General features: G+C 69.9%; 51 protein-coding genes and 2 pseudogenes (1 of these 53 cut by a window edge). 20 read left to right on the top strand and 33 right to left on the bottom strand.

The window, feature by feature from the left end; all coding sequences use genetic code 11:
- Positions 1 to 255, top strand: partial view of a DeoR/GlpR family DNA-binding transcription regulator gene (locus ABKW26_RS14830; protein ID WP_348594566.1) — the final stretch only. 498 nt of this gene lie to the left of the window's left edge; the window shows 255 of its 753 coding nt (coding positions 499–753); its start codon lies off the left edge, out of view; it ends in the stop codon at positions 253 to 255.
- Positions 256 to 258: 3 nt separating this feature from the next.
- Here the strand turns inward: ABKW26_RS14830 and ABKW26_RS14825 are convergent, their stop codons facing one another.
- The 3 genes from ABKW26_RS14825 to ABKW26_RS14815 all read right to left on the bottom strand — a co-directional run bounded on the left by ABKW26_RS14825 (position 259) and on the right by ABKW26_RS14815 (position 3,900).
- Entirely contained in the window at positions 259 to 915 is a 657-nt protein-coding gene (locus ABKW26_RS14825; protein WP_348594564.1) for a DUF4125 family protein, read from the bottom strand.
- A 32-nt stretch (positions 916 to 947) separates the two neighbouring features.
- Positions 948 to 2,837 carry a DUF4037 domain-containing protein gene (locus ABKW26_RS14820; RefSeq protein ID WP_348594562.1) on the bottom strand — a complete coding sequence of 630 codons (1,890 nt, stop codon included), beginning with the start codon at positions 2,835 to 2,837 and terminating at the stop codon, positions 948 to 950.
- A 238-nt stretch (positions 2,838 to 3,075) separates the two neighbouring features.
- A complete protein-coding gene (locus tag ABKW26_RS14815) occupies positions 3,076 to 3,900 on the bottom strand; it encodes an AMP-binding protein (RefSeq protein ID WP_348594560.1) in 825 nt (274 codons plus the stop codon).
- Between the two features lie 166 nt (positions 3,901 to 4,066).
- On the opposite strand from ABKW26_RS14815, the gene ABKW26_RS14810 reads away from it, so the two are divergent.
- Complete coding sequence (locus ABKW26_RS14810) at positions 4,067 to 4,708, top strand: malonic semialdehyde reductase (protein WP_348594558.1); 642 nt, start codon at positions 4,067 to 4,069, stop codon at positions 4,706 to 4,708.
- A 25-nt stretch (positions 4,709 to 4,733) separates the two neighbouring features.
- On the opposite strand, the gene ABKW26_RS14805 is transcribed toward ABKW26_RS14810, so the two are convergent.
- Both ABKW26_RS14805 and ABKW26_RS14800 read right to left on the bottom strand, forming a co-directional pair.
- Positions 4,734 to 5,831: a HAMP domain-containing sensor histidine kinase gene (locus tag ABKW26_RS14805; protein WP_348594556.1), complete on the bottom strand. Its 1,098-nt coding sequence runs from the start codon at positions 5,829 to 5,831 to the stop codon at positions 4,734 to 4,736.
- 7 nt (positions 5,832 to 5,838) lie between these two features.
- Positions 5,839 to 6,519 (bottom strand): response regulator transcription factor, encoded by a 681-nt coding sequence (locus ABKW26_RS14800; protein ID WP_348594555.1) that lies wholly within the window; start codon positions 6,517 to 6,519, stop codon positions 5,839 to 5,841.
- Between the two features lie 86 nt (positions 6,520 to 6,605).
- Here ABKW26_RS14800 and ABKW26_RS14795 point away from each other — a divergent pair, with 86 nt between their 5' ends.
- Complete coding sequence (locus ABKW26_RS14795; protein ID WP_348594554.1) at positions 6,606 to 7,250, top strand: M15 family metallopeptidase; 645 nt, start codon at positions 6,606 to 6,608, stop codon at positions 7,248 to 7,250.
- Positions 7,251 to 7,326: 76 nt separating this feature from the next.
- On the opposite strand, the gene ABKW26_RS14790 is transcribed toward ABKW26_RS14795, so the two are convergent.
- Entirely contained in the window at positions 7,327 to 7,842 is a 516-nt protein-coding gene (locus ABKW26_RS14790) for a GNAT family N-acetyltransferase (RefSeq protein ID WP_348594552.1), read from the bottom strand.
- Between the two features lie 190 nt (positions 7,843 to 8,032).
- Between ABKW26_RS14790 and ABKW26_RS14785 the strand changes: the two genes are divergently transcribed.
- The 3 genes from ABKW26_RS14785 (at position 8,033) to ABKW26_RS14775 (ending at position 11,776) form a co-directional block, all read left to right on the top strand.
- Positions 8,033 to 9,040 (top strand): nitroreductase family protein, encoded by a 1,008-nt coding sequence (locus tag ABKW26_RS14785; RefSeq protein ID WP_348594551.1) that lies wholly within the window; start codon positions 8,033 to 8,035, stop codon positions 9,038 to 9,040.
- Positions 9,041 to 9,205: 165 nt separating this feature from the next.
- On the top strand, positions 9,206 to 10,159 hold the full coding sequence (locus ABKW26_RS14780; protein WP_348594550.1) for a universal stress protein: 954 nt from the start codon (positions 9,206 to 9,208) through the stop codon (positions 10,157 to 10,159).
- Positions 10,160 to 10,204: 45 nt separating this feature from the next.
- On the top strand, positions 10,205 to 11,776 hold the full coding sequence (locus tag ABKW26_RS14775; protein ID WP_348594549.1) for a GAF domain-containing protein: 1,572 nt from the start codon (positions 10,205 to 10,207) through the stop codon (positions 11,774 to 11,776).
- A 30-nt stretch (positions 11,777 to 11,806) separates the two neighbouring features.
- Here ABKW26_RS14775 and ABKW26_RS14770 read toward each other — a convergent pair whose 3' ends face one another.
- From ABKW26_RS14770 to ABKW26_RS14760, 3 genes are read right to left on the bottom strand one after another with little or no spacing between them, the layout of a single operon-like run.
- Positions 11,807 to 12,445, bottom strand: coding sequence for a response regulator transcription factor (locus ABKW26_RS14770; RefSeq protein WP_348594547.1), 639 nt, complete (start codon positions 12,443 to 12,445; stop codon positions 11,807 to 11,809).
- A gap of 9 nt (positions 12,446 to 12,454) precedes the next feature.
- Positions 12,455 to 13,186 carry a DUF4386 family protein gene (locus ABKW26_RS14765; protein ID WP_348594545.1) on the bottom strand — a complete coding sequence of 244 codons (732 nt, stop codon included), beginning with the start codon at positions 13,184 to 13,186 and terminating at the stop codon, positions 12,455 to 12,457.
- The gene (locus ABKW26_RS14760) at positions 13,183 to 14,073 is read right to left on the bottom strand and encodes a universal stress protein (RefSeq protein WP_348594544.1); all 891 of its coding nucleotides are present in this window, start codon (positions 14,071 to 14,073) and stop codon (positions 13,183 to 13,185) included. Before ABKW26_RS14760 ends, ABKW26_RS14765 begins: the two co-directional genes overlap by 4 nt.
- Positions 14,074 to 14,313: 240 nt before the next feature.
- Between ABKW26_RS14760 and ABKW26_RS14755 the strand changes: the two genes are divergently transcribed.
- The 3 genes and pseudogenes from ABKW26_RS14755 to rox all read left to right on the top strand — a co-directional run bounded on the left by ABKW26_RS14755 (position 14,314) and on the right by rox (position 16,442).
- The gene (locus tag ABKW26_RS14755) at positions 14,314 to 14,595 is read left to right on the top strand and encodes a dsRBD fold-containing protein (RefSeq protein ID WP_348594543.1); all 282 of its coding nucleotides are present in this window, start codon (positions 14,314 to 14,316) and stop codon (positions 14,593 to 14,595) included.
- 24 nt (positions 14,596 to 14,619) lie between these two features.
- Positions 14,620 to 14,820: pseudogene (locus tag ABKW26_RS14750) on the top strand (helix-turn-helix transcriptional regulator); the annotation flags it as partial.
- Between the two features lie 167 nt (positions 14,821 to 14,987).
- On the top strand, positions 14,988 to 16,442 hold the full coding sequence (gene rox / locus ABKW26_RS14745) for a rifampin monooxygenase (RefSeq protein WP_348594541.1): 1,455 nt from the start codon (positions 14,988 to 14,990) through the stop codon (positions 16,440 to 16,442).
- Here rox and ABKW26_RS14740 read toward each other — a convergent pair.
- The 10 genes from ABKW26_RS14740 to ABKW26_RS14695 all read right to left on the bottom strand — a co-directional run bounded on the left by ABKW26_RS14740 (position 16,433) and on the right by ABKW26_RS14695 (position 31,761).
- On the bottom strand, positions 16,433 to 18,922 hold the full coding sequence (locus ABKW26_RS14740) for a glycoside hydrolase family 3 N-terminal domain-containing protein (protein ID WP_348594540.1): 2,490 nt from the start codon (positions 18,920 to 18,922) through the stop codon (positions 16,433 to 16,435). The two genes, rox and ABKW26_RS14740, sit on opposite strands and share 10 nt — an antisense overlap.
- 17 nt (positions 18,923 to 18,939) lie before the next feature.
- Positions 18,940 to 22,449: a hypothetical protein gene (locus ABKW26_RS14735; RefSeq protein ID WP_348594538.1), complete on the bottom strand. Its 3,510-nt coding sequence runs from the start codon at positions 22,447 to 22,449 to the stop codon at positions 18,940 to 18,942.
- Between the two features lie 64 nt (positions 22,450 to 22,513).
- On the bottom strand, positions 22,514 to 23,683 hold the full coding sequence (locus tag ABKW26_RS14730) for a family 1 glycosylhydrolase (protein WP_348594537.1): 1,170 nt from the start codon (positions 23,681 to 23,683) through the stop codon (positions 22,514 to 22,516).
- A 65-nt stretch (positions 23,684 to 23,748) separates the two neighbouring features.
- Entirely contained in the window at positions 23,749 to 24,672 is a 924-nt protein-coding gene (locus ABKW26_RS14725) for an alpha/beta fold hydrolase (protein WP_348594535.1), read from the bottom strand.
- Entirely contained in the window at positions 24,669 to 26,354 is a 1,686-nt protein-coding gene (locus tag ABKW26_RS14720) for an ABC transporter ATP-binding protein (protein ID WP_348594534.1), read from the bottom strand. Before ABKW26_RS14720 ends, ABKW26_RS14725 begins: the two co-directional genes overlap by 4 nt.
- The gene (locus ABKW26_RS14715) at positions 26,351 to 27,322 is read right to left on the bottom strand and encodes an ABC transporter permease (protein ID WP_348594532.1); all 972 of its coding nucleotides are present in this window, start codon (positions 27,320 to 27,322) and stop codon (positions 26,351 to 26,353) included. Before ABKW26_RS14715 ends, ABKW26_RS14720 begins: the two co-directional genes overlap by 4 nt.
- Complete coding sequence (locus tag ABKW26_RS14710; RefSeq protein WP_348594531.1) at positions 27,319 to 28,299, bottom strand: ABC transporter permease; 981 nt, start codon at positions 28,297 to 28,299, stop codon at positions 27,319 to 27,321. Before ABKW26_RS14710 ends, ABKW26_RS14715 begins: the two co-directional genes overlap by 4 nt.
- 103 nt (positions 28,300 to 28,402) lie before the next feature.
- Positions 28,403 to 30,061, bottom strand: a complete 1,659-nt coding sequence (locus tag ABKW26_RS14705) for an ABC transporter substrate-binding protein (protein ID WP_348594529.1) — start codon at positions 30,059 to 30,061, stop codon at positions 28,403 to 28,405.
- A gap of 205 nt (positions 30,062 to 30,266) precedes the next feature.
- On the bottom strand, positions 30,267 to 31,358 hold the full coding sequence (locus ABKW26_RS14700) for a LacI family DNA-binding transcriptional regulator (protein WP_348594528.1): 1,092 nt from the start codon (positions 31,356 to 31,358) through the stop codon (positions 30,267 to 30,269).
- A gap of 91 nt (positions 31,359 to 31,449) precedes the next feature.
- On the bottom strand, positions 31,450 to 31,761 hold the full coding sequence (locus ABKW26_RS14695) for a metal-sensitive transcriptional regulator (RefSeq protein WP_348594527.1): 312 nt from the start codon (positions 31,759 to 31,761) through the stop codon (positions 31,450 to 31,452).
- 118 nt (positions 31,762 to 31,879) lie between these two features.
- On the opposite strand from ABKW26_RS14695, the gene ABKW26_RS14690 reads away from it, so the two are divergent.
- The 6 genes from ABKW26_RS14690 (at position 31,880) to ABKW26_RS14665 (ending at position 36,450) form a co-directional block, all read left to right on the top strand.
- On the top strand, positions 31,880 to 32,065 hold the full coding sequence (locus ABKW26_RS14690; protein WP_348594526.1) for a hypothetical protein: 186 nt from the start codon (positions 31,880 to 31,882) through the stop codon (positions 32,063 to 32,065).
- 15 nt (positions 32,066 to 32,080) lie between these two features.
- Positions 32,081 to 33,493, top strand: a complete 1,413-nt coding sequence (locus tag ABKW26_RS14685; protein ID WP_348594525.1) for an MBL fold metallo-hydrolase — start codon at positions 32,081 to 32,083, stop codon at positions 33,491 to 33,493.
- 12 nt (positions 33,494 to 33,505) lie between these two features.
- Positions 33,506 to 34,288: a sulfite exporter TauE/SafE family protein gene (locus tag ABKW26_RS14680; RefSeq protein ID WP_348594524.1), complete on the top strand. Its 783-nt coding sequence runs from the start codon at positions 33,506 to 33,508 to the stop codon at positions 34,286 to 34,288.
- Entirely contained in the window at positions 34,285 to 34,794 is a 510-nt protein-coding gene (locus ABKW26_RS14675; protein ID WP_348594523.1) for a DUF4395 domain-containing protein, read from the top strand. The genes ABKW26_RS14680 and ABKW26_RS14675 overlap by 4 nt, the downstream gene beginning before the upstream one ends.
- Positions 34,795 to 34,816: 22 nt before the next feature.
- A complete protein-coding gene (locus tag ABKW26_RS14670; protein ID WP_348594522.1) occupies positions 34,817 to 35,185 on the top strand; it encodes a rhodanese-like domain-containing protein in 369 nt (122 codons plus the stop codon).
- A 65-nt stretch (positions 35,186 to 35,250) separates the two neighbouring features.
- Positions 35,251 to 36,450: an MFS transporter gene (locus tag ABKW26_RS14665; RefSeq protein WP_348594521.1), complete on the top strand. Its 1,200-nt coding sequence runs from the start codon at positions 35,251 to 35,253 to the stop codon at positions 36,448 to 36,450.
- On the opposite strand, the gene ABKW26_RS14660 is transcribed toward ABKW26_RS14665, so the two are convergent.
- From ABKW26_RS14660 to ABKW26_RS14640, 5 genes are all read right to left on the bottom strand, one after another.
- Entirely contained in the window at positions 36,407 to 36,778 is a 372-nt protein-coding gene (locus ABKW26_RS14660) for a ribonuclease E inhibitor RraB (RefSeq protein WP_348594520.1), read from the bottom strand. The genes ABKW26_RS14665 and ABKW26_RS14660 overlap by 44 nt on opposite strands.
- A gap of 97 nt (positions 36,779 to 36,875) precedes the next feature.
- Positions 36,876 to 38,312: an HD domain-containing protein gene (locus ABKW26_RS14655; RefSeq protein ID WP_348594519.1), complete on the bottom strand. Its 1,437-nt coding sequence runs from the start codon at positions 38,310 to 38,312 to the stop codon at positions 36,876 to 36,878.
- Positions 38,313 to 38,360: 48 nt separating this feature from the next.
- Entirely contained in the window at positions 38,361 to 39,221 is an 861-nt protein-coding gene (locus tag ABKW26_RS14650) for a hypothetical protein (RefSeq protein ID WP_348594518.1), read from the bottom strand.
- A gap of 101 nt (positions 39,222 to 39,322) precedes the next feature.
- Positions 39,323 to 40,444 carry a hypothetical protein gene (locus ABKW26_RS14645; RefSeq protein ID WP_348594517.1) on the bottom strand — a complete coding sequence of 374 codons (1,122 nt, stop codon included), beginning with the start codon at positions 40,442 to 40,444 and terminating at the stop codon, positions 39,323 to 39,325.
- Positions 40,445 to 40,480: 36 nt separating this feature from the next.
- Positions 40,481 to 41,527: an NAD(P)-dependent alcohol dehydrogenase gene (locus ABKW26_RS14640; RefSeq protein WP_348594516.1), complete on the bottom strand. Its 1,047-nt coding sequence runs from the start codon at positions 41,525 to 41,527 to the stop codon at positions 40,481 to 40,483.
- On the opposite strand from ABKW26_RS14640, the gene ABKW26_RS14635 reads away from it, so the two are divergent.
- Positions 41,526 to 41,732 (top strand): hypothetical protein, encoded by a 207-nt coding sequence (locus ABKW26_RS14635; protein ID WP_348594515.1) that lies wholly within the window; start codon positions 41,526 to 41,528, stop codon positions 41,730 to 41,732. The genes ABKW26_RS14640 and ABKW26_RS14635 overlap by 2 nt on opposite strands.
- Before the next feature lie 59 nt (positions 41,733 to 41,791).
- Here ABKW26_RS14635 and ABKW26_RS14630 read toward each other — a convergent pair whose 3' ends face one another.
- Positions 41,792 to 43,591 carry a fibronectin type III domain-containing protein gene (locus ABKW26_RS14630; RefSeq protein WP_348594514.1) on the bottom strand — a complete coding sequence of 600 codons (1,800 nt, stop codon included), beginning with the start codon at positions 43,589 to 43,591 and terminating at the stop codon, positions 41,792 to 41,794.
- A gap of 368 nt (positions 43,592 to 43,959) precedes the next feature.
- Between ABKW26_RS14630 and ABKW26_RS14625 the strand changes: the two genes are divergently transcribed.
- Entirely contained in the window at positions 43,960 to 44,724 is a 765-nt protein-coding gene (locus tag ABKW26_RS14625) for an SDR family oxidoreductase (protein WP_348594513.1), read from the top strand.
- Positions 44,725 to 44,767: 43 nt separating this feature from the next.
- On the opposite strand, the gene ABKW26_RS14620 is transcribed toward ABKW26_RS14625, so the two are convergent.
- The 6 genes from ABKW26_RS14620 to ABKW26_RS14595 all read right to left on the bottom strand — a co-directional run bounded on the left by ABKW26_RS14620 (position 44,768) and on the right by ABKW26_RS14595 (position 50,063).
- A complete protein-coding gene (locus ABKW26_RS14620) occupies positions 44,768 to 45,109 on the bottom strand; it encodes a hypothetical protein (RefSeq protein WP_348594512.1) in 342 nt (113 codons plus the stop codon).
- Between the two features lie 131 nt (positions 45,110 to 45,240).
- Entirely contained in the window at positions 45,241 to 46,167 is a 927-nt protein-coding gene (locus ABKW26_RS14615) for an RNA polymerase sigma-70 factor (RefSeq protein ID WP_348594511.1), read from the bottom strand.
- 95 nt (positions 46,168 to 46,262) lie between these two features.
- Positions 46,263 to 46,844: a DsrE/DsrF/DrsH-like family protein gene (locus ABKW26_RS14610; RefSeq protein ID WP_348594510.1), complete on the bottom strand. Its 582-nt coding sequence runs from the start codon at positions 46,842 to 46,844 to the stop codon at positions 46,263 to 46,265.
- An 11-nt stretch (positions 46,845 to 46,855) separates the two neighbouring features.
- A complete protein-coding gene (locus ABKW26_RS14605) occupies positions 46,856 to 47,170 on the bottom strand; it encodes a TusE/DsrC/DsvC family sulfur relay protein (protein ID WP_348594509.1) in 315 nt (104 codons plus the stop codon).
- 5 nt (positions 47,171 to 47,175) lie between these two features.
- A complete protein-coding gene (locus tag ABKW26_RS14600; RefSeq protein ID WP_348594508.1) occupies positions 47,176 to 48,423 on the bottom strand; it encodes an FAD/NAD(P)-binding oxidoreductase in 1,248 nt (415 codons plus the stop codon).
- A gap of 164 nt (positions 48,424 to 48,587) precedes the next feature.
- The gene (locus ABKW26_RS14595) at positions 48,588 to 50,063 is read right to left on the bottom strand and encodes an L-serine ammonia-lyase (protein ID WP_348594507.1); all 1,476 of its coding nucleotides are present in this window, start codon (positions 50,061 to 50,063) and stop codon (positions 48,588 to 48,590) included.
- Positions 50,064 to 50,227: 164 nt separating this feature from the next.
- Between ABKW26_RS14595 and ABKW26_RS14590 the strand changes: the two genes are divergently transcribed.
- Together ABKW26_RS14590 and ABKW26_RS14585 are read left to right on the top strand one after the other, a co-directional pair.
- Positions 50,228 to 51,496, top strand: coding sequence for an N-acetylmuramoyl-L-alanine amidase (locus tag ABKW26_RS14590; protein ID WP_348594506.1), 1,269 nt, complete (start codon positions 50,228 to 50,230; stop codon positions 51,494 to 51,496).
- A 183-nt stretch (positions 51,497 to 51,679) separates the two neighbouring features.
- Positions 51,680 to 52,930, top strand: a complete 1,251-nt coding sequence (locus tag ABKW26_RS14585) for a hypothetical protein (RefSeq protein ID WP_348594505.1) — start codon at positions 51,680 to 51,682, stop codon at positions 52,928 to 52,930.
- A gap of 211 nt (positions 52,931 to 53,141) precedes the next feature.
- Here ABKW26_RS14585 and ABKW26_RS14580 read toward each other — a convergent pair whose 3' ends face one another.
- Together ABKW26_RS14580 and ABKW26_RS14575 are read right to left on the bottom strand one after the other, a co-directional pair.
- Positions 53,142 to 53,339 (bottom strand): hypothetical protein, encoded by a 198-nt coding sequence (locus ABKW26_RS14580; RefSeq protein ID WP_348594504.1) that lies wholly within the window; start codon positions 53,337 to 53,339, stop codon positions 53,142 to 53,144.
- A gap of 465 nt (positions 53,340 to 53,804) precedes the next feature.
- Positions 53,805 to 54,848 (bottom strand): hypothetical protein, encoded by a 1,044-nt coding sequence (locus ABKW26_RS14575; protein ID WP_348594503.1) that lies wholly within the window; start codon positions 54,846 to 54,848, stop codon positions 53,805 to 53,807.
- A gap of 141 nt (positions 54,849 to 54,989) precedes the next feature.
- On the opposite strand from ABKW26_RS14575, the pseudogene ABKW26_RS14570 reads away from it, so the two are divergent.
- A pseudogene (locus ABKW26_RS14570) lies at positions 54,990 to 55,597 on the top strand (ISL3 family transposase); the annotation flags it as partial.

Below are 55,597 nucleotides of genomic sequence, written 5' to 3'. Positions count from 1 at the left end.
CTCCTCGGCGTCACCGGCGTGCACCCCGTCGGCGGACTCACGACCGGTGACCCCGACGAGGCGGCGATGAAGCGAGCGCTCGCAGCACGCGCAGCGGACACCTACGTCCTGGCGAGCACCGAGAAGATCGGTGCCGTCTCGCCGTACGACGTCCTGCCCCTCGCGGACGTCACCGCCGTCGTCGCCGACCCCCACGGTGACCCAGACATCCTTGAGGACCTGCGGGCGGTCGGGGTCGAGATCGTCGAGGCCTGACGCTCAACCGGCAGGCGTCTGGGCCGCCTCCGCCTCGGCCAGGTCCCCGAATCCACCGAGCACCACCGTCCACGTGATCGTCCGCTCGGTGAGGTTCTCCCCCGCCGCGGACGTCGCCTCGACAAGGTCCTCGTACAGCCCGAGCGTGCGGTCGGAGTACGTGCCCAGCTCACCCCGCAGGTAGGTCTCGAACGAGGTCTCCGCCACGGTGTCCTGCGACGTGCGCAGCGTCCGCATACCCCGTCCGAGCCCGGGGTACCTGTCGCAGAACGCCTCCGCCCACCCGACCTGGACCGCGACGACCGCCTCCTGGCGAGCCAGGCGAGTGTCGTCGAGGACGGGCAGGTACGGCGCGATCTCACGCGCGTAGCGCGCCGGTTCGGCCGAGGACATCATGCGTGCGTACTTCTCGGTGAGGAGGTTCGCTCCGCGCGCGTCGGCGTCGTCGAGGTCGCGCCCGTAGCTCTCCAGGAGCGAGAGCGTCCACGTGAGGAACTGGCTCACCCGCATCTGGTGGAAGGTGGGCCAGTCGCCCTGGCAGTCCGCTCGGCCACCCTCGTTGTTCACGCGCTGGAACTGCTCCCACTCGTGCGCGACGATCGCCTGGGCTGCCGCCAGGCGCTTCTCCTGCGGGTTCCTCGTCGTGGTCGTCGCGCTCATGGCTGCCTTCTTCGCGGTCTCGTGGTCCGTGGTCACAGGCTCTTCAGCCAGGGGTCGTCGATGTGAGCGGCAACGTGTCGACGCTGCCGCTCGAGGAAGGTCTCGTCGCTCCCGGTGAGCCCGCGGACCTGGAGCTCGACGACGATCGTCCGGCAGATCTGCTCGATGAGCTCCTCGAGCCGTTCGCGAGCAGCGGGTCCGCCGGCTCCGAAGCAGGCGGCCGACGAGAGGTGAGCGATCTCGGAGAGGTCGCTGTAGACACCGGGCAACCGGGATCCCATGCGTGCGCTGAGCCGGCGCAGCGCTGCGAACTGCCACTTGTAGTAGGGCAGGTACCCAGCGGCACCGGGGCCGTTGAGCAGGAAGACGAGCGACGCGGTCGCGCGCGCGAGCTCTGCGAGCGCGAGCCAGGCTGCCTCGCCGTCTCCGCGCGCGAGCATCCGCGGCACGTTGTACTGGCCGGCCTGGGCGATCATCCCGAGCCGGCGCGAGACGAGGGCGAGCTGGACGTCCCGCGGCATCCGGAGGAAGCTGCCGCGCGCGGCGCCGAAGGCACCGTGGGGGTCGGCGAAGACGGCACCGTTCGTCGCTGCCGCGAGCGTCGACTCGTCGAGCAGGAGCCACTCGTGCGTCCGGTCGGGCGCGGGCGCGCTGCGGTACCCGGTGATGCCGTCGAAGAAGTCGCCGATCTCGAACACCCCGACGCGGCGACCCGCGCCGCGAGCCCGTGATGTCTCGAGTCGCGGGCCGACGCCCCGGAAGGTGACGGGCAGGGCGTCGTAGTCTGCCTGGAGCTCGGCTCCGATCGCTGCGTGGTCGTCTGCGGTGAGCCACAGGCAGAATCCGGGCCCCATGTCGTGGTCGCGCGAGATCTCGTCGTCGAAGCCGTAGCACTCGGATCCGTGCCCGACGAGGCCGACGGCGATGCGACCACGGTGCTGCGGGTAGCGTGCCAGGAGCGGCTTGCCGTGGACCTCCCAGTACTCCCTCGCCAGCTGCATGCCGGTCGTCGCGGGTCCCTCCCGCGCGGGCTGCCGAGCAGCACTCTCGTGTCGCGGACGGGGCGATGGCCGGTCCGCGATGAGGGCTGCCTGCACCTGGTCGAGGTTGGCCGCGGTGACCGTGTAGTAGTCGGTGTCCGTGCCGTAGCACTCGGCGATGGTGTCGAGCGCCGTCCGGTAGAGGGTCTCGGCATCCTCGAGACGCCCTGCGCGGAAGCAGGCCTCGGCATGACCTGCGACGGCGGAGGCATAGTGGGCGTCGTTCTCGTGACCACCCGCGCGGAAGACGACGAGCGAGCGGTCGAGGAACGCTTCGGCCTCGTCGACGTGCCCGAGCGAGAAGTGGACGAGCGCGAGGTTGGTGCAGGTGGTCGCGACGTCGATGTCGCGCGCCGGGTCGTCCGAGGACGCTTCGAGGATCGTCAGCGCCGCGACGAGCTCGGCCACCGCCTCGGTCGGGTCTCCCATCTCGCTGAAGAGGATCGAGAGGTTGTTGTGCAGGGCCGCCAGGCGCCGGTCCGTGGGGGCCATCGAGGTCTCGCTCACGGTGAGCGCCTGTCGGTAGAGCGCGAGAGCGTCCTCGTGCCGACCGGCGGCCCGCAGTGCTGTCGCTGCATTGATGAGGGTGCTCGCGTGAGCGTCCGTCCCCGCGATACCCATCTCGTCCGCGAGCGCCAGCGCCTGGGTGCTCGCGGCGGCGGCGGCGTCGTGCCGGCTCTGGGAGCGGTAGAGGCCGACGAGCTCGTTGAGGAGCGTCAGCCGGGCGCCCCGGTCATCCGTCCGCTCAGCCTCGGCGAGGTGCGCGAGCAGGTAGGGCGCGGCGCGGGTGGCACCCTCGTGGGCCGCGAAGATCGCGTCGAGACCGCGCAGGACGGTCTCGACGTCGAAGGGCGTCGCGTCCGGTGGCTGAGGCGTGTTCACCTCCCTCACGCTTCCACACGGTTGCGGCTGCCGGTGGGGCTTTGGTCACCGAGCGCGTCTGGGACGTGTCGGTCTCGTCCGCGAGGACGTCGCGGAGATCGCCTGTGGCGCACGACCCCGGGGGTGCTGCGCGACGACGGGATCCTCGCCTACGGCCCGCAGGACGTCGTCGAGCGCACAATGACTCGGGGGGCAGCGTGCTGCTCATGCGGCGCCACGGTCGCGACCGGGAGTCTGTCTACCTGCTCGGTCTCGGGGCGATCAGCGACGACGTCGCCGAGGACGGCGAGCTCGTCACCGACGACCTCGTCGGGTGGCTCGCGCGCTGAGCCTGCGAGTCGAGGCCGAGCCCGGACACCAGGAGCGTCAGCGGGAGGGGCGCCTCGTCGCTCGTGGTCGTCCGGGCCCGCGCTGGTCCCCCGATCATCGCCTCATGCTGGGCGAGCACGGTCACGAGGGCGGAGTGGGGCACCTCGACGCCTGTCGGCGTGCCGGTGGTGCCTGAGGTGTAGACGAGGTAGGCGACGTCGTCGGGCGACGGCAGGGAAGGCAGGTGGTCTCCGACGGCCCCGACGACGTCGCCCGCGCAGCACACGTGCCAGGTGCGGTCCGGGCCTGGCGTCTGCTGGTCGGCGAGCAGCGCGAGGAGCGCGGGGGCCCGCTCGTCGTCCGTGACGAGGAGGCGAGCGTCGGCGTCGAGGAGGATCTGGGTGGTGCGATCGTCCGGGCAGGCCACGTCGACGGGCACGGCGACGGCGCCCGCGCGCAGGGTGCCGAGGATGAGCAGGACCGCGTCCGCCCGGCACGCCAGGGCTACGGCGACGCGGTCCCCAGGCTGCACACCGAAGGTCACGAGCCCACGAGCGACGGTCTCGACGACCTCGTTCAGCGCCTCGTAGGTGAACGTGCGCCCGACGTCGACGAGAGCGTTCGTGCCGGGCCGCTCGGCGACTGTGCGCGCGAGCTGGTCGAGGACCGTGACGCCGACGGGGTGATCGAGCTGCTGGACGGACCTCCCCTGCTGTCCCTGGTCCGGCTGCTCGTCATGCTCGTTGCTCGTCACGTGTGCGCTCTCCTCGTCGGCTGCCCCGGTCGGGGTCGCACGAGGGGTTCGGAGCCGACGGGGAGACGGATGGGTCGGTGCGCGGGTGAGCCCACGACGAGCCTGTGTGCGCCACATCACACCGACCTCGGGAAGCGCGCGGACCGGTTCTGTGGTTGTCGCCACCATGACTACCGAGACCGTCGCATCCGTCCCCTCCGACCTCGACGCGATCTTCGAGATCGACGCGGCCACCGCTGACCTCCTCTTCCGTGAGGCCCGCACCGTCAACGTCTTCGAGGACGCGGCCGTGGCGGACGAGAAGATCCAGGCCGCCTACGACCTCGTGCGATGGGGACCGACAGCGATGAACACCGTTCCGCTGCGCCTCCTCGTGGTACGCGACGCCGGTGCCCGCGCGCGGCTCGCCGAGCACATGGCTGACGGCAACAAGGCCAAGACGCTCGCGGCGCCCCTGACGATCATCGCCGCGGCGGACCCAGCCTTCCACGAGCACCTGCCGCGCCTGTCGCCGCACATGGAGGGTGCACGCGAGCGCTTCGAGGCTGCGGGCGAAGACACGCGCGTCGGGATGGCTCGCACGTCGGCGCTCATCCAGGTGGGGTACTTCGTCGTCGGTCTTCGCGCAGCCGGGCTCCACGTCGGGCCGATGGGCGGCTTCGACGCCGCAGCCGTCGACGGCGAGTTCTTCGCCGAGAACGGGTGGCGGTCGCTCGTGGTCATCAACGTCGGGACGCCCGCGAGCGAAGGCGCGTCCTACCCGCGCCAGACCCGGCTGAGCTTCGACGAAGTCTCGCTCACCCTCTGAGCCCGTCCGGACGTCCGGGCAGCCGTCAGGTCCGCTCCCCGGACCGAGGTGCGGCGGGGAGCTCCACGGTGGTGCGGAGGCCGCCTCCCTGCCGCGCGACGATCGTGAGCGTCCCGTCGTGCGCCGCTGCGATGCTCTGGACGATGGCGAGTCCCAGACCGACGCCCGCGTGGTGCCCGCGGATGCGCCCGGAACCACGCTGGAACGGCTCGGTGAGCGTCGAGACCACCGCGGGAGAGACCTGCTCCCCCGTGTTCTCGACACTCAGCGCGACCGCTCCGGGACGGACCGCCGTGCGCACCCACACCTGCCCACCTGCGGGCACGTTGTGGACGATGGCGTTGTGGACGAGATTCGTCGTCATCTGCAGCAGCAGCGACGGCGATCCCACCGCCAGGGCGACGTCCCCGGACACGTCGAGCGTCACGTCGTGCGTGTCCGCGAGAGCGAGCAGCGTCTCCGCTGCTTCTTCCGCGGCGAGGGAGACGTCGACGGTCTCCCGCGCGAAGGACCGCCGGTCGGCGCGGCTGAGCAGCAGCAGCGCCTCGGTGAGGTCGATCGCTCGGGTGTTGACGATGCCGAGACGCTCGACGAGCTCGGTGGTGTCCCGTGCCGGGTCGTTGCGAGCCACCTCGAGGAGCGTCTGCGTGATCGCCAGCGGGGTGCGCAGCTCGTGGGAGGCGTTCGCGGCGAACCTCTGCTGCTCGGCGACGTGCGCCTCGAGCCGGGCGAGCATCGTGTCGAAGGCGTCGGCGAGCTCGCGGAACTCGTCGTTGCGACCCTCGAGCCGGATCCGGTGGGACAGCGAACCGTCGGCGGCGGCGCGGGTCGCGTCCGTGATGCGGCTGAGCGGCGCGAGGACCCTGCCTGCGAGGACCCATCCACCGAGCAGCCCGAGCACGAGCAGGAAGGCCAGCGCGGCGCCGGCAGCCGGGACGAACGCTCGCACGAGGTCCGTGCGGTTGGGGACGAACGGGCCGCTGACGTCGATCCGGACGTCGGGGACGTACCGCAGGAGGAACACCCACACGGCCGACAGGAGCACGGCGCCCGCCAGCATGAGGAACCCCGCGTAGCTGAGCGTGAGCCGCACGCGGACGCTGACCCCGCGGCGCCTGGTCACGGCGGGATCACCCACGGTCAGGAGCGGTCGCCGTGTCGATGCGGTACCCGACGCCGGGCACCGTCGCGATGAGCCACGGCTCTCCCAGGCGCTTGCGCAACGCCGAGACGGTGATGCGGACGGCGTTGGTGAACGGGTCCGCGTTCTCGTCCCAGGCACGCTCCAGGAGCCCTTCGGCGCTGACGACCCCGCCGCCGGCGGCGACGAGCACCTCGAGGACGGCGAACTGCTTGCGCGTGAGCGCGACGTACCGGCCGTCCCGGTAGACCTCCCGGCGGAACGGGTCCAGCCGGAGGCCGTCGATCTCCCACACGGGAGGCCGGGTGTGCGCGCGCCGACGATCGAGAGCGCGGAGGCGCAGGACGAGCTCTCGGAGCTCGAACGGCTTGGTGAGGTAGTCGTCGGCACCCACCTCGAAACCGGAGGCCTTGTCGTCGAGACGGTCGGCGGCGGTGAGCATGATGATGGGTGTACCGCTCCCCGAGGCGACGATGCGGCCGGCGATCTCGTCCCCCGACGGACCGGGGATGTCGCGGTCGAGGACGACGATGTCGTAGGTGTTGGTGCCCAACAGCTCCCAGGCGGTGTCGCCGTCGCCCGCGATGTCGGCTGCGATCGCCTCCAGGCGCAACCCGTCACGGATGCCCTCGGCCAGATAGGGCTCGTCCTCGACGATCAGCACTCGCATGCCCTGATGCTACGAGCCGGGACGTCTCGTGCGTGTATGCAGAACCGCAGACGCGCGGGCAACACCACGGCGCCTTGACTCGTGCCATGACCTCCAACACACCAGCGCGGACGGCCCGTCGCCGGGCTCTCCCGGTGCTCCTCGTCGCCGTGGCCCTCGTCGTCCTGGCGATCCTCGGCGCCCTCGCCTCACGGTCGGTGACCGCCTCGGTCGCCTCGGTGGCGACGTCCCTCTCGTCGACGGCCGATCTGCCGGACAGCGACCACAGCCCGGTCGATCCCGACGGTCAGCGCGGCGGCTCCGACGGAGCGGTCCTCGTCGGAGACGACGTGCCGGAGGTGACCAACCTCGACCCGGACCTCCTCGCGGCCCTCCGGCTCGCTGCGACGGATGCCACCACCGACGGCGTCGAGATCCAGGTCGCCAGCGGCTGGCGGCCTCCGGAGCTCCAGGAGCGGCTGCTGCGCGAGGCCGTCTCGACGTACGGCTCGGAGGCCGAGGCCGCGCGATGGGTGGCCACCGCGGAGACCTCGGCGCACGTCTCGGGCGACGCGGTCGACGTCGGCCCCTACGACGCCATCCTGTGGTTGTCCGAGCACGGCGCGGCCTACGGGCTGTGCCAGATCTACGTCAACGAGTCCTGGCACTACGAGCTGCGCCCCGACGCGATCAGCCAGGGCTGCCCGCCGATGTATGCCGACCCCACGCAGGACCCGAGGATGCAGCCGTGAGCGGCCGACCGCGACCGTCGTCCAGAGCTCGTCGGCAGAGCTCCCGGCCCAGCGCTTCCGGCCCAGCACTTCCGGCTCAGAGGTCGCGGTACATGATGTGGAGCCCGACGAGGCCGTGCGTCGGGTGGGCGAACGCTGCGGGGACGGTCGCGAGCACACGGAACCCGACGGACTCCCAGAGGCGCACGGCTCGCGTGTTGGTCTCGACGACGGCGTTGAACTGCATCGCCCGGTAGCCGTCGGCGCGAGCACCGTCGAGGACCGCCCGTGCCAGCGCCTGCCCGACGCCCCTCCCGGCGCCTGCAGGTCCGACGACGAAGCTGGCGTTGGCGACGTGCGCACCCGCGCCGGGGTGGTTCGGCAGGTACTTCGCCGTCCCGAGCACGACGCCAGGGTGGTCGGAGGCCGCGGAGCCGACGGCGACGAGCACCCGCGCGCCAGGAGCGGCCGTCCAGGCGGTGCGCGCCTCGGCCTCGGTCATGTCGCGGGGGTAGGTGTACGTCTCGCCCGCCCGGAAGGCCGGCTCGAGCGCGCACCAGATGCCTGGCCAGTCCTCGTCGGTCGCCTCGCGCACGGACACGTCTGGGTTCACGCGTCGATCGTAGGCCGCCGCGGTCGGTGCTCCCCGTCGACCGCTCACCGCGTCGCCGACGCCCAGACCGGGACCTTCCACCCTACCGACGGCACATCTCGACGTGCTTGCATGGGTGAACAGGCTACGACGCCCCGTCGGTCCCACCCGAGGCGCCAGCAGCGAGCGCGATCCACGAGGGGGAACCGCCATGGACGTCGTCGACGCACGCATCGAGAGGATCCTCGCCGCTGCGGCGAAAGCTCCGAGCGTGCACAACACCCAGCCCTGGGCGGTGGACGTGCACGGTGAGAGGATCACGGTCCACGCCGACCCCTCCCGACAGCTGCGCCACGCCGACCCGTCCGGTCGTGAGATGTACGTCAGCTGCGGTGCGTTCCTCTTCAACCTCCGGGCCGCGGCACGTCGTGAGTCCCTCACCGCCGTGACGACCGTGCTGCCGAGCCCTGCCGACGAGCTGCTCGTCGCCCGCGTCAGGCTGGAGCCCGCGCAGGAACCTCTGGTGGACGAGCTCGAGCTGGCGGTCGCCATCGACCACCGCAGGACGACCCGGGCTCCGTTCGACGACGAGCCGCTCGACGTCGACGTCCTCGGCGAGATGCAGGACGCGGCTCGGGACGAGGACGCGCACCTGCGGGTGATCCACCCGTGGGACCCTGTCCGGACGGAGGTGCTCGACCTGGTCCGCCGGTCGGAGGCCCTCGCGGCCGAGGACGACGTCGCCCTCGGCGAGGAGCTGGCATGGACGACCGTCAGCCCGCTGCGTCATGACGGGATCCCTGCTGAGCTGCTCGGCCCCAAGGATGCCGAGGGACAGCGTCCGGGACGCCGCTCCTGGGCTCACGCCGGACCGGGAGAGGGGACGTTCGAGCACCGGTCGACGATGGCCGTCCTGGCGACGGCCCAGGACGACCACCGGGCCTGGGTGGCGGCAGGTCAGGCGCTGGAGCACCTGCTGCTCGTCGCCACCACCTACTTCGTCCACGCGTCCTTCCAGACGACCGTCCTGGAGAACCCGACGACCCGCCACGACCTGCGCCGCGCGTTGAACCTCGACGGGCCTCCGCAGATGCTCATGCGCCTCGGGTACACCGGGACGCAGCGGCACACGCCGCGGCGGTCGGTCGACGAGATCGTCGTCAACCGCCGTACGGGAGCACCAGAGGATCCTGCGGCGCCCGCGGCACCCGGCGACTGAGGCGGCCGACAACCGATCGAGACACCGCGAGCACGGCCGCCCGTGGAGGGTAGACCCATCCGGCCGTGCCGAAGGGCCTGTGCACCCGGGCCTGGCGGCACTGTCAGGATCATCGGGCTCGGAGAAGCGTAGGTGGCGCAGTCCGTCGGCGCACCGGAGGCCACCATGAGCAGCTTGCAGGACCCCACGATCGTCGTCGGGGTCGATGGCACGCGCGAGTCGCTGCGAGCGCTCCGGTTCGCCGTGACGGAGGCCGAGAGGACGGGTAGCGAGCTGGTCCTCGTCAACGCCGTGCACGAGGTGGTGCCGTTCGCGCCGATGTGGCCGTTCCTCCTGAGCGAGACGCTCATCGATGTGGGGCACGAGCTGCTCGCGGACGCGCGGACGGTTGTGGACGACCTGTCTCGGGGACGTGTCGGGTGCCGGCTCGTGACGACGCTCGGACCAGCGGTCAGCGTCCTGGCCACGGCTGCGGAACGGGCGCGGCTCATCGTCCTCGGCCGTCGTGCGGCGGGAGTCGTGGAGCGGCTCTTCACCGGCAGCACCACCTTCGGTGTCGTGGCGCGTGCATCGTGCCCGGTGGTGAGCGTCCCTCCCGACTGGGTGGACGATCGCCGGCACGGCCGCCTGGTCGCTGCCGTCGACGGTTCCGCGGCGTCGTCGTCCGTCCTCGCGTCCGCGTTCGCCGCTGCGCAGGAGCGGTCTGCGCGTCTGGACGTGGTGCACTGCTGGCGGCTCGATCCGTTCTACGACTATCTCGTCGACGAGGCGTCGGTCCAGGAGGAGTGGAACACCCGGACGCGGGACAGGATCCATCGCCTCGTCGAGGAGTGGGCCCCGCGCTATCCGAGCGTCGAGGTGAGCACACGGCTGGAGTACGACGAGGTCGCCGACGCGCTGGTCCGCCGCTCGCACCACGCCGACGTCATGGTCGTCGGGCGCCACGGTCACGGCGGGATCGGCACCCGGGTGGCCATGACGAGCCCCGGCAGCACCACGCGTGCCCTGCTCCAGCACGCACGGTGTCCCGTCGAGGTCGTCCCGACGAGCGAGTCGCACGCGACCGCACCGGACGTCGGAGAACCGGGCGCGATCAGGCACGGCACGACCACGGCCTGAGTGTCACGGAGCGAGGTCGAGATGTCGCAGGACTACGCTCGGCACGTGGACAGGACCTCAACAGAGGTGCAGGACGCGATACTGCGTGCCGTCAGCGGTATCTCCTCCGACTTCGACCTGCGTGACCTGCTCGTCGGTGTGGTGCGCGCCGCGTGCACGGTGTCCGGTGCGCGCTACGGGGCGCTCGGTGTGATCGGCGACTCCCGGCGTCAGCTCGTCGAGTTCGTCGCCGAGGGTCTGACCGAGGACGAGCGCGCACGGATCGGTCCGCTGCCGACGGGGCGTGGCCTCCTCGGTCACCTCATCGACCATCCGGAGCCGCTCCGGATCGACGATCTCGGCACCCACCCGGCCTCGACCGGGCTCCCGCCGGGCCATCCTCCGATGGCGACCTTTCTCGGCGTCCCGGTCGCAGTGCGGGGGCGCGTCTTCGGGAACCTCTACCTCACGGAGAAGGCCACCGGCCCGTTCACTCTCGACGACGAGCAGGCTGTCCTCGCCATGGCGCGCCTGGCGGGGATCGCCATCGAGCACGCCAACCTCCTCGTCATGTCGGGACGCCGCGCGCGGTGGCTCGAGGCGAACGCGCTCATGCCCGGCGACGTGCTGCGGGCGTCTCTCCCCCACGACGCGCTGGTCGCCGTGCTCGACCGCGCGCTGGAGGCGTCCCAGGGACTGACCGCGATGGCGATCGCCCCGACCCCGACGGGACGCTTCGCCGTCCGCGCCGCCGTAGGCGACGTGAGCGTCGACCCGGCGGCGACTCTCGAGGCGCTCCATCCGGCGCTCATGCTCGCGATGGCCGCGTCGAGCACGCGCTCGACCGTCCTTCCCTCGGGGAGGGCGGTGATGACGCGGCTCGTCCTCGACCCCCTCACGCGCGGCGCTCTCGTGATCGTGCTGCACCCCGGTCGTTTCGCCGGCGACGCGAGCGACGACTCGGACCTCGTCGCCGACTACGCCCGTCAGGCCTCGCAGGCGCTCGAGCGGCATCATGCGCGCTCGACCCAGGAGCAGCTGGCCGTCCTCGCCGAGCGCAACCGGATCGCCCGCGACCTGCACGACGTCGTCATCCAGCGGCTCTTCGCGCTCGGTCTCCAGCTCAAGTCCATCAGCAACGGCCTCGATGCGGAGACCGCCGCCCGGGTGCACGCCGTCATCGGCGACCTCGACGGCACCATCGGTGAGATCCGCCGCTCCATCATCGACCTCAGGCCCACGGACCGGCAGCGGTCCGTCCGTGCCAAGATCCAGACGCTCGTCACCGAGTACGCCCACGTCCTGGGGTATGCGCCGGCCCTGACCATGACGGGCCCCGTCGACACGCTGGTGGAGCCTGCTCTGCACGATCACGTCGTCGCGGTCCTGCGGGAGGCACTGTCGAACATCGCCCGGCACGCGTCGGCGACCAGGGTGTGGCTCGATGTCGACGTCAGCACCGCTCGCCTCGTGTGCACGGTGTCCGACGACGGGGTGGGCTGCGAGCGCCACGTGCCGCTCGGCGGGCTCCGCAACCTCGCGGAGCGGGCGACGGAGCTCGGCGGCCAGATGCAGGTCGGCGAGCGCAGCCCGCACGGGTGCATCGTCACGTGGCAGGTGCCGCTCGACGTGGGCTGATCGCGTACGGTGGCGCTCGCTCCCCAGCAGTCACCAGGTGTGGAGCTTGGTCGCCAGGACGGCTGCCTGGGTCCGGGACTCGAGGCCGAGCTTGGTGAGGATGCTCGAGACGTAGTTCTTCACGGTCTTCTCGGACAAGAACATGTGCGAGGCGATCTGCCTGTTCGTCTGGCCCTCGGCGACGAGCATGAGGACCCTGTGCTCCTGCTCGCTCAACGACGCCAGCACGGGCTCGTGATCAGCGCCCCGACGGAGCCGTTCGAGCACGCGGGACGTCAGTGCCGGGTCGATGAGCGACTGCCCTGCGTGCACCCTGCGCACGGCAGAGACGACGTCCGACCCGGCGATGACCTTGAGCAGGTACCCGGACGCTCCCGCCATGATCGCAGCGAACAGCGCCTCGTCGTCGTCGTAGGAGGTGAGGATGAGCGCGTGCACCTCGGGCACGGTCGACCGGAGCTCGCGGCACACCTCGATCCCCGACCCGTCAGGGAGCCGGACGTCGAGCACGGCGACGTCGGGACGCAGCGCGGGGATCTCGTGCAGCGCTGCTCGGGCGGTCCGGGACTCGCCGACGACCTCGATGTCGCCTTCTTCCTCGAGCAGCCCGCGCAGCCCGCGTCGGACGATCTCGTGGTCGTCGAGCAGATACACACCGATCCGCGCCATGCTCCAGTTCTACCCCGGCTGGGGAGGGTGCGCCACGGCTGCTTCCCGAGCGGCGCGCAGAAGGTGCGGGACGAGCAGGACGAGCCATGCGGCGGTCGGGAGGAGAGACGCCATCGCGATCACGAGCCCGACGGAGCCGGCGTTCGCGGGAACGAGCATGGTCACGCCCGTGAGGACCCCGACGAGACCGGGGAGACGCCCGAAGACACGGTGCCGGACCATCGCCGCGGAGTAGAGAAGGGTGCTGACCGCGCCCAGCACGTAGCTCGTAGCGAAGGTGCCACCGTCGTAGAGGGTCAGGAGCGTCGTGCCTGCGGCCCGCAGGTCCGCCCGGTCGGTCTCCGAGGTCGCCGACGCGTACGCGTCGCTGAGCATCCACATCGAGAACGTGGCCTCTCGCGAGACGACGAAGAGCACGAGGCTGAACAGGCCCACGATCAGTGCCAGCAGGCTCCACGCGGGCGCGACGCGCCGGACCACGACGTAGAGCGCCACGTAGAACGGGATCATCGCGAGGTAGTCGAGGGTGAGCAGGAGGTCCAGGTCGACGAGCCCGAGGACGGGGTTCTCCTGGAACCGCTCGAAGAAGCCCTCGACGGTGTCCGGCGGCGGGCTGAGGAGGAAGACCGCGGCCTGGACGGGCATGAGGACGAGGACCATGACGGCGGCCGCCGCTCCCAGGCGGAGGAGACCAGCCCACGCGTCGCCGACGGGTTCCGATCGAGGGACCTCGGCGCTCATCTGTCGAGCGGCACGAACTCGACCGGGCAGCGAGCGTGCTGGACGAGCGCTCGAGCGATGCTCCCCGGCGCGGCCAGCGCCAGGCGCCCTTCCACAGCCCCGAGGTCATGGCGCCCGAGCACGAGGACGTCAGCATCTGCGGACCGGCGGACGAGCGCTCGGGTGGGGTCGGCGTACTCCAGGTGGGTGGTGACGTGCACGTCGGGATGGTCGGCCGCGCACTCGTCGACGAACGTCGCGATCACCTCGGCGGTGCGCACGCCCCACTCCTTCTGCACCAGCTCGTCGTCGACCAGGTAGGCGTACAGCGAGCCGAGCTTCCAGCAGTGGACCACATGGAGCTCGGCCGAGCTCGTGGCGGCGAGCTCGAAGGCGTGCGCGAGCACCTCGGTCGAGGTCGCCGATCCGTCGACCGCCGCGATCACCCGAGCGTCCGGCCGGGGCCCGTCCCATCCGCGGGGGACGCTCACCACCGGGCACCTGGCGCGGGCGACGACCCCGAAGGTCGTGGTGCCGGTGAACAGGTGCTCGAGCGTCCCGCCGGGTCGATGACCGATCACGACCAGGCGCGCGTCGACGGCCGCCGCTGCCAGGACCGAGACGGCCGGCCCGAGCGCGACGTGCGTCTGGACGGCCATGGTCGTGCCGGCGGTCTTCTCGACGAGCCGGACGGCGTCGGCCAGGACCTCCCTGCCGACGTCCATGAGGCTCTCGCCACCGATCAGCGGGCCCAGGGTGGAGATCGGCACCATCTCGTGGACGGCGTTGACGAGGAGCAGACCGCACCCGACCTGCTCAGCGCGGCGTACCGCGAAGCGCAGCGCACGTCCCGAGTCCGGCGATCCGTCGACACCGACGACGATCGGCGTGTTCAGGTCCGTGTCCATGACGACCTCCAGAGCCGTGGTGGTGTGTCCGTACTCCTCAGCCTGGTCCCGCCGGGTCCGGCCCGACAGGGCCAACGGCCCTCCACGACGCGGTCCCTTCGGCACGGTGTGGTCGATCTACGGGGGCAAGGACGTGACTTTCAGCCCTGACCGCCTCGCGAGCCTCGTGGAACGCTGGAGGTGTCACCTCTGCGGGACACGAGGTCCGGTGGAGGGTCTCACCGAGAGGAGCACCCCGTCATGAGTCGCACATGGGACGTCGCCGTCCACCTCTTCGATGCCGATGACATCGATCCGGACGGCATCCAGACGACAGCGCACGCCGTCCTCACCACGGCGTCGGGCACGTCGCTCGACGGCTACGGCCTCGCACGACGCAACCCGCACGACATGGCCGTCCTGGAGATCGGCGAAGAGCTGGCTGCCGCACGGGCCCTGCGGGACCTGGCAGACAAGCTGCTCGAGGCCACGTCGGAGGACATCGCGAAGATCGAGCACCACCCGGTCGACCTGCGTCGCTGAGGCACCGCGCACTGCTCCGTGGGGACGGACCGCGAGCGGGAAGTCGTGCGTCTCGTCACCCTGGGTCTGAGCAACCAGGAGATCGCCGCACACCTCGTCATGAGCCCGCTCACCGCGAAGACCCATGTGAGCCGCGCGATGGTCAAGCTCGGCATGCGGGACCGGGTCCAGCTCGTCGTCCTCGCGTACGAGACGGGTGCGGTGCGGGTGGGTGAGCGGGCCTGACTCGGAGCGCTCTCAAGCCGTGGGGGCGCCGCTGTCCCCTGGCCGATGCCGCCACCTTCACAGTAAGCCCGTGGTAGGGGCTTGCCGCAAGCCCCCTGTGACGCGAGACGATCTGTCCTTCTCCGGCCCCGACCAGGGATCAGGCGAGCGAGATGGAAGGTCCTCACATGATCGACGTGATCATCGTCGGTGCCGGCCCGACCGGCCTCATGCTGGCCGCCGAGCTGCGCCTGCACGACGTGCAGGTGCTCGTGCTCGACAGGGACACCGAGCCCACCGGCCAGGTGCGGTCGCTCGGCCTGCACGTGCGCAGCATCGAGATCCTCGACCAGCGCGGGCTGCTCGAGCGCTTCCTCGAGCACGGAACGCGGTATCCGCTCGCGGGGTACTTCGCGGGGATCGACAAGCCGCTGCCCGACGACCTCGACACGGCGCACGGCTACATCCTGGGCATCCCCCAACCCACCACGGACCGCTTGCTGGCGGAGCACGCCACGGAGGTCGGCGCCGAGATCCGGCGCGGCTGCGACGTCGTCGCGCTGACCCAGGACGACGAGGGCGTCACCGTCGAGCTTGCTGAGGGGACACGGTTGCGCTCGCGCTACGTCGTCGGCTGCGACGGTGGACGCAGCACGGTGCGCGCCCTGCTCGGTGTCGGGTTCCCGGGCGAGGCCGCGAGCACCGAGTGGTTGCTGGGCGAGATGGAGGTGACCACTCCGCCGGACGAGCTGGCCGCGACCGTCGCACGTGTCCGGACGACTCAGCGAGGGTTCGGCGCCGGCCCCTCCGGCCCCGGGGTGTTCCGCGTCGTCGTGCCGGCCGAGGGCGTGACGGAGGACCGCGCGGCCGCTCCAACGCTCGACGAGCTCAAGGCTCGGCTGCGGGCGGTCGCCGGCACCGACCTCGGTGTCCACTCCCCGCGCTGGCTGTCCCGTTTCGGCGACGCGACCCGGCTCGCCGAGCGGTATCGGGTCGGTCGCGCGCTCCTGGCAGGAGATGCCGCGCACGTCCACCCGCCGCTCGGCGGGCAAGGGCTCAATCTCGGTGTCCAGGACGCGTTCAACCTCGGGTGGAAGCTGGCCGCCGAGATCGACGGCTGGGCACCGGACGGTCTGCTGGACACCTACGAGTCGGAGCGCCGCCCGGTGGCAGCCGACGTGCTGAGCACCGCCCGGGCGCAGAGCGAGCTCTTGTCCACCGAACCAGGACCCCAGGCGGTACGCCGACTGCTGTCAGAGCTCATGGACATCGACGACGTCAACCGTCGCCTCGTCGAGAAGATCACCGCGATCGGCATCCGCTACGACGTCGGCGTGGGCCACCCGCTGCTCGGTCGACGGTTGCGGGACGTCGAGCTGGGGCGCGGGCACCTCTACGCGCAGATGCACGAGGGCCGTGGTCTTCTCCTCGACCCGGGCGGCCGTCTCTCGGTCGCGGGCTGGCAGGACCGGGTCGTGCACCTCGTCGACACCAGCGAGGAGCTCGACGCGCCCGCTGTCCTGCTGCGGCCCGACGGCTACGCGGTGTGGGTCGGCGACGACCAGCACACGCTCGAGCGTCAGATCGAGACGTGGTTCGGACAGTCGGCGCGGTCGAGCGTGAGGCCCGCCGCTCAGGACTGACGAACCGTCTTCTCCGAGCTCGTGACGATCTCCTCGCGCAGCACGGGCAGCGCCAGCACGAGCCCGAGCACGGTGCGCGCGGTGCGCTGGACCTCGCCGAGCGTGATGCCGTCGGGACGCGCGAGCGAGTCGAGCAGGGAGGCTGCCGCGGTCGCGTCGAAGTCGCCGGAGACGTGGTCGAACCAGCCGCCGGGCATGAAGACGTCGACCTGTGCCCGGACGCGGTAGGCGTCGTCGGTGAGAGCCGGGAAGTCGGGGTCGACGGCGTGCTGCATCCACCAGTCGGTGATGACCGTGCCCTCGAAGCCCCACTCGTCGCGCAGGATCGTCGTGCACAGCTCGTCGTTGTAGTGCGACCACACACCGTTGATCTTGTTGTACGACGTCATGAGCGTGAGCGGCTGGGCCTCGGCGATGCAGATCTGGAACCCGCGGAGGTAGATCTCCCGCAGGGCTCGCTCGGAGACGCGCGAGTCGTTGAGGTTGCGGTTGGTCTCCTGGTTGTTGCACGCGAAGTGCTTGGGGCAGGCGGCCACGCCCGCTTCCTGGACACCGGCGACGACCGCCGCGGCGATGAGGCCGGTGACGAGCGGGTCTTCCGAGAAGTACTCGAAGTTGCGTCCGCAGAGGGGGTCGCGGTGGATGTTCATCCCGGGGCTGAGCAGCACGTGGGTGCCCTTGCGAACCATCTCCGCGCCGTGGCGCGCGGCGAGCCGCCGCACGAGCGGGGCGTTCCACGTCGAGGCCAGCGCAGCGCCGCACGGCAGGAGCGAGGCGTAGGCGGAGAGTCGGATGCCGGAGGGGCCGTCCGTCGTCGTGACGGGAGGGACGCCCCGGTCGCGGAGCGACTCGGTGATGCCGCCGAGCACGCCGGCGTTCCCGGCCGCGCCGAGCGGGCTGTCCATGACGAGGTCGCCGCGCGTGAGCGCCTCGAGGTCCGTGTGGGACAGCTGTGCCACGAAGGCGTCGAGCGTCGCGGTCCCGTCGGCGACGTCGGCGAGGGTGATGCCCTGGTCCCCGGTCGGTTCCAGCGCCGGGACGTCGCGCGCCTCGATCCGCTCGCGCCGCGACACCTGCCGGGTCGGGACGTCCTGCCACCCGACGACCGCGCGGCCTGCGGCGTCCCGGTCGAGGGTCATCCGCTGGAAGGGGTGCTCCGTGGCCGGGGCGCACGCCTCGGTCAGCTGCTCGACGACCCGCAGCTCGTCGATCGTGAAGGACGCGACCTCGGTCGCGGTGCGCACGTCGGTGCCGGCGTGGACCGTGTAGGTCCCGGCCTCGAGGACGTAGGCGGACCGGTGACCGGTCGCTCCGGAGTCGTCGTACGACGCGAGCGAGGAGATTGGCACCGTGAGCTGCACCGTCTCGCTCTCACCCGGTGCGAGCCGTTGCGACTTCGCGAAGGACGCGAGCGTCCGGGCGGGCTTGCCGAGCACGCCGTCGGGTGCCTGGACGTAGACCTGGACGACCTCGGTCCCCGGGTGCTCAGTCCCGGTGTTGCTGACCCGGGCCTCGACGGTGATGTCCTGGTCGCCGACCGCGGCCGTCGTCGTCACGTCGAGCGTGGTGTAGCCGAGGCCGAAGCCGAAGGGGAAGAGGACGGTGTCGGTGGCGAAGGTCTCGAAGTACCGGTAGCCGACGTAGATGTCCTCGGCGTAGTCGTTGTGCTCGAGCCCGCCGAAGTTCTGCGCGCTCGGGTAGTCGACGTAGTGACGCGCGATCGTGTCGGTGAGGCGTCCGCCGGGAACCTGGGCCCCGGTGAGCACGTCCGCGACGGCTCGCGCGCCTTCCATGCCGCCCTGCCAGGCGTAGAGGACCGAGGAGATCGACGATCCGTACTCCTCGAGCCAGGCGAGGTCGATGACGTTCCCGCAGTCGAGGACCACGACCGTGTGCGTGAACTCGGCGGTGACCGCGTCGAGCAGCGCTCGCTCCGCGTCCGTGAGGTAGTAGCTGCCCTTGCTGAGCGTGTTCTCCCGGGCCTCGCCTGCGGCCCGGCCGATGACCACGACGGCGACGTCCGTTCGCCCCGCGACGGCCTGCACGGCCTCGCGGTCGAGCGGCATCTCGTCGAAGTAGCGCGGCCAGTTCCCCCATGTCCCCTCGTCGGGCACGTTCGCCGCGCACCACCGCGTGTAGGTCTCGGCGAGCTCGGCGTCGACGGCAACCCGGTCGCCGTCGCGCAGCGCGTCGAGGATGTTCCACGAGTACGGGGCGTTGACGTCCCCGCCGGAGCCGTAGCCGACGGCGAAGTAGTCGATCTGGACGCGACCGAAGAGCGCGACGCGCGCACCCGCGCGCAGCGGGAGCGTCCCGTCGTTGCGGAGGAGGACCGCGCCGTCGGCGGCGGACTCCCGGCACAGCGCCGCGAGCTCCGGGTCGACGAACGTGTCGGTGTCGACCAGGTGCGTGGACGCCTGCGCCAGCTCCTGCTCCCCTGGTGCGAGCGTCTGGCCGGGGCTGTCCGTCGTCGAGTCCATCGGACGATTCTCCATGATCAGACCTCGAGGGTGCTGCGGTCGACGCCTACGTGGACATCGAGGACCGACACCCCGGCGAGGTCGTCCGCCGTGAGGGACAGCCCGCCGCGACGGTAGTGCGCCGCGGTCTCGACCCCGGTGAGGGGCGCCCCGTCGGCGAGCACACGGACTCCCCCGCTGCCGGGCTCGACGTGGAAGCGCACGGTGCGTCGCTCGCCGACGAGGTCGATGCTCATCGTCAAGCCGTCGTCCTCGAGAGCGAGGACGGGGTCGACGACCACCGAGCCGGCGCGCTCGACGATGCCGAGCGCCCCCTGCACCAGCTGGCGCAGGTAGATGCCCGGTCCGCTGGAGTAGACGCGCCACCCGCCCTTGACCCCGACCGTGCCGTCGCGCAGACGGTCGAAGTTCGCGGCAGCGTCGTAGCGGTCCGTGAAGGCCGCGTCGGACGACGAGTAGTAGCAGTTGCGCTGGCGCGGCAGGCTCGTGCTCAACCGCTCGAACTGGCCGACCGGGCTGATGCGCAGCAGCTCGGCGACGAGCCGCTCCCGGCCGAGCGTCGCGAGCGCCTGGGTGTAGCGGATGTGGGCGTGGGTGTACATGAGCCCGACCTCGCGGCCGAAGTTCGCGGCCTGCTCGCCGCGGCGGAAGAACCGCGTCTGCCCGTCGTGGAAGGGCGCGGGACGGTCCATGAGGCGCACGCCGTCGGGGAAGTGCAGGTGCTCCTCGACGAGGCTCTCGTGGCGCAGCACCTGGTCCGGGGTGAAGAGCCCGGCGATGATCGACCGGGTCATGGGGATGAGGCGGTACGACAACCCGGTCCGGTCGTCGCTCGGGTGCAGCACCGGCCACGGGCCCTCGGGGGCGAAGACGACGTAGCCGGCAAGCACGTCGTCGATGACGAGACGCTCGGTGAACTCGTGCGCGATGGTCGCCGCCTCGGCGGCGAGCTCGTCCGCGAGCGCCTCGTGCGCAGTGCCGCGCAGCTGGGCGTCGAGGGTGCTCGTCGCCTGGAAGAGCAGGGCGACCGTCCACGCCGACGCCATCTCGCGGCTCATCGAGGCCTGGGCGGGCTGGAGGGTGTCGTCCCAGTCGCCCTCGCCGTACGAGAGCAGCTGGGTACCTGGGGCGCGGTGGCCGCGGATGTAGTCGAGCGAGGCGCGCACGTGGTCGGCGATCGGCACGGCGGCGGTGCCCGGGCGGCGCAGCTCGCCGTCCCAGAAGGGCACCTCGACGTCGAGGATCGCGGTGTCGCCGGTCGCCGTGAGGTACTCCCCCAGCGCCATGAGCGGCCAGACGACGACGTCGCCGTGCGCCTCGTCGGCGTACCGCTCGCCGTAGGCGTCGAACATGAACCACTGCGGGAGCGTGCCGTCGGCGAGCTGGTGCCCGAACACCCGGCGGACGATGTCGGCTGCGGCGTCGAAGTGGCCGAAGGCGAGCGTGAGCTCGAGGGGCCCCTGGCAGACGTCGCGGGTGCCCCAGGCGGCGCCGGAGTACTGCTCGAGGCCGTGCGGGACGAGGAAGTGGACGAGGGCGTTCTGCGTGAACCAGGGCAGGAGGAGGTTGACCTCGGCGAGGCGACCGTCGGTCTCCACCCGGAGGTTGCGCGTGTACTCGGCGATGTACGCACGGTGACCGGCGAGCTCGGCAGCGACGTCGAGCGGCTGCGCGAGGACAGCCTCCGCCTGCGCGAGCGCGTGGTCGGCTCCGTCGAGGTCGCCGGTGAGGACGAGCGTCGCGGACGTCGTCGCGTCGAACGCCGCCGTGGTCAGGGCCGTCCCGCGCGACCGGCCGTCGGCGAAGAGCGGTGCGTCGTCACCGAGACGGCCGGTCGGGCTCGCGAGGACGTACGCGAGATCGGGGCAGTGCTCGGCGACGTCGGTCCCGGCGTCGGCGGTGTAGACGAGCGCGCGACCGTCGAGCGCCCGGGTCGCGGTCCAGGACTGGTCGCCGAGCTCGACGTCCGCCGTGAGCAGGATGTCGAGAGATCGGTCGGCGTCGATGCGCACCTCGATGGCGCGGCCGTCGTGGCTCGCCGTCGTGCGCACCTCGATGCGACCCGCCTCGGTCTCGTAGACCCAGCGGACGCCACCGAGGTCGAGGACGAGTGCGGACGGGACGCCGAGCAGCTGCCACTCGGCTCCGGTACGCACGAGCGCGCGCACGCCCGAGGACCGCAGGAGGTTGAGGTGGTTGCGCTGGACGGAGACGAAGCGGTTGGCGGTCGTGTTGCCGACGACGACGTGCGACGCGAAGACGCCGTAGGCGTACGTGGTCGCGGAGAGGATGTTGTCGTTCGGGGTGACGTCGGAGCCGGCCTTGAGGACGTGCCCGTGCGGTCGCTCGACGGCAAGCTCCTTGGCCCGGCTGACGACGTGGGTGGCCTCGGGCGTGAAGTAGGACAGCAGACGTCCGTCCTCGTCCCGCTCGGGCTGGAGGACCCGGGCCGAGGCATCGGTGTGCGCCGATGCGCTCCCGAGGGCGAGGAGCTCGTCCTCGGAGAGGTCACGCCCGGCGAGCAGGGGCGCCGAGACGAGCAACGAGCGCGACGGCGCGGGCGCCTCCGATGCGCTGTCCTCGACGTCGGGCGCGGCGCCCGCCGCGAGCGCGACAGCACGGTCGAGCAGTCCCGGCACCGCGTCGAGAGCGTCGCCGAGCTCGCCGCGGTAGTCCGCGACGACGGCGGTGACGGCGTGCACCGTGCGCGGGGTGCTGAGGTCGAGCTCGGGGCCGAGCAGGACGGGGAGGGCGAGCTCGTACTGGTAGACGAGCGAGTCCCAGTCGGGCACGTCGAGGCTGTGGGCGCGGCCGTCGAGCTTCGCGTCGAGGCCGTAGAAGGAGAACCCGTCGGTGAGGTGCGCACGCGCTCCCTCGACGATGGCGGTCACCGTGAGCGGCAGGACAGGGGCTGTCGCCATCGTCTGCCGGCTCGCGACGACGGAGCCGGAGCGGACGTCGTCGAGCACGTGGTGGACGATGTACTGGCTCATGTACGGCTCGTTGTTGAGGGCCGTCCCGACGGGTGCGAGCGCGAGGTCCTGCGCGACGACGACGTCGTAGACGGTGCCCGGGGCGGCCGCGTCGCCGGCCTCGAGGTCGACCCGCCACACCCAGAGCTCACCGCTCGGGTCGAGCGTGAGCGTCACCGCGTAGCGTGCCCCGAGGGCCTGACCCGACCACCGGGCGCCGGCAGGGCTCACGGCGAACGCGCCGGCTGCGCGGCCACCGACGAGCGGTTCACCCTCGACGGTGCGCTCCCCTGCGGCGTCCACGCCGTGGCGCCGCAGGAAGACGCCGCCCACCATGGCGTCGTGGTCGCTCGGCACGTACTGGTTGACGAGCATCGACTCCCCGTGCGTGATGGCACGCACGTCACCGCCCGGGGTCAGCTCGATGCGGGTGGTGCCCGCCTGGAGCACACCAGCCGACGGCGCGGGTCGTGCCGGGCTGCTGGGGGCAGACAGGACCGCGACCCCCGCCGGGGCAGGGTCGGTGGCGGACGAGTGGGCGGTGTGCGTGGTCACGAGGAGAGATCCCTTTTCGGACGTCGGGTGCAGGTAGTGCAGAGCAGCGAGAGGGCGAGGAGCGTCAGACGGTGAGCGCGTTGGCCTGGGCGACCTCGCCGAGCCAACGGGCGCTGGGCTTGACCGTCCGCTCGAAGGTCGTGCGGTCGACGCTCACGAGGCCGAAGGTCGGTCCGTAGGAGCCCCACTCGTAGTTGTCGAGCAGGCTCCAGTAGAGGAATCCCTCGACCTGGATGCCGTCGCTGATCGCGCGGTGCAGGCCTTCGAGCGCTCCCTGCATGTACGCGACGCGGCGGGTGTCGTCGTCGGTCGCGATGCCGTTCTCGGTGACGAAGACGGGCACGCCGGGTGCCATCTGGTGGGACAGGCGGATGCCGTCCTCGAGGGCGCGGGGGTAGAACTCCCAGCCGGTGAGGGTCGTCTCGGCGCCGTCCGCGATCGGCAGGGGTCCCTCGGGGCCGATCTTCGTGCGCGTGTAGGCCTGGACGCCGACCCAGTCGTCGCCGGCGGCCATCTCGAGGTACCAGGCGTCGCGGTGGTAGCCGTAGTCGCGGGCGATCTCCTCGCAGCCGGGCTCGGGCTGGAAGTCCTGGGTGGCGACCGTCCATCCGGTGCGGAAGTCTCCCGCCTCGGCGAGGACGGCCTGGCAGGCGCGGTGGGCCTCGAGCAGCGTCTGCGCGACGTGGACGTCGGGTCCGGGCTGTCCGAAGGCCTGCAGGGTGGTGCCCTGTCCGTCCCCGCCGGCCATCATGGCCACCATGTTCGGCTCGTTGATGGTGCAGACCCACTCGACGCCGTCGAGGATCGGGAGCACGGCCCGGGTGTAGGAGGCGAAGCGCTCGACGGCGTCGGGCGCGCGCCAGCCGCCCTCGTCCTCGAACCACTGCGGGATGGTGAAGTGGTGGAGCGTGATCATCGGCTCGAGGCCGAGCTCCCGCGCGGTGTCGATCATGCGGCGGTAGTGGGCGAGCTCGGCCTGGGAGACGTAGCCCTTCTCGGGCTCGATCCGGGCCCACTCGACGGAGAAGCGGTACATGCTCAGGCCGGCGTCGACGAGCACCTGCATGTCCTCGCGGAAGCGGTGGTAGCTGTCGCAGGCGTCGAGGCTCGGCTCGGCGATGGTCGTACCGGCCTGGTGCTCACGGCGCCACCAGTCGGAGCTCGTGTTGTTGCCCTCGATCTGGTGGGCGGCCGTCGCGGATCCCCAGCGGAATCCTTCCGGGAAGTGGAGCATGTGCGTGCCTCGCTAGGTCTGTGGGCCGGGCGGTGCGGGTCGACCGGCGTGCGGGAGTCGGTGCGTCAGGAAGAGGTGGGTGCGCGGCGCGCGGGGACTGTCGCCCAGAACGCGTCGAGGAGGGCCGCAGTCTCGGCCGGGTTCTCGACGTTGGGCAGGTGCCCAGCCCCTTCGATGACCGCGTAGCGGGCACCGAGGCGTTCGGCCATGGAGGCCTGCCACACCTGGGGCCAGGCGGCGTCGTCCACGCCGTGGGCGACGAGGACCGGCAGGCCCGTGGCGGCCAGGGCGGGGGTCGTGTCGACGGGGTCGCGCAGGATGGTGATCGCGCCGAGGAGGTTGTCGGTCGAGGTGCGGGCGGAGCGTTCTCGCAGGAAGCGCTCGTCCTCGGTGAGGTCGGCGTCGGGTGCGTCGGCGCGGTCGGGGTTGTCGAGGCGCCACAGGTCGACGCCGTCGGAGTCGAGCAGACGCGCCTCGATGTCGGCCTTGCGGTCCGGCCACCCGTGGGGTCCCGAGCAGAGCATCGTCAGCGACTCGACCGCGGTGGGCCGAGCGATGGCTGCGGCCCGCGCGACGACTCCCCCGAAGCTGTGCCCGAGCAGGTGCACGGGTGCGTCGCCGCCGGCCGGTTCCCCGGCGCTCGCCTGGGCGACGAGGTCGACGACCTCGAGCGCGTCAGCCACGAAGTCGGCGAGCCGGTACGCCCCGGTGCCGACGGGTGCGACGGAGTCCGCCTGGCCTCGCTGCGAGTACGTCCACGCGTCCCAGCCGTGCTCCGCGAGGAGCGGCAGGAGCAGGCGGTGGTCCTCCTTGGACCCTGTGAAGCCGGGCACGAGGACGACGCTGCCGCGCGCAGGCACCGGCAGCCCGGCGCCGTCCCGCGGCCGGGCACGCAGCGCGGTGAGCGCGCCGACCCCGACGTCGAGGACGAGCGGCTCGACCCCGTCCGCGAGCGCCAGGGAACCGAAGGCCTGGCCGGGGCGGATCATCGGCCCGACCCGGCCCGCCGCGGCTGCGGGATCGCCTCGAGGAGCTCCATCGTGTACGGGTCCTCGGGGAACCGGAGCACTTGGGCGGTCTGCCCGGACTCCACGACTCGGCCGGCGTTGAGGACCATGATCTGGTCGGTCACGAGGCGTGCGGAGAGCAGGTCGTGGGTGATGTAGAGCATCGAGACGCCGAACGTCACCCGCAGGTCGTCGAGCAGGGCGAGGACACCGGCGCGCAGGGACACGTCGAGCATCGAGACGGGCTCGTCGGCGATGATCACCTGCGGGTCGCAGGCGAGCGCGCGGGCGATGACGACGCGCTGCCGCTGCCCGCCGGAGAGCTGGTGCGGGAGCTTCGCCGCGAACTGCTCGACGGGCGTGAGCCCCACCGTCTCGAGGAGCTCGAGGACGCGCGTGCGTGCCGCGGCCCCGGTCAGCCCCGTGTAGTTGACGACGGGCCGCATGAGCGCGTACTCGACCGTGTGCAGCGGATTGAGCGCGGAGTACGGGTCCTGGAAGACCATCTGCACCTCGCGGCGCAGCTCCCGCAGCCCTCTGCGCCGGAGCGTGTCGACGCGGGCGTCGCCGAAGTGGATCGCGCCCGACGTCGGCCGTTCCACGCCCGTGATGAGCTTGGCGAGCGTCGACTTGCCCGAGCCGCTAGCCCCGACGAGCGCCATGGACTGGCCCTGCTCGAGGGTGAAGGAGACGTGGTCGACTGCGGTCACCGCTGGCTGACCACGACGCGGCGCCTTGTAGACCTTGGTGACGTCGTCGACGACGATGGCGGTCGACTCGGGGCGTCCGGCTCGGCGCGCTGCCGCTGGGGCCGGAGCGCTCGTGGTGGTCGTCGAGATCGTCGAGCCGCGGACGACGAGCCCTGGCACCTCGACGACCTCGGCGCGCGGGTCGGCGTAGTGGCTGAGCAGCATCTGGGTGTACTCGTGCTGCGGGGACTGGAGGATCTGCTGCGAGGTGCCGTCCTCGACGATGACGCCTTCGCTCATGACCATGACGCGCGACGTCGACTCGAGGACGATGCCGAGGTCGTGGCTGATGAGCAGGGCCGTGAAGTTCTCGGACTTCTGCAGGTCGCGGATCGTGCCCATGACGGAGTGCTGGACGAGGACGTCGAGCGCGGTGGTGGGCTCGTCGAAGACCATGAGCTGGGGTTCGAGCGAGAGCGCGAGCGCGATGGAGACGCGCTGGCGCATGCCGCCTGAGAGCTCGCCGGGGAAGCGGTCGAGGACCGTGCGGGGCAGCTCGACCTTCTCGACGAGCTCGTGGGCCCGGGCGAGCCGCTTCGCCTTGGGCACGTGGCCGTGGGCGGCGAAGATGTCGCCGAAGTGCTTGCGGATCGAGCGCACCGGGTTGAGCGCGTTCATGCCCGACTGGAGCACCATGGCGAAGCCGCCCTGGCGCTGCGTGCGCAGCTCCTCGGTGTCCATGCCTGCGATGTCGCGGCCGTCGAAGAGGATGGCGCCGGCGGAGATGCGGGCCGGTGCCTTGGCGAGGCGGGTGACCGCGAAGCCGAGGGTCGACTTCCCGGAGCCGGACTCCCCCACGAGGCCGACGAACTCGCCGCGCTCGAGGGAGAAGGAGGCGTTCTTGACCGCGTAGGTCGGCTCGGCGCCGCGCGGTTCGTAGACGACCGACAGGTCGTTGACCTCGAGGAGGCTCATCGTCCCGATCCTTCCCGTAGGCGGGGGTTGGACAGTCCGTCCACCCCGAAGTTGATGAGGGTGAGCGACGTGGCGAGCAGCGCGATGCACAGGCCAGGTGCGAAGAGGAGCACCCACTGGCCGGTGAGCAGGGCGTTGGAGTTGGAGGCCCAGAAGAGCATGGAGCCCCAGCTCACCGTCGTCGTGTCGCCGATCCCGAGGAAGGACAGGCCGGACTCGGCGAGGATCGCGGACGTCGCCGCTCCGAAGAAGCTGCCGGTGATGAGCGACGTCATGTTCGGGAGGATCTCGCGGAAGACGATGCGGGCTGCGCCGTCGCCGGAGAACTGGGCTGCGGTGACGAAGTCCCGGCCCCGGATCGACTGGGTCTGGGAGCGGAGCACGCGTGCCCCGTAGGCCCAGCCGGTGATGACGACGACGAAGATGATCATCGTCATGCCGCCGTTCTGCAGGTAGGCCGCGATGACGATCATGAGCGGCAGTCCCGGGATGACGAGGACGAGGTTGACGACGAAGTTGATGACGTCGGCGAGCGGTCCGCGGATGTAGCCCCACGAGAGACCGACGACGACGGCGATGAGCGTCGAGAGGAACCCGGCGATGAAGCCGACGAGGACGGAGATCCGGGCGCCGAAGACCACCTGGGAGAAGACGTCCTCGCCGGCGGCCGTGGTGCCGAACCAGTGCGACCCGGAGGGTGCCTGGTTGCGGCCGAAGCCGTTCTCGCTCGCGCCGTAGGGCGCGACGAGCGGGGCGAAGACCGCCATGAGGATGAAGACGGCGAGGAGGACGACGCCGATCCGGGCCTTCTTGTTGCTCCAGATCGTCGATGCGCCGCGGGACAGGACGCGCAGCGGCGAGGCCGGTCCGTGCGCTGCCGGGACGACGGTGGAGCCGTCGGCGCCCGCGGGCGTGCGGTGGGCTGGTGTCGAGCCCGTGGGCTGCGGGAGGTTCGCTGGGACGGTCATCGGCGGGTCCTCGGATCCAAGAGTCCGTACAAGATGTCGACAAAGAAGTTCGCCATGAGCACGCTGATGGTGATCATGAGGAACAGGGCCTGCATGAGCGGGAAGTCCTGGTTGGTCACCGCGTTGAAGAGCAGGTAGCCGACGCCGGGATAGTTGAACACCTGCTCCACGAGCAGGGAGCCGCCGACGACACCGCCGAGGGCGAGGCCGAACCCGGTGAGGTTGGGCAGGATCGCGTTGCGGGCCGCGTACTTGATCGCCACGGTGTGGCTGCGCAGGCCGTTCGCCTCGGCGAAGGTCACGTAGTCGTCACCGAGGGTGTTGATCATGTTGTTGCGCATGCCGAGGATCCACCCACCGAGCGAGGTGATGAGGATCGTCAGGGCCGGCAGCCAGGCGTGCCCGATCGCGTCGTTGATGAAGGCGAGGGAGAGGTTCGGTGTCGACTCGCGTCCGTAGGCCCCGGAGGTGGGGAACCACCTGAGCTCGTACCCGAGGAAGAAGAGCAGCAGCAGGGCGGTCCAGAAGTACGGGAAGGCCGAGGTGAACGTCCCACCGAGGGTGGGCAGGGTGTCGAGCCAGGTCCCCCGCTTCCAGGCGGCGAGGACACCGAGGAGGGTCCCGCAGATGAAGGCGATGATCGTCACGAGGCCGACCATGACGAGCGTCCAGGGCAGCGCGTTCATGATGAGGGTGGACACGTCCTGCGGGAAGAACGTGTACGACACCCCGAAGTCGAGGCGGAACACGTTGCCCAGGTACTGCAGGTACTGCGACCAGGCGTCACCGGTGGGGACACCGAGCTGAGCCTCGATGGCCGCGCGGGTCGCAGGGTCGACCGGACCGTTCTGCGCGAGCTTCGCGACGGCTGCGTCAGCCGGGGAGCCGGGCATGAGCCGCGGCAGCAGGAAGTTCAGCGTGATCGCGGCCCACGCCGTCAGGAGCAGCAAGCCAAGCTTGCGCAGGAGATACCACACGGGGTGCTCGCCTTCGTCGGGAGGTGGTGGGTACAGCGGGCTGGGCGAGGCGCGAGGGGGCGCGCGCCTCGCCCAGCGGTCAGAGGTCCTGTGACAGGACGGCTCAGCTGTCCACCTTCGTGATGGTGGTCAGGACGACGAGCGCAGCCGAGGTGTACGGCGTCGGCGTCATGTAGGGGTTGTCGGCGTCCGGCCATCCGGTGAAGCTCTTGTCGGACGTGAGGCCCCAGAGACCGGCGTAGTAGACGGAGATGATCGGGACGTCGTTGTACATGACCTCCTGGAGCTCGCCGGCGATCTCCTTCTGGCGGTCCTCGTCGACCGTCGTGCGGAACTCGACGAGCAGCGCGTCGACGTCAGGGTTGGAGTACCGCTGGTAGTTCGACGGGGCGTTCTCCCCGAGCGGGCGGTAGAAGTCCGAGCTCAGCAGGTTGTAGTAGCCCTGGTAGACCGAGCCGTTGCCACCGAAGGACGTCATGGCGACGTCGAAGTCGCCGTTCTGGACCGCCTCGAAGTACGCGGCGGGCTGCGGCTGGTTGATCTTCACGTCGATGCCGATGGCGGTGTACTGCTTCTGGATCTCCTGGACGGCGCGCAGCCAGTCGGTCCAGCCGTTCGGCGTCGTGATGGTCATCGTGGCCTGCGTGCCGCTGGCGTCGACGAGCTTGCCGTCCTCGAGGGTGTAGCCGGCCTCGGCGAAGGCTGCCTCGGCGGCCGCGGTGTCCTGGGTGACCATGCCCTCGTCGGGGATGGCGTCGGTGAGCCACTCCTCCTGGGTGGGCAGGAGCAGACCTTGCTGTCCCGCCGCGCCGACCGTCCCTTCGGAGGCGTTGTCGGCGATGCTGTCGCGCTCGAGCGCGAGGGACATGCCCTTGCGGAAGTTCACGTCGTCGTACGGAGCCTTGGTGAGGTTCGGCGCGATGCCGACGGTGCCGCCGGCGGGGTACCAGTAGTGGTTGCCCTCGTCGGCCGCGCCCCAGGTGTTCTCCACGTCGGACATGAAGGCGTAGGCCCAGTCGTAGCCGTTGTTGACGACCTCGAGCTGAGAGTTGGCGGCGGGGAGCACGAGCTCCTCGGCGGCGACCTTGTCTGCCTGCCAGTAGTCGGGGTTCTTCTCCATCGTGTACTGGTTGGCGTTGAAGTCGCCCAGCACGTACGGCCCGGTGCCGACGGGGTCCTCGTTGGTGAAGATGACGGGGTCCGCCTGCTGGGACCAGATGTGCTCAGGGACGATGGGGACGGCCAGCACGACGATCGCGGCTGAGGAGTCCTCGGCCTTGAGCGTGAACGTCACGTCCTGGCCCTCGGCGGTCACGGACTCCAGGCGCGACCAGATGCCGGTCGAGTCGAGGGCCGGGAAGTCTTTGAGAAGGTTGTAGGTGAAGACGACGTCGTCGGCGGTGAAGGCCTCGCCGTCGCTCCAGGTGACGCCCTCGCGGACGGTCGAGACGATCGTCTTCGCGTCGGGCTGTGTGAAGTCGGACTGGAGGAAGTTCGTCGACGTGCCGTCGAGGGCGTTCACGACCATGAGGGGCTCGTTGATGATGAGCGCCATGTTGCGCTTCTCGATGACGAACGGGTTGAAGTTGCGCGTGAACGTCGGAGAGCCGTTGTCGGCGGCGAGCATGAGCGAGCTGGAGCCGGCGCTGCCGCCCGCTCCGCTCTCGGGTGCCGCGCAGGCGCTGAGGGCGAGGGCTGCTGCGAGCCCCAGTCCGAGCGCGGAGGTCAGGCGCGTACGCGTCCGACGGGTGCCATCGGTCATGGCTGTCGTCTCCTTCGTGTCATCTTCGTCACGTCGTCCGGGCGGTGCGCACCTGTGCGGATCGCGTCGGCGAGTCATGCTGTCCTGAGCAATGTATGCGCATACATCGGAGAGTGCAAGCCGCCTGACGGATGGTGCTGGACGGGTCGAGGGTGCGGGCGGCCGGCGGCTCGCCCCGCGTCAGCCGTGACGTCGGGCGCCTGGGTCAGGCGAGGCAACCACAGCTCTCGCGGAGCAGCACGGTGACCGGCAGCGTCCTGGTCTGCGGGAGCATCCGCGGGTCGCCGAGCCTGCGGAGTAGGGTGTCCACCGCCGCTCGTCCCAGCTCACGCATGGGTTGGCGGACGGTCGTGATCCGTGGGCGTGACATCTCCGAGGCGTCGATCCCGTCGAAACCGGTGAGGATGACGTCCTCGGGCACACGCACACCAGCGGCGAGCAGGGAGTCGAGGATGCCGAGGGCAGTCTGGTCGTTCGAGCAGACGAGGGCGCGCGGCAACGGTCCGGCGTCGACGAGGCGCCTGCCGAGGACGCGCCCCAGGCTCCGCGTGAAGTCACCGCGCAGCAGAGGCTCGGCCGGCGGCTCGATCCCGACGGCGAGGAGCGCGGCACGGAAGCCCTCGAAGCGGTCGTGGTCGTCCGGAGAGTCTGCGGGACCTCCGACGAACGCGACGTCGCGCACCCCGTGCACGTCGAGGACGTGCGTGGTCATCGCCTGCATCCCGGCGACGTTGTCGGTGCTGATGTGGTCGTACTCGTCCCCCGCACGCGGCCCGGCGATGACGACGACGGGGATGCGGCGGGCGATGTGGGCGAGCAGACGGTCGGGGACGGTCCGCGAGAGCGTGACCATGCCGTCGACGCGACCGGCGAGGTTGTCGAAGATCTCGGAGCCCCGCTCCCCCCGCGCCACCGCGATGGTCACGGCCATGCCGTGCCGCCACGCCTCGATCTCGGTGCCGAGCATGACCTCGCTGATGTAGAGGTCCCCGGTCGGCTCGACGTCGTCGGGCGGGTCGAGCTGCGCGAGGACGGGGCCGTCGGCGTAGGCGATCGGGGCGGGCCCGCCGTCGATCCCGTCGAAGTCGGGGAAGCACAGGCCGATCGCACCGGCGCGGCGCGCAGCGAGGCTGCGAGCGCTCCCGCTCGGCACGTAGCCGAGGTCGAGGACGGCGGCGTGCACGCGGTCCTTCGTCGCTTGCGACACCTCGTGGGGCTTGCGGAACACGCGGGAGACGGTCGCGATCGACACCCCGGCGAGGTCGGCGACGTCGTAGACGGTGGGAGCCTTCGGCATCAGCACCCCCGTCTCGTCACGGCGTCGATCCTACGACACGGCTGCGCCGGGAGCGCGCGGCCGTGGGGTGCGTCGCGGCGCACTGCGCTGCTCAGGCGAGCGAGAGGAAGAGCTTCTCGAGCTCGACGGGCGAGGTGACGCCGTCGGCGTCCGGGTCGGTGAGGCACTCCTTGAGCGCGGTGGAGATGACGAGGAAGCCGGCCTTGTCGAGCGCCTTGGTGACTGCCGCGAGCTGCTGGACCACGTCGCGGCAGTGGACGTCGTCCTCGACGGCTGCGATGACTGCGGCGAGCTGTCCGTGGGCTCGGCGGAGGCGGTTGAGGATCTTGCGTCGTGCCTCGTCGTCCGGGAGCGGTGCTGGGAGTCCTGCTGGGGGTGCAGCGGGGCGGGCCGCGTCGGTCATGAGAGCCCCTTTCGTCGGTGGAGTTGACATCGAACATACCCCAGGGGGTATCGTTTGGCATACCCCAGGGGGTATCAAACATCGAGACGTGCCCCCGACCGACGCAAGGAGATCCGACATGTGCCGAGCAACGACCTGCCGCGTGTGCAGCAAGACGACCTGGGCGGGCTGCGGACAGCACGTGCAGTCGGTCAGGCAGTCCGTCCCCGCTGCGCAGTGGTGCAACGGGAAGCACACGACGGCCGAGGTCGACGCCGCGAGCTCGAACCGCGGCGGCTTCTTCGCCCGCATGTTCGGCCGCTGAGACGAGAGGAACACCATGTTGCTGGAGCGCATCTACGACGAGGACCTCGCCCAGGCGAGCTACCTCATCGGTTGTCAGGCGAAGGGCGAGGCCGTCGTGGTCGACCCCCGCCGTGATCTCGACGTCTACCTCGAGATCGCTGAGAAGAACGGCATGCGGATCACGGCCGTCACCGAGACCCACATCCATGCCGACTACCTCTCGGGTACCCGAGAGCTCGCCGCGCGGACGGGCGCCACGACGTACGTCTCCGACGAGGGCGGCCCGGACTGGACCTACGGCAGCGTGTTCGACGACGCGGTGCGCATGAAGGACGGTCACGAGATCACCCTCGGCAACATCACCGTGCGTGCGGTGCACACCCCGGGGCACACCCCGGAGCACCTGTCGTTCCTCGTCACCGACGGTGCACAGGCCGATGCGCCCGGCTTCATGCTCACGGGCGACTTCGTGTTCGTCGGCGACGTCGGTCGCCCGGACCTGCTCGACGAGGCCGCGGGCGGTGTCGACACACGGTTCGCGGGTGCACGGGACCTCTTCGCAAGCCTGCGCGACCACTTCCTCACGCTGCCCGACTACGTCCAGGTGCTCCCCGCTCACGGCGCCGGGAGCGCGTGCGGCAAGGCGCTGGGCGCGATCCCGACCTCGACGGTCGGCTACGAGCGCACCTTCTCCTGGTGGGCCGGCTACGTCCAGGAGGACGACGAGCAGGGCTTCATCGACGAGCTCCTCGCCGGCCAGCCCGACGCGCACGCGTACTTCGCGCGCATGAAGGTGCAGAACCGGGTCGGCCCCGCCGTCATCGGCAAGCTGCCGGCGCTGGTCGAGTACACGGCCGACGACCTGGCTGCGGCGCTGGAGAACGACGAGGTGATCTTCGTCGACACCCGTCACAACAGCGCCGTGCACGAGGGCACCGTCGACCGCTCCCTGAACATCCCGGGTGTCGCGAAGGCTGCGAGCTACGGCGCCTGGGTGGTCGACCCCGACGTGGAGCAGCGGCCGCTCGTCGTCCTGGCCGGAGATGCCACGGAGGCCGAGGCGCTGCGCGACCACCTCGTCCGGGTCGGCATCGACACCGTCGCGGGGTACACGACCTCGCTCGACGGCCTCGATCTCGTGAAGCCGTCCGTGGTGGCACCGCAGGACCTCGACGGGATCCCGCACGCGCTCCTGCTCGACGTGCGGAACAAGACCGAGTACGCAGCGGGTCACCTGCCCGGCGCTGAACAGCTCAGCGGCGGCCGCGCACTCTGGGCGCTCGACCGGCTCCCCCACGACGGCACGATCGTCACCTACTGCCAGAGCGGTGTGCGCAACAGCGTCACCGCGAGCGCCCTGCGCCGCCTCGGCTACGACGTGGCCGAGCTCGACGGGTCCTACCTCGGGTGGACAGCGATCCCGGGGAACGTCCCGGTCGCTGCGTAGCGCGGCCGGGGAATGGAACTCAGCGTCGTCGTCGCGCTCCTGCTCGCCGTGCTCGTCGGCATCTCTCTCGGGCTGCTGGGCGGGGGCGGATCGATCCTCACCGTCCCGATCCTCACGTACGTCCTCGGCATGGACCCGCAGGAGGCGATCGCCGCGTCCTTGTTCATCGTCGGCACGACGAGCGCGGTGAGCGTCATCTCGCACGGTCGTGCGGGTCGTGTCCGCTGGAGGATGGGTCTCGTCTTCGGGACGGCCGGCATGGCGGGCGCCTTCACCGGTGGTCTCGTCGGTGGGTACATCCCCGGGACCGTTCTCATGCTCTTGTTCGCGGTGATGATGGTCGCGACGGCTACCGCCATGATCCGCAACGGCAAGGGGTCGTCGGAGCCTGAGGCGCCGCCGTCGCGACCGCTCGCGCGCATCGTCCTCGACGGGTTCGCCGTCGGTGTCGCGACGGGTCTCGTGGGGGCGGGCGGGGGCTTCCTCGTCGTGCCTGCGCTCACGCTGCTCGGCGGCCTGCCCGTCGCTGTCGCGATCGGGACGTCGCTGCTCGTCATCGCTATGAAGTCGTATGCCGGGCTCGCGGGCTACCTCTTCACGGTGCAGATCCAGTGGCCGATCGTCCTGGCCTTCACGGCGATCGCCATCGCCGGCTCGTTCGTCGGGACCATGCTCGCGGGGCGCATCCCGGAGAAGGCCTTGCGGAAGGGTTTCGGTATCTTCGTGCTCGTCATGGGCGTCGTGGTCCTGTCGCAGGAGCTGCCCGCCGTGCTGTCTCTGGTGACCGGCTCATGACGTCGCCGCACATCGGCGTCGTACTGCCGGGCTTCACCGTGCCAGTCATCGACGAGCGCGCCGTCCGCGCGGCTGCCGGGATGCTCTTCCTCGCGGGGGCGGTCGGGTTCGGCCTCGCCGCAGCGTCGGGGACGATCCGCCCGCTCCAGCCCTTCGGCATGGTCTTCCTCGTCGACATGTACCTGCGCGTCGCGGTTAGCGACCGCTGGTCACCGACTCTCGCGCTGGGGCGTCTGCTCGTCCGCCGTCAGCATCCAGAATGGGTGGGCGCGCCGCAGAAGGCGTTCGCGTGGTGGCTCGGGTTCGCGCTGGCGGTCGTCTCGTGCGCGAGCACGGGGCTCCTGGCGGCGCCGCTCGGGCTGACGCTCGCGCTGTGCGCCGTGTGCTTGTCGTTGCTGTTCCTCGAGGCGGCGTTCGGCATCTGCGTCGGCTGCACCCTGCAGCGGGTGCTCACCCGGACCCCACCCCAGCACTGTTCCGGCGACACCTGCGCCGTCCACCCCTGATCCGCGTCACACTGGAGGAACCATGAACCGCATCCTGTCCGCTGTCGGAGTCACCCTGCTCGCCCTCACGCTCGCGAGCTGCGGCGGAGACGAGTCCGAGCCCGCCGCCGTCGCCGTGCCCGACGACGCCGTCATCCTCGACGTGCGAACCGCCGCCGAGTACGCCGAAGGCCACCTCGAGGGTGCCGAGCTGCTCGACTTCACGGGCGGCGACCTCTCCGCGGCGCTCCCGACTCTCGACCCGGACACCGAGTACCTCGTCTACTGCGCGTCCGGCAACCGCTCCGGCCAGGCCGTCGCACTCATGGCGGAAGCAGGCCTCACGGAGGTCACCGACCTCGGCGGTATCAACGAGGCCGCCGAGACGACGGAGCTGTCGATCGTCCGCTGACGAGGCTCGAGGATGACGATGCTCTGAGCGAGCCGGGCGGCGCCGCCTGTCCTACCGTGGAGGCCATGACCCAGGACGATCTGGTGGCACCTCGCGGCGCAACGACGCAGCTCGTCCTGGCCACGACCGGCTTCATGGTCGGTTTCTGGGCGTGGGCGCTCATCAGCCCGCTCGGCAAGGCGTACGGCATCGACTACGACCTCACGGACGTCCAGCAGGCGGTCCTCGTGGCCGTGCCGGTGATCGTTGGCTCGCTGGGTCGGATCCCGGTCGGCGCGCTCACGGACCGTCTCGGCGCGAGAATCATGTTCCCGTCGGTCATCGGGCTGACGATCCTGCCGGTCCTCTTCGTCGGGCTGGTCGCCGACTCCTTCGCCGCCCTGCTCGTCGGAGGGTTCTTTCTCGGCCTGGGAGGCACGGCGTTCGCGATCGGCGTGCCGTTCGTCAACGCCTGGTACCCGCCGGCACGCCACGGGACGGCGCTCGGGATCTTCGGCATCGGTATGGGCGGCACGGCGATCTCGGCCTTCACCACCGTCAGGCTCGCGGACGCGGGCGGACGTTCTCTGCCGTTCATCATCGTCGCGTGCGTGCTGGCGGTGTACGCGGTGGTGTCGTGGCTAGCGCTGCGTGACGCACCGGGCCGCACGCCGGGGGCCGTGGGCAGCCTGCTGACCCGGACGTGGGCCACGCTGCGGCTGCCCGCCACCTTGCAGCTGTCCTGGTTGTACGCGGTCGGGTTCGGTGGGTTCGTCGCCTTCTCCGTGTACCTTCCGACGTTCCTCGCGAACGCGTACGACCTCACGACCGCCGACGCCGCTGCGCGCACAGCAGGCTTCGTCGTGCTGGCGGTCCTGTGCCGACCGCTCGGTGGGGCGCTCTCGGACCGGGTCGGCGCGATCCCGGTCTCCGTCGCGTCGTTCGCGCTCGTCACCGTGCTGGCGTCGGTGATCGCCTTCAAGCCGGACCTCGTCCCGATCGGCACCGTGGCGTTCCTCGGCATGGCCGTCGCTCTCGGAGCCTCGTCCGGCGCGACGTTCGCCCTCGTCGCCGCCGTGGCTCCGCCGGAGAAGGTCGGCGCGGTGACGGGTGTCGTCGGTGCCGCGGGCGGGCTCGGCGGCTTCGTGCCGCCGCTGCTCATGGGTGTGGTGTATCAGCTGAACGGCGACTACGACCTGGGGTTCGCGCTCCTCGCGGTGACAGCGCTGGCGACGTTGCTCTTCACGCTCGGTCCGGTGCGGGCTGGGGTGCGGCGCCGGACTTGACGATGAGTGCTCCCCAGCCGTCGTAGTCACCGCCCCTGCTCTCGATGATCGGGACGACGACGGTCAGGAATGCCTCGACGTCGCCGTCGCCGAGGGTCTCGGCTCGCGTCGCTTCCAGCAGCGTCTTGAAGGCGCGCCGTCCGATGACGACCTCGAACCCTGCCGCTCGGAGTGCCTCCGCCGCGGTCTCGGCTGCGGCGCGGCGACGAAAGGATGCGAAGTGCTCCACCGACCGGGATGCGGCGAGGTCGTCGTCGTTCTCGATCCGCACGTCGCGCTGCGCGGTCCACTCCGAGAGCTGCTCGTCGATCGTCGAGGTTCGTGTCATGGGAAGAGTATGCACGCAGGTCATACGGCTAGCGGAGCACTCCGTGCGTGTCTGCCGGCGCGTCGTAGATCCTTGCGGCCTGGTCGCACGACACTCCTCACCGGGCAGCCAGCCAGGCGAGCGCCTCGTCCTCGGTCGTGAACTCGCCCTGGTCCTGAGCGGCGAGCGCCTCAGCGAGGAGGCTCTTGAACTCTGGGCCTGGGTTCCTGCCGGTGTCGATGAGGTGCCGTCCGGTGAGGATCGCCGCTGTCGGGCGGCGGGTCGTGCCCGCGCGCTCGGCGAGCTCGAGCCACCGCTCGGTGTTCCCGGGGCCGCTGGCCGCTCCGCGTCCGCCGCGATCGGCACCGGTCACGAGTGCCCACTCGAGCATCGTGGCCGGGTCCAGGCGTCGGGCCAGGCGACGGACGGCCGACATCGACGGGTCCCTCACTGTCGTGGCGACCATGTGCTCGCGGACGAGCGGCAGCACGCGGTCGATGACGGTTCGCGGGGCGCCGATGCGGACGAGGAGCTGTCGAGCGATCGCGCGGCCGGACTCGTCGTGGCCGTGCGAGGTGATCCTGCCGTCGAGCTCGTGCTGGGTGCTGTCGGCCTTGCCGACGTCGTGGAGCATCGACGCCAGGACGATGACCGCGCGGTCCTGGCCGGTGAGGCCCGCCTCGTCGGCGAGGCGGGCTCCGGCGTCGGCGGCCAGGCGGCTGTGGGCGAAGACGTCGCCTTCCGGGTGCCAGCGCGGGTCCTGCGGGATGCCGCGCTGGGCGGCGACCTCGGGGACGTGCTCGATCCACCCGGTCGCCTCGAGGACGTCGAGAAACGCTGACGGCTGAGCGGCCGACGCCGCCATCGCGGACCACTCCCCCCACACGCGCTCGGTCGGCAGCTCGACGAAGCGCGACGACAGCCCACGGGCCACCGCGACGGTCGACGGGTGCACGGCGAAGCCGAGTCGTGCGGCGAAGCGTGCGAGGCGCAGCACACGCAACGGGTCGTCGGCGAAGGCCGGGGTCGTGTGGCGCAGGATCCTCGCGTCGAGGTCGGCCAGCCCGCCCCAGCAGTCGATGACCTCACCGGTCGCGGGGTCGAAGGCGAGGGAGTTGATCGTCAGGTCTCTGCGCGCGGACGCCTCCGCGAGGCTCGCGAAGGGATCGACCGCCACCTCGACGTCGTCGGGGCCGGGGCCCGTGCGCGCCTCGCGGCGTGGCAGCGCGACGTCGAGCGACTCGCCGCGCGTGCGGATCGTCAGGACGGAGAACGCTCGGCCGACCTCGTCGACCCGAGCGACCTGCGACAGCGCAGCGAACAAGGCATCCTGGCCGAGTCCGTAGACCTCGATGTCGATGTCCTTCGGCGACGTCCCCGGGGCGAGCAGCGCGTCGCGAACGCAGCCGCCGACGAGGAGCGCGTGGCCGCCAGCTCCGGTGATCGCGTCGAGGACGCGAGTGGCTGCGGCCGTCAGCGGGATCGCGGCCGGACGACGGATCTCGGCGGGTCGTCCGGCGAGGATGCCGTGGGTGTCGGCGGAGCGGGTACTCATATCGCCTATGGTGACGCGTCAGGCAGCCCGCTCCCAACCGCGGCCGGCTCAGCCGCGGCTCGTCAGATCCTCGACGCGCTGGCGGGCACGCTCCACCAACCGCGCCGTGCGGGCGACAGTCCGCGTGGCATCGGCCTGCGCCTTGCGCGCGGACCTCATCTCGTCGGCGGTGCGCTCCTCCCCTGCCTCGAGGTCGTGCAGCTCGGCGAGGAGCGCTGCCTTGCGGTCGGCGAGGCGCTGCTGCGCCGTCGCCACGGCGTCGAGAGCGGCCTTCGCCTCGTCGAGCGTGGTGGCCGCGTGGGCCGCTTCGTCCTCCGCACGGGCGCGCGCATCCTCGGCGTCGCGGAGCGCCGCGGCCGGGTCCTGCCCCTCGGCGCTCTCGCGCGCGCGACCGCTCGCCGGGCGCTCGACGTTCGCACGCGCCCCGTCGAGGTCGATCAGCCCCCAGCCGGCGTTCTCGAGGTCGACGACGAGCAGTCCCGAGCGTACGACCTCCGCTGCGCGCGGGTCGGACATCGCGGCGCCGACGGTCCTCTCGAGCGCGAGGGCGGCAGCGGTGCCGAGCTGCCGTCCGTCCTCGGCGACGAGCTCCTCGGCGCGGCGTCGGAGCGTCGCGAAGAGGTCGTGGCGGCGGGCGGCGAGCCGGCGGAGCCCGAGGGTGTCGCCGCCCTCTTGTGCGGTCCGGAGATCGTCACCGAGGTGGAGGATGTCGTCGAGGATCTCGGGGCTCTGCCGGACGATCTGGTTGACCGCCCACGCTGCTTGGGAGGGCTTGCGCAGGTCGCGGACGGCCTGCGCGAGCGGCCGGTCTCCGCTCCCCCGGGCGTCCTTCTCGAGGCGGTTCCGGGTGGGCACGAACTCGGTCAGGGGCTGCCCGTAGAGCTCGTCTGCGGCGCTCTCGAGGTCCATGGGCTCGCTCCTCTCAGGACGGGGATGAAGGGGAAGGCCAGGTTGCGGCCCCTGCGTTCCGAACGGTAGCGGCCAGATCCGTCGGAAGGGGACGAGGGTTCCTACTCGTCGTCCCATCCCTGCGCCGTCTGCCGTCTCGCGAACTCGCGGTTGCTGAAGGTGGCCCGCCGAACCACCTCTGCATCGCTGAAGCTCGCGCCCACGGCTCCCCCGATCGTCCCCATGGACGACGCGAGCCAAGCGAGGCTCACGTAGTCGAGGAAGCCGGCCTGGTCGCGGATGTTCTCCTCGAGGTAGTCGACGTCGATGACGACCAACGCCCCGAGCAGCACGACCGCGAACAGCGCCAGGAACATGGTCGCCACAGCGATGAGGACGCTCGTCACGGTGGCCGCGTTGTAGAGGATGCGGCGCTCGCGCCGATGGTCCCCCTCCGGGGCCTCCCACAGCCCGTGGGAGGCGATGAGCCAGACCGTCATGGTCACGACAGACAGCAGGCTGATGACGAGCAGCCGCCCGGCGCTGAGGTAGTCGGCCATCGACCAGATGCTCGTGTAGAAGATGCCGAAGGCCGCCGTGGCGATCGCCCCGGCCATGGCCGAGGACAAGCGCGGCACGAGCCTCAAGGGCGAGCTGCTCCGCACCATGCCCGCCAGGACCACGACGCGCCCGAGGACACCTTTGAGCGTCCGGACGGTGTCCTGCGAGCCTGGTCCTTCTGGGTCGATCCCCTGAGGATCAGCGTCGACGGTCGCGACGCGCTGGAGGAGCGTGTCGGCTCGAACGGTTCCGTCGTGGTCGCCGGGATCGGAGTGCAGCCTGCCCACCATGCGCACCAGCAGCCGGCACACGGAGCTCGCTCTGCTCAGGCCGAGCGCGGGAACGGCAACCATCCCCCCGCCGTAGCTGGTGTTCACCGTCGCGACCACGGGTTCGTCCAGCTCGTACCGCGGCAGGTCCGAGAGGTAGATCAGGTAGTCCCGCCCGCGTTCCTTGCGCACGTCCGCGACGTTCGCGGCCAGGTGCATGACACCGGCGTCGTCGAGCGGTGCCCAGTACTCCTCGGCACTGACCACCCACTCGACGTCGTCCCCGAGCTCAGCCGCCAGCAGCTCCGGCAGCTCCGGCGCGACCTTCTGCGCCAGCCGCAGCGGCCGCCCCGGGTCGGCCAGCAGCGCAACACTGACCTGGCGGCTCGCTCCCGATGCCTGCTCGTCGTTCACGGTCTCGCCCTCTCTCGGGCTGCTCGGTGCTGCGAGTCAGGCGAGCGTCGCGGTGTCGATGACGAAGCGGTAGCGGACGTCGGAGGCGACGACGCGCTCCCATGCTTCGTTGATCTGGTCGGCGCTGATGGTCTCGATCTCGGAGCCGATGCCGTGCTCGGCGCAGAAGTCGAGCATCTCCTGGGTCTCGCCGATGGACCCGATGGTCGAGCCGGCGAAGGAGCGGCGCGCGGGGATGAGCGAGAACGCCTGGACGGGCAGCGGCGCGGCCGGGGCTCCGACGTTGACGAGCGTTCCGTCGACGGCGAGCAGCGACAGGTAGGCGTTGATGTCGACGTCCGCGCTCACGGTGTTGATGATGAGGTCGAACGAGCTGGCCAGGACGCTGAAGGTGTCGGGGTCGCTCGTGGCGTAGTAGTGGTCGGCGCCGAGCCGCAGGCCGTCTTCCTGCTTCTTGAGCGACTGCGACAGGACCGTGACCTCGGCGCCCAGGGCGTGCGCGAGCTTGACGCCCATGTGCCCGAGCCCGCCCATGCCGACGATGGCGACCTTCATGCCCGCCGTGGCACCCCAGTGACGCAGCGGCGAGTACAGGGTGATACCGGCGCACAGGAGCGGTGCGGCGACGTCGAGCTCGAGGCCGTCGGGGATGTTCAGCACGAACTTCTCGGTGACGACGATCTGCTCGGCGTACCCGCCCTGGGTGAGCGTGCCGTCGACGTCGGTGGCGGCGTAGGTGCCGATGTTGCCCTTGAGGCAGTACTGCTCAAGGCCCTTCTGGCACTGCACGCACTCGCCGCACGAGTTGACCATGCACCCGACGCCGACGCGGTCGCCGACGGAGAACTTCGTGACGTCGGAGCCGACCTCGGCGACGACGCCGGCGATCTCGTGCCCGACGACGAGCGGGTACTGGACCCCGCCCCACTCGGCGCGAGCGGTGTGGATGTCGGAGTGGCAGATGCCGGCGAACTTGATGTCGATGCGGACGTCGAGCGGGCCGACGTCGCGGCGCTCGATGGTGGTGCGGGACAGCGGCTGGTCGGCGGCGGTGGCGGCGTAGGCGGTGACTGTGGTGGGCATGGTGAAGCTCCATCCGGAAGGAGTGGTGGACGAGGGAGAGCTCGACGGGCGTGGCGCCTCGTCGTCGGTCCTGGTCTCTATCGTGCAGCGCACCAGCACGTCCACGCCACCCGAGACCGGCGTGCTGGCGGTGCTCTTCGTCGAGCGCCTCTGTCCTCTGCTGCCAGAGGCCCGCCCTGTGCAGCATCTTCGCGCTCGACTGTGAGATCGACCATGGAGCATGGTGCAGGGGCCAACCACTGTCGGTGGCCTACCTGGTGTGGATCATGCCCGACGTCGCGTCCGCGCAGCCGCCACCAGAGCCGTTCCCAGGACGAGCAGGAGAATCCCGGCAGCCGGGACTGCCGGCGGCAGCACAGCACCAGTGACAGCAAGCGACGCGACTGGTGCGACCGGTGCAACCGGTGCAACTGGTGCGACCGGTGCGACCGGTGCGACTGGTGCCGCTGCGACGGTGAACGCATACGAGATGACCGCCGGGTCGAGGCCGGCTCCGGAGACCGTCAGCGTCAGGTCGTGGGATCCAGCAGCCGTCCCGACGGGGATGGTCACCGTCCCGTCGAGGATGCCGTCGCTGCCGATCGTGAACGACGAGAGCGTTGTCGACGCCGAGCCGAGCTCGACAGTGACAGTCGCCTGCGGCGGAAGACCGGTGGCGTAGAGATCGACCGTGTCACCCGCGCTCACCGTCGCACCCGTGAGAGGGGTCGATCCGGTGAGAGCCGTCGGGTCGAACGCGAACGGCGTGGCAGCGACCGTGGCGCTGGCGGTCCCCGTCCCGGCCGCGGTCACGGCCGAGACACGAAGCTCGTACGTGCTCCCGTTCGTCAGGCCGGTGATGGTCGCCGGCGACGCTGGGGCCGCAGCCGGTGTCGTCCACGCGCCGGAACCGGTGCGATAGGCGATCTCGTATCCGTCGACCGGGGCACCACCGTCATCGGCGGGCGCCACCCATGACACGACGGCCGAACCGTCACCCGAGACGACCGACACCGAGGTGGGCGCACCGGCCAGACCCGCGACGGCGAATGCGTACGAGGCGGTCGCCGGGTCGAGGCCGGGTCCGGAGACCGTCAGCGTCAGGTTGTGAGATCCGGCAGCCGTCCCGACGGGAATGGTCACGGTCTCGTCGAGGATTCCGTCGCTGCCGATCGTGGACGACGAGAGCGTTGTCGACGCCGAGCTGAGCTCGACAGTGACGGTCGACTGGGGCGGAAGACCGGTGGCGGAGACATGCACCGGGTCACCCGCGGCCACCGTCGCACCGGCGAGGTCGGTCGATCCGGCGAGAACCGTCGGATCGAGAGCGAACGGCGTGGCAGCGACCGTGGCGCTGGCGGTCCCCGTCCCGGCCGCGCTCACGGCCGAGACACGAAGCTCGTACGTGCTCCCGTTCGTCAGGCCGGTGATGGTCGCCGGCGACGCCAGGCCCACCGCGGTTGTCGTCCACGCACCGGTACCGGTGCGATACGCGATCTCGTATCCGTCGACCGGGGCACCACCGCCGTCGGCGGGCGCCACCCATGACACGACAGCCGAACCGTCACCCGAGACGACCGCCACCGAGGTGGGCGCACCGGCCCGAGCCACGAACGGCGACACGTACGTTCGGAAGAAGAAGTCATAGTTGGCATAGCGCTGGGTGCCGTAATAGGAGGCTCCGCGCGCGTAGTAGTCCGCGTCAGGGCCGCTGAAGGCGAGCCTTGCGGTGCTTGTCGAGTAGACGAAGCCGTAGTCGGTTCCAGCGACAACCGGCTGCGTCGAGACGATCGGCACAGAGAACCACCCGGAACCCGTCGCCGTCCCCGTCCCGGAGCCGATGATGGTCTCGCTCGGGGCGCCGTTGGCGTCCAGTGCCACGACGTCCACGGTGACGCTTCCCGCCACCCCTTCCATGGAGTAGAGGTCGATGCCGGAGACGCCGCCGCTCAGCCCGGCTCGGAAGGTCTGGGCCCAGGTGCCCGCCCCGAAGGAGCTGACGTAGGAACTACTCGTGTGGGCCTGGTCGAGCGTGCCGCTGGGCGCAGCCTGGGCTGTCGTCGGGAAGAGCAGGCCGGCAGCCATCAGAGAAACCGCAGCGACCACCGCAGCGAGATGCCGCGCATCTCGGTGTCGACGATGCAGCTGGGGCGAAAAAGGGACAGATGGCACGCGTATCTCCGATGCTGGAGGACACCGAGATCGATGCGCCTGTCGGGAGCCTACAGCCCGGCCGTCGACCGGCTCTCCACAGCGGTCGACTTGCACCAGCTCGGTAAGCACCAGGTGGTCACGGGGCGGAATTCCTGTGCATGGTTCTGATGGGTTTTCATCCCATACCGGGTCGAGATTCGGTCTCGGCCTGAAGCTCAGTCACACCTGAGCGCCCCGTCCGGTCTTCACTGTGTGCCGGCTGCGGAACACCCCGCGCCGCCTGGACGGAAGGTTCGCTCATGTCGAAGATCGTCGTCATCGGAGGTACCGGCCTCATCGGCTCCAAGGTCGTCGCCAAGCTCACCGAGCACGGCCACGACGCCATCCCCGCGTCACCCAACTCCGGGGTGAACACCCTCACCGGTGAAGGCCTCGCCGAGGTTCTCACCGGTGCCGACACCGTGCTCGACGTGTCGAACTCGCCCTCGTTCGCGGATGACGACGTGATGGCCTTCTTCACCACCGCTACCACCACCATCATCGCCGCCGCCCAGGCAGCCGGGGTCGGCCACTACGTGGCCCTCTCCGTCGTGGGTGCCGAGCTCATGGTCGACAGCGGGTACCAGCGCGCCAAGGTCGCCCAGGAGAAGCTCATCAAGGCCAGCGGGATTCCCTATTCGATCGTGCACGCCACCCAGTTCTTCGAGTTCGTCAAGAGCATCGCGGACACCGCGACGGCGGGCGACGAGGTGCGTCTCTCCCCCGCGCTGATCCAGCCCATCGCGGCCGACGACGTAGCGACAGCCGTGGCCCGGACCACGGCCGGCGAGCCGCTGAACGGCACCATCGAGGTCGCCGGGCCCGTCGAGCTCGGCCTCGACGACCTCGTCCGGTCCGGTCTGGCCGCTGCAGGCGACCCCCGCACCGTGGTCAGCGACCCTGAGGCCACGTACTTCGGCCAGAAGCTGGGTAGGCGGATGCTGCTCCCGGGGGCGGACGCCGTCATCTTCGGCACCACCTTCGACGAGTGGCTGGCCTCCGCAGCCCCCGCTCCGACCAGGTAGCGGGCGCCGAGACGCCGATGGTCTGGCCGGCGGGCCGTCCGGATCAGACCGCGTTCCAGTGACGGAGCTTGTCCGGGTTGAGGACCAGCCAGATGTCCAGGATCCGGCCGGCCTGGATGCTCGCGCTCAGCACACCCAGCACGCGTCCGCCATGCCTGAGGACGAGGCCGGACGCGCCATTGACCGACTGTTCGCTGGCGGTCGTGGCCGGCACCTGTGAGAGCACCCGGACGATCAGGCGAGCGGCCTGCTCCACCCCGCGGACGGACGACGGGGAGACGCCCACCCTTCCGCCGCTGTCGATGATGACGGTGATGTCGGGGTGCAGGGTCGCCCGGACCTCGGTCTCGTCCCGCCGCGTGCAACCGGAGAGAAGATCGAGCACGACGTCACGATGGGATGTCCCCGGGACGTCATGGACCCCGCGGAGTCGGATCTGCCGGCGTTCGGACCACGTCGAGGGGCCGGTCCGCGCACCCAGGACGTCGTCAGCGGATTCTGGGCCGAGCTCCCCGGTCACGCGCGGGCAGACGAGACGCGGTGCAGCTTGTCCGGGTTCATCATCCAGAGCACCTGGTGGATCCCGGCATCACCGACCGTCATGCTGAGCGCGGTCGTCACCGTACCGTCGTCTTCCGTCAGCGTCACGGCGTGCTGACCGTTCAGCTCGACCCAGGACACGGTCTTGCCTGCCCAGAAGTGACCGGAGAACGCGGCGACGAACGTCGCGACGCGGCTGCGACCGATCACGGGGATGCGTGCGGCCTGCTTCACCCCGTTGCCGTCGGAGTAGCTCACGACGTCGGAGGCGAGAAGATCCTCGAGGGCAGAGATGTCGCCGTCCTGGGCGGCCTGCAAGAAGGCGGCCAGCAGCCGTCGCTGCTCGGTCGGCACCACCTGCGCCTTCCGCTCGGTGGCGAGCTTCTTGCGGGCGCGGCTGAGGAGCTGCCGGGTGGCGGGTTCCTTGAGCTGCACGATGCGGGCGATCTGCTGGTAGGGGTAGTCGAACGCCTCGCGCAGGATGTATGCCGCGCGCTCGGTCGGGCTGAGCTTCTCCATCAGGAGGAGCATCGCGAAACCGAGAGCTTCGCCTCGCTCGGCGCCGAGGGACGGGTCATCGGCCGTGTTGACCGGCTCGGGCAGCCACGGACCGATGTAGGTCTCGCGGCGGCGGTGCGCGGACTGCAGCACGTTGATCGACAGCCGGGTGGTCACCGTGGCGAGGAAGGCTGCGGGGTCGCGCACCGCGCTGCGATCGCAGGTCTGCCAGCGCAGCCACGTGTCCTGGACGATGTCGTCGGCTTCCGAGGCGGTGCCGAGCATGCGGTAGGCGATCCCGAACAGGCGCCCGCGCACCTCGGCGAAGACGGCGACCGCGTCGTCCAGCCCCGCACCGTTGGCGGCGGGGTGCGACTGAGCCGGACTGCCTGTCTCGAGATGCATCTGGGTGGTCTCTCCTGGTCTGCTCACAGCCGGGGCAACTGGCCTCAGTGAACTATGACCGCGCAGCAACCGCATCTGTGACACGGGCGCCGCACCTAGATGAAGAGGAGCTGGGCGCCTGCCGTCTTCTCGATGAAGTCGGCGGCGGAGATGACACCTTCGATGTCGTCCCGGAAGTCGGACTCGTCGAGGTCGTACATGTCGGCTGAGAGCCGGCACGCCCACAGGTGGCCGCCGGCCGCGGCGATCTGGTCGAGGAACTCGGGCACCTCGGGGACGTCCATCGCGGCGAGCTGCTTCTTCATCATTTTCGTCGCCATGGTCGAGACGCCGGGCATGGGTGCCAGCGCCTGCGGCATGCGGACCTCCTCGGGCAGGTTGACCCTGCCGAGCACGCCGGGCCGCGGCACGTCCTTGAGCGGTAGGTGCATGGCGGTGTTGGCGACAGGCGAGAACGCCAGGTCGTTCATGCGGGACTTCATGATCATGTCGAAGCCCCAGAAGGTGAAGAACATGTGCGTCTCCACCCCCTCACCCAGGGCGGCATTGGCGAGGATGAGCCCCGGGTATGCCATGTCGAGGGTGCCCTTGGAGCAGATGATGGCGAGCTTCCGGTCTGAGTCCTCGTCGTCGAAGCTGGGGACGGGGAAGGGTGCGGGGCTCGTGTCGGTGGTCATGTCGGTGCCTCTCAGACGCAGCCGTGCGGCTTGGGGAGGCCGGCGATGTAGGACATCTTCCGGCCCGGCTTCTTGGGGAACAGCGCGAACTGCTCCTTGACGGGGATGCCACCGACGGTGTTGACCCGCCGCGTGGTGGCCGTCACGCCCTGCGTTGTGAAGTCCTCCCGCAGGAAGCGGATGACCTTCCAGTGGGCGTCGGTCATCTCGATGCCGATCTGCTGGGCGAGCACGCGGGCGATGTCTTCGTCCCACTCGTCGTACTCGGTGAGGAAGCCTTCGTCATTGACGTGGACCGGCTTGGCGTTGATCTCGATGACGGGCATGGTCGTCACTTTCCGCTCGCGCCGGCGGTCTCCTTGCCGGCCATGGACATGTGGGATGGGACGGGCATGGGCAGGCCGCGCAGGAGCACGTTCCAGTACACGTGGCGGAAGGCGAGCTTCCCCCAGTGGTTGGCGCGGGTCTCCTTGAGCAGGCTCAGCGGTCCGAACCTCGAGTAGGGGTAGACGCCGGGCAGCGGCTCGGTGTCGTAATTGAAGTCGATGAGCAGGCCTTTGCCGTGCCCGGACTCGATGAAGCAGTTCGCGTGCCCGTCGAACAGGTCGGTCATCGGGCGGCCGTGGATGTGGTTGAGGAAGTTGTGCACGAGGCCGTCGGCCTCGAAGTGCGCGACCGAACCGGCCTTGGAGGCGGGGATGTCGTTGGCGTCGCCGATGGCGAAGATGTTCTCGTGTGCCCGCGAGAGCAGGGTGCCACGGTCGACGGGGACGTAGTTGAGCTCGTCGCCCAGGCCGGAACGTGCCACGTAGTCCGCGCCCATGTTCAGCGGGACGGTGACGAGCAGGTCGAAGGGCACTTCGCGCTCGTCCATCGAGACGAGCGTCTTGGTGTCCGGGTCGATGTGCTCGACGGCGAAGTCCGGTTCGATGAGGATGTTCCGCTCCTCGAACATCGACCCCAGGTGTGCGGAGGCGACGGGCTTGGTGAACGCCCCCTCGAGCGGGGTGACGTAGACGATCTCGACCTTGTCCCGCATCTTCTTCTCCTCGAAGAAGGCGTCGGCGAGGAACGTGAACTCCAGCGGCGCGACGGGACACTTGATGGGCATCTCGGTGACGTGGACGGCGAGGCGCCCGCCCTCCCACGTCGCGAGCTTGTCGCGCAGGGCGACGGCGCCGTCGAGCGTGAAGAAGTCGAAGATGCTGCGCCGCCACTCCCCCTCCGCCATGCCCGGCGTCTCCTCGGGGCGCGGGGAGGTACCGGTGGCGATGACCAGCTGGTCGTAGTCCAGGGCCCGACCGTCCGCCAGGAGCACACGGCTGAGCTCGGGCTCGATGCGGTCGATCTCGCCGAGGACCAGGTCGACGCCAGACGGCAGGTACCTATCCCGGGGCTTGATGAGGTCCTTCGGCTCGTAGACGCCGAAGGGCAGCATCAACAGCCCAGGCTGGTAGAGGTGGACGGCGTCGCGATCGACGACGGTGATGCGCCAGTCGGCCTGCCGCAGCTTCCGGCGCAGCTTGTTCGCCACCATGGTGCCGGCCGTGCCGGTACCCAGGATCACCAGACGCTTCATCGCAGTCTCCGCTCCGTTGCAGTACCCCTCTAGCGTCTTCCCGGCCGGGCCCGGATCACAGGGCCGTAGGTCCTACCCCTGGGGGTATTTCTTCGACCTCGGGACGAACTTCTCGGTGACGACGATCTGCTCGGCGTACCCGCCCTGGGTGAGCGTGATGCGCATCAGCACTCGATGACATTGACCGCAAGTCCCCCCGTACTGGTTTCCTTGTACTTGGTGGACATGTCAAGACCGGTCTGGCGCATGGTCTCGATGACTGTGTCGAGGCTGACGACGTGCGATCCGTCACCCTGGAGCGCGAGCCGCGTAGCGGACACTGCGGTGCATGCGGCGATGGCGTTGCGCTCGATGCACGGCACCTGCACGAGCCCTCCGACGGGGTCGCAGGTGAGTCCGAGGTTGTGCTCCATGGCGATCTCGGCGGCATTCTCGATCTGAGGCGGGGTCCCTCCCATCACAGCGGTGAGAGCACCGGCGGCCATCGAGCACGCGGACCCGACCTCACCCTGGCACCCGGCCTCCGCTCCGGAGATGGACGCGTTGCGCTTGTAGAGCGCGCCGATCGCCCCAGCAGTCAACAGGTAGGTGCGCATGGTGGCGCGGCGCGCCTCCTCGTCCTGGGCCAGGTCGGCTCGCTGGCGCAGCAGGTGCCGCCCGACCGCCGGGATCACCCCGGCAGCTCCGTTCGTGGGGGCGGTGACGACGCGACGGCCGTCGGCGTTCTCCTCGTTGACGGCCATCGCGAAGGCCTGCAACCACTCGATGGCCGTATCCTGCCCGCGCTTCTCCAGCTCGGAGAGCTGATCCCCCAGCGCCCGCGCACGTCGCTTCACGGTGAGAGAGCCAGGCAGCACACCCACACGCGCGAGCCCGGCGTCGACGCACTCCGACATGACACGCCAGATCGCGTCGAGCCCACTGATCACGTCCGCGGCGGGGCGGAGCGAGCACTCGTTCTCCCAGGCGATCTGCGCGATGCTCATGCCGGTCGCCTCGCACAGGACGAGGAGCTCGTCCGCGCTCGCGAAGGGGTGGGGGACGACGTCGCTGATGTCCGCGGCGGGCACCGGCGGGCGGTGGGTCGGGTCGGCTCCGCGGGCGGCGCCCGAGGCATCCACGGCAGCGAGATCTTCGGCGGCGACGACGAATCCGCCACCCACGGAGTAGTAGTCCTTCGCGGACAGGATGGTCGGCGTGCTGGGCTCGTCCACTGGGGCGAACGCCGTGAACCGCATCCCGTTGGGGTGCCCGGGCATGCGGGTGAGGGGAGCCAACATGATGTCGTCGCTGGTCATCGTGATCTCTCGACCGCCGGAGACAGCGTGGGTCTCGTCGAGCTCGACGGTGCACCCGTCTCCGAGAGCGGCGACGCCACCGGGGATCGCTGCCGGATCGCATGTCTCGGGGGCGTGTCCGCGCAGGCCGGCCAGGACAGCGTCAGGAGTACCGTGACCGAGGCCGGTGGCTCCGAGCGACCCGCACAGCTTGACCGTCACTCGTCCCACCTGTGACAGAACTCCCTCGTCGGCGAGAGACGCGACGAAGGCCGTCGCAGCACGCATGGGCCCGACGGTATGGGAGCTGGACGGCCCGATCCCCACGGAGAACAGGTCGAGCACGGAGATGTAAGAAACCATGGGCCCATACTGAACCCCGCGGGCCGTGTCTGGCACACCAGAGCCGGGAGACCACGCCCCCGGATGAGCGATCACCAGCGGCTGTGCGACCTGGACCCGGAACAGTGGGAACACGTCGGAGCATTGACAGCAGAGTGTGATGAGGATCGCACTCAAAGAGGTGTTTGCTCCCCGCGGGGGACCTCCAGCCGGCGAACAGCCCGGCGGTCACGACCGCGCCGTCCGGTGAGGGCAGCCGGCGGGTCTTCCGCATCCGAGCTCTCAACCGTCTGCAGCACACCGACAGGGACGTCGCGGCGAAGATGACGGTGGTCAGCGCAGTGTTCAACCTCGACGTCACGCTGCGCGGCCCGGGCTGGCACAACGTGACGACCGCGATCCCGGACGGGACGCACGCGCTCGTCATCACGCCGGACAGCGCTGCGACGGAGCCGACCGCCTGGCCGTACTTCGCGCAGCCGCCCGCGACGGGTTCGCGCGCGAGCAGGATCTGGACCGAGGAACGTGCCACGATCACGGTCGCCGCGGGCCGCATCACGCAGGTGACAGGCAGCGCGAACGTCACCCTGAGCGGAGACTCCCTGACGGTCGGCCTTGGCCCGCTGTGGGCGCACACTCCGCACCGGCGGGCTCGCACGGCGGACCCCACGATGATCCTCGTGCACCACACCGGGGGCACCACACCGCTGCCGTCGGACTTCCTCGAGGACTCACGCCCGGCGTCGCCCCACTACGTGATCACACCGGACGGGACGATCGTCAAGATCGCCGACGAGCGCACCGACACGAGCTTGCACGCCGGTGCATCGCGCTGGCGCGGTCACTCCTCGCTCAACGACGTGTCGGTCGGCATCGAGGTGGTCCACGCCACCGGCCCGTACCCGGCGGTCCAGATCCAGGCGCTCACCACCCTGCTGGGACAGCTCCGGACGACGTTCACCGGCGTCAGCGTGCGCGACGTCGTCGCGCACTCCGACTGCGGCACCACCGACTCGGGCCTGCTGGGCCGCAAGCTCACCGACCCTGGCCGGACGATGGACTGGCCCGCCCTCGAGGCGGCCGGCCATGCGGTGGCGCCTGCGACCGACGCCGCGACCTTCACGACGCCGGTCACGGATATCTACCACCAGTTCTTCGCGACCAACGCGGCACGCCGGATGATGCCGCGGGCGAGCACCACGCCGCCGCTGGCGACAGCCGTGGCCGATGCGCACCGGGAGCTCAAGATCGACCTGAGCACGATCGGCTATCACATCCCTGCCGGAGACCTCACCTCTGCGGAGTACACGGACTCGACCGCACGGGCTGTCGCCACCTTCATGGATCGGTACTTCTCAGGAGTGCGGGTGCGGCCGCATGCTGCGTACTCGTGGAACGTCGACTTCGCCACAGCCCAGATGATCAAGCGGGTGCTTCGGGCGGTGACGCCCTGAGCGTCAGCGTCGTCGAACAGATGCCGATCGCAAGGGTCGCGTGAGGGCGCATCCGCCGCAGCCACGATTCACCTAGTTGAGCGCCGCGTCTGAGCCGTGTTCGCTTCGCGCGGGGTGGCCCCATATCCTCGGCTGCGAAGGGCCTTCTCTTTGCAGCACCCGTGCCCGAGTGTGGAGTTGACCGTGGACAACGAGCTTCAGCTGATCAGTGATGGCGACGGTGTTGCCATCATCGGCGATGCGTCGACGATCGAACGTTTCCTCGTCTCCGAGGGGCTTCCCTCGAGGGACCTCGGGTTGCATCGGCTCGGAACAGCGCTCCGGGCGGGGGGTGCAGCGGCCCAAGCCGGTTCCGAGATCGCCGCCAACTCGGGCCGATGGGTCAAGTTGACCAAGGAGTCCGCACAAGCCGTCAAGAAGTACGGCCTGATGAAGAGCACGAAGTCAGGCCTCAGCCTTGGTGTGGTGCAAGCGAAAGGCGCGCGGGGCATCAAGGGGATCGTCGAGTTCTCCAAAGGTCCTGGAGCGACCTTGACCAACCCAGCGATGCTTGCTGGCGCCGCAGGAATCATGGCGCAGATGGCGAACCAAAAAGCCATGGATGAGATCACCGACTATCTGGCGACGATCGATGCGAAGGTCGACGATCTGCTCCGAGGCCAGAAACATGCGGTCCTGGCGGACATGATTGGAGTGGACTTCGTCATCGAGGACGCCATGACCACGAGGGAACAGGTGGGGCGCGTCTCCGAGGTCACGTGGTCCAAGGTGCAGGCAACGTCCGTGACGATCGCTCGAACTCAGGCATATGCGCTGCTTCAGCTCGACGCCCTCGCGAGCAAGATGGAGCTGAAGACCAAGATCGGCGACCTGGCCAAGGCCTCCAAGGACATCGAGCCCGATGTGCCGGAATGGCTCGCCGTGCTGGCTCGCTGCTCCAAGCTGCAGGATGGGATCTCTGTATTGGAACTCGACCGCGTGCTGGACGCATCCCCCGAGGAGCTGGACCAGCACCGCCTCGCATTGAGGGGCGCTCGACAGAACCGCATGCGGCGGATCACGGCGACGACTGACCAACTCTTGGCGCGCATGGACGCCGCCGTTGGCACAGCCAACTCCAAGATGCTGCTCCACCCAAACACCTCGCGAGCAGTGGTGACTTCGAGCAATAACGTCGCCGTCCGCATCACTGACTTCCACGGACAACTCGGGATCGAGGCCAGCCGAGAGGCGCTGGAGACGAGACGTTGGATCGATGCGGCTGTGGACGTGAGGGACAGGGTCCTCAAGACAGGAGCGGTTGGTGTCGACGCGGCCCGAGACCTTGGCAGCGAGTCCTTCGAGCGAGCCAGATCGGTGACGGGCAGAATCACAGACGAGATCACGGAACGAGCGAATCGTCGACGCAACGGCAAGGCGGGCGACGAGACCTGAAGGGTCACCGACCGCCAACCGTGCGACACCTCCTTCTACTCGAGGGACCAATGCCTGCTCCTGACTTCTCTCTGCTACTGGTACCCACCATGACCGAAGGGCGCACCACGACCGCATGGCACCAATTCGGGAGGGTGACGACGCGCTCCCACGCCGCATTGATACGGTCGCCGCTGATGGTCTCGATCTCGGAGCTGATACCGCGCTCGACTCAAAAGTCGAGCACCTCCTGGATCTCGCCGGTGGACCCGACGGTCGAGCCAGCGAAGGAGCGGCATGCCGGGCTGAGGGAGAACGCGCGTTGCACGGGCAGCGGCGCCGTCGCGGCTCGGACGTTGACGAGGGTGCAGTCGACAGCAAGCAGCGACAGGTAGGCGCTGATACCGATGTCGACGCTCTCCGTGTTCATAATGAGATCGAAAGGGTTGGCCAGCACGCTATAAATCTCGAGGTCTCTGGTGGCGAAGTGGCAGCGAGCGCCGAGGCACAAGCCTCGGAACGGGCGCTTCGACGATAATCGCCGAGGTATTGTGACAGTAGATGTTCGACTCGTGTTCGGCGGATGGGCTCAGTCCGATCGCGCCGCGTCGGCTGCGGTGGTCCGAACGAGTCGACGCACCCGCCCGGTTCCAGGGTCTACTGCAGACGAGTGCAGTTTGAACAGCGCGTCGAAGGCCCAATACGAACTGCCCCTGATGATCACGCCGATCGGCTCTGCCAGCCGCGCGCCGTACCGCCCTGATCGAGCACGGACGCAACTCTGCCGCTCTAGGGAGCTCGGAGCCTTAAATTCATGATACGCACCAGGTACGCGACCCGCGAACTGGAACCGCCTAGAAGGGAGCGTCAGACCTCCTGATGCCATCACGACTGCCTAGTTGCGCTGCCACCTTCCCCGCATTCTAGCAAAGAACTTTCGCTTTGATGGATCCACCTCCGCTGTCGGTTGCCCATTCTGTTCATCAGTTGGCGCGGCACGAATCGCAAGACTCATCAAGTCATCAAGATCAGGCGGCTCGGTTGGCAACTCAGGTAGAACAGATCGAGGCCTTTGATACCGCATAAGGGGATCGCGGTAATCCTGCATCCTCAGATCCGACCACTCGAGCCCGTTCCACGAGGCGACGATGGCGATACCCGGCTGGTCAGCATCGTTCGACACGCTATAGGTCCCGGGAACCACGTCGTTCACCTTCGCAACCCACAGCGGACTCCCATACACAACATGCGGTTCGTCGCCGTCGCCATCCTCGACCCCGTCGACTCGAAGGAGCATTTCGTAGACGCCCTCCTGGATCAGTGGCGAATCTCGACGCACACCCTCATCGAAGAAATATCGATCTAAGCCGCGAAAGGTCTCCCCAAAATCGGCACGAGAACGCAAATCCACGCTTGAGTTGAGATCGTCCCCAATTACCACAACTGCAACAGAAGCCAGGAGTTCCTGAAAACCGCCCACGACCGACGGCCACCACGTAGCTCTGCCATTCTCACCCTGAGATGCTGGCACCTTTCCCATACCCAGCAAATGATCGCGATGCCCATAGGCGAGAATCCGCAGCCTTTCTGAGCGCCCTACCCACCATGCCGTCTCATGGAATTCCTCGCGGTCACCGTTCCACGGCCAGGCGGTGCCACAAGACGCAATCGCGCGGACCAAAAGCCAATGGCCGACCCGCGGAGAAGCCTCATAGGAGAGCATCCGGTTGCGCTCGATCAGGCTCGCAGCCGAATTGAGCAGGTCACGCGTGCCGCGACGATGCGAATTCACACCCCCGCCGCCCATCGCAAAGGGGAGAGTGAAGACAAAACCACGCTCATCAGCATCGAGCAACATCTGCTTCAGCTTCGCCTCTGAGCAATACACTAGGTTCTTATATCTGGTGTCGGCGTCAAGCGGCGAGAAGTTCTTTTCCATGCAGCCTACTGTACCGAACACTCACTAATTGGGCTCATCCCAATCGAGGGTGTAGGCGCGGTGGTGGGGTCCGCGGCGGGGTAGACGTCGAGGTTCCCTGATGATGGGAGTTCCTACACTGCCCATCCAGAGAACCTCGACATGTCTGACGCTACCTTCGTGTGCCCTGATCTGACCACGTTCTGCCGTCTCGACGAGCTCGGTCTCGTGGTCGCTGGCCAACGCTTGGACGCCGACCGCGCGGTCCTGGCGTGCCGGGTTGTCGAACGTGACCAGTGGTGTCGACGCTGCGGCTGTGAGGGCAGCGTTCGTGACACTGTCACCCGGCAGCTGGCTCACGAACCGCTCGGCTGGCGACCCACGACCCTGCTGATCAGGGTCCGGCGGTACCGGTGCACCGGTTGCGGGCACGTGTGGCGCCAGGACACCACGAAGGCGGCCGAACCACGAGCCAAGATCTCGCGCCGCGGGCTGCGGTGGGCGCTGGAGGCGATCGTCGTACAGCACCTGACGGTTGCCCGCGTTGCCGAAGGGCTCGGGGTCGCGTGGGACACCGCCAACGACGCCGTCCTGGCCGAAGGCAGACGGGTCCTGATCGATGATGAGCACCGCTTCGCCGGCGTCAGAGTCCTGGGCGTCGACGAGCACGTGTGGCGCCACACCCGCCGCGGGGAGAAGTACGTGACCGTGATCATCGACCTGACCCCGATCCGCGACGGCACAGGTCCAGCACGGCTCCTCGACATGGT

Source organism: Sanguibacter sp. 25GB23B1 (genome assembly GCF_040012415.1).
In the GTDB taxonomy this organism is placed as follows: Bacteria; Actinomycetota; Actinomycetes; order Actinomycetales; family Cellulomonadaceae; genus Sanguibacter.
The sequence above is the reverse complement of the archived record's forward strand: the minus strand, read 5'-3'. Positions and strand labels throughout refer to the sequence as shown.

Excerpts from the sequence above, each read along its gene's own strand:
- ABKW26_RS14825 (WP_348594564.1), bottom strand. The coding sequence starts at position 915 with ATGAGCGCGACGACCACGACGAGGAACCCGCAGGAGAAGCGCCTGGCG.
- ABKW26_RS14810 (WP_348594558.1), top strand. The coding sequence starts at position 4,067 with ATGACTACCGAGACCGTCGCATCCGTCCCCTCCGACCTCGACGCGATC.
- ABKW26_RS14800 (WP_348594555.1), bottom strand. The coding sequence starts at position 6,519 with ATGCGAGTGCTGATCGTCGAGGACGAGCCCTATCTGGCCGAGGGCATC.
- ABKW26_RS14795 (WP_348594554.1), top strand. The coding sequence starts at position 6,606 with ATGACCTCCAACACACCAGCGCGGACGGCCCGTCGCCGGGCTCTCCCG.
- ABKW26_RS14785 (WP_348594551.1), top strand. The coding sequence starts at position 8,033 with ATGGACGTCGTCGACGCACGCATCGAGAGGATCCTCGCCGCTGCGGCG.
- ABKW26_RS14780 (WP_348594550.1), top strand. The coding sequence starts at position 9,206 with ATGAGCAGCTTGCAGGACCCCACGATCGTCGTCGGGGTCGATGGCACG.
- ABKW26_RS14770 (WP_348594547.1), bottom strand. The coding sequence starts at position 12,445 with ATGGCGCGGATCGGTGTGTATCTGCTCGACGACCACGAGATCGTCCGA.
- ABKW26_RS14765 (WP_348594545.1), bottom strand. The coding sequence starts at position 13,186 with ATGAGCGCCGAGGTCCCTCGATCGGAACCCGTCGGCGACGCGTGGGCT.
- ABKW26_RS14760 (WP_348594544.1), bottom strand. The coding sequence starts at position 14,073 with ATGGACACGGACCTGAACACGCCGATCGTCGTCGGTGTCGACGGATCG.
- ABKW26_RS14755 (WP_348594543.1), top strand. The coding sequence starts at position 14,314 with ATGAGTCGCACATGGGACGTCGCCGTCCACCTCTTCGATGCCGATGAC.
- rox (WP_348594541.1), top strand. The coding sequence starts at position 14,988 with ATGATCGACGTGATCATCGTCGGTGCCGGCCCGACCGGCCTCATGCTG.
- ABKW26_RS14740 (WP_348594540.1), bottom strand. The coding sequence starts at position 18,922 with ATGGACTCGACGACGGACAGCCCCGGCCAGACGCTCGCACCAGGGGAG.
- ABKW26_RS14730 (WP_348594537.1), bottom strand. The coding sequence starts at position 23,683 with ATGCTCCACTTCCCGGAAGGATTCCGCTGGGGATCCGCGACGGCCGCC.
- ABKW26_RS14725 (WP_348594535.1), bottom strand. The coding sequence starts at position 24,672 with ATGATCCGCCCCGGCCAGGCCTTCGGTTCCCTGGCGCTCGCGGACGGG.
- ABKW26_RS14720 (WP_348594534.1), bottom strand. The coding sequence starts at position 26,354 with ATGAGCCTCCTCGAGGTCAACGACCTGTCGGTCGTCTACGAACCGCGC.
- ABKW26_RS14715 (WP_348594532.1), bottom strand. The coding sequence starts at position 27,322 with ATGACCGTCCCAGCGAACCTCCCGCAGCCCACGGGCTCGACACCAGCC.
- ABKW26_RS14705 (WP_348594529.1), bottom strand. The coding sequence starts at position 30,061 with ATGACCGATGGCACCCGTCGGACGCGTACGCGCCTGACCTCCGCGCTC.
- ABKW26_RS14700 (WP_348594528.1), bottom strand. The coding sequence starts at position 31,358 with ATGCCGAAGGCTCCCACCGTCTACGACGTCGCCGACCTCGCCGGGGTG.
- ABKW26_RS14695 (WP_348594527.1), bottom strand. The coding sequence starts at position 31,761 with ATGACCGACGCGGCCCGCCCCGCTGCACCCCCAGCAGGACTCCCAGCA.
- ABKW26_RS14690 (WP_348594526.1), top strand. The coding sequence starts at position 31,880 with ATGTGCCGAGCAACGACCTGCCGCGTGTGCAGCAAGACGACCTGGGCG.
- ABKW26_RS14685 (WP_348594525.1), top strand. The coding sequence starts at position 32,081 with ATGTTGCTGGAGCGCATCTACGACGAGGACCTCGCCCAGGCGAGCTAC.
- ABKW26_RS14680 (WP_348594524.1), top strand. The coding sequence starts at position 33,506 with ATGGAACTCAGCGTCGTCGTCGCGCTCCTGCTCGCCGTGCTCGTCGGC.
- ABKW26_RS14675 (WP_348594523.1), top strand. The coding sequence starts at position 34,285 with ATGACGTCGCCGCACATCGGCGTCGTACTGCCGGGCTTCACCGTGCCA.
- ABKW26_RS14670 (WP_348594522.1), top strand. The coding sequence starts at position 34,817 with ATGAACCGCATCCTGTCCGCTGTCGGAGTCACCCTGCTCGCCCTCACG.
- ABKW26_RS14665 (WP_348594521.1), top strand. The coding sequence starts at position 35,251 with ATGACCCAGGACGATCTGGTGGCACCTCGCGGCGCAACGACGCAGCTC.
- ABKW26_RS14660 (WP_348594520.1), bottom strand. The coding sequence starts at position 36,778 with ATGACACGAACCTCGACGATCGACGAGCAGCTCTCGGAGTGGACCGCG.
- ABKW26_RS14655 (WP_348594519.1), bottom strand. The coding sequence starts at position 38,312 with ATGAGTACCCGCTCCGCCGACACCCACGGCATCCTCGCCGGACGACCC.
- ABKW26_RS14650 (WP_348594518.1), bottom strand. The coding sequence starts at position 39,221 with ATGGACCTCGAGAGCGCCGCAGACGAGCTCTACGGGCAGCCCCTGACC.
- ABKW26_RS14635 (WP_348594515.1), top strand. The coding sequence starts at position 41,526 with ATGGTGAAGCTCCATCCGGAAGGAGTGGTGGACGAGGGAGAGCTCGAC.
- ABKW26_RS14640 (WP_348594516.1), bottom strand. The coding sequence starts at position 41,527 with ATGCCCACCACAGTCACCGCCTACGCCGCCACCGCCGCCGACCAGCCG.
- ABKW26_RS14630 (WP_348594514.1), bottom strand. The coding sequence starts at position 43,591 with ATGGCTGCCGGCCTGCTCTTCCCGACGACAGCCCAGGCTGCGCCCAGC.
- ABKW26_RS14625 (WP_348594513.1), top strand. The coding sequence starts at position 43,960 with ATGTCGAAGATCGTCGTCATCGGAGGTACCGGCCTCATCGGCTCCAAG.
- ABKW26_RS14615 (WP_348594511.1), bottom strand. The coding sequence starts at position 46,167 with ATGCATCTCGAGACAGGCAGTCCGGCTCAGTCGCACCCCGCCGCCAAC.
- ABKW26_RS14610 (WP_348594510.1), bottom strand. The coding sequence starts at position 46,844 with ATGACCACCGACACGAGCCCCGCACCCTTCCCCGTCCCCAGCTTCGAC.
- ABKW26_RS14605 (WP_348594509.1), bottom strand. The coding sequence starts at position 47,170 with ATGCCCGTCATCGAGATCAACGCCAAGCCGGTCCACGTCAATGACGAA.
- ABKW26_RS14600 (WP_348594508.1), bottom strand. The coding sequence starts at position 48,423 with ATGAAGCGTCTGGTGATCCTGGGTACCGGCACGGCCGGCACCATGGTG.
- ABKW26_RS14595 (WP_348594507.1), bottom strand. The coding sequence starts at position 50,063 with ATGGTTTCTTACATCTCCGTGCTCGACCTGTTCTCCGTGGGGATCGGG.
- ABKW26_RS14580 (WP_348594504.1), bottom strand. The coding sequence starts at position 53,339 with ATGAACACGGAGAGCGTCGACATCGGTATCAGCGCCTACCTGTCGCTG.
- ABKW26_RS14575 (WP_348594503.1), bottom strand. The coding sequence starts at position 54,848 with ATGGAAAAGAACTTCTCGCCGCTTGACGCCGACACCAGATATAAGAAC.